Source organism: Parasphingorhabdus sp., from assembly GCF_036964565.1.
GTDB lineage: Bacteria > Pseudomonadota > Alphaproteobacteria > Sphingomonadales > Sphingomonadaceae > Parasphingorhabdus.
Genome location: NZ_JBALTN010000007.1, coordinates 1 through 57,256, shown reverse-complemented (window position 1 = coordinate 57,256; position 57,256 = coordinate 1). Strand labels below are relative to the sequence as shown.

Genomic DNA, 57,256 nt, shown 5'->3' with positions numbered 1-57,256 from the left:
TCGGCCCGATCCGGTTGGCGATCGGCAACGGCAAGCGCTGCCACAGCGCGACCTGCGCCCTGTATTTCGGGCTCATCGGATTGACATCGCGGGGCATTTCGCCATCCGCCGTGCGCGTGGCATAGCTCAGCGGCTCCGGTTCAAAACCCCAGTTCTTCTTGAACGAAAAGGCGCCTGTTCCATATTTCGACCGCCCGAAATCGAACGAGCGGCACCCCCGTTGCCGTGCGTGATTCATCAGCGCATAATACATGATGTCATTGGCCCGATAGCGGCGCGCATCCCAGGTGCCCCCGCCCCAGTAAGGCATCACCACCTGCTTGTGATAAAGACTGAGTGCGCTGGCCAGCGGCTTGCCTTCGTGCAGCACCGTCAAAATGTCCGCATCGTTGCCGAACCCATCCAGCACTTCGTCGAACAGGCGCTTCGGGAAAACGGGTGTGCCAAGATTGCGGACGCTCTCGGCGTAAACCGCATAATGGTCGGCACGATCCTGCGAACCGCTGCCAATGCGAACGGTCAGATCGTTGGCCAAGCCCTTGCGGATTTCCGCCCGCTGCTTGCGCGGTATCGCAAGCAGCTGGCTTTCGTCGTCATCCGCCAGCGGCTTTACAAATCCTGCATAGACGCCCTCTATGTCCTGCCACCCTGTGCCGGACACGTCGCCACCCCGCAGTTCCACGCTCGGGAAACTGTAGCGCTCGGCAAATCTCCAGACTTCCTCCGACAGCACATGAATGGCCTGCTCGCTGGTTCCCAGAATACCGCCGCCGACGGCAAAACCCGACGACACCAGTGCCCGGCCAAACAGGGGCGAGTGAATCAGGTGCAGAGGCACCAGGCCCTGCAAATCCCCGCTCTCGCTCTCTGCCAGCAGATAGCGCCACTCGTGGCCGCACGCCTTGCTGACCGAAAGTACCCAGGCGGGTCGGTGAAATGCGGTTCCCTGCTCGGCGGATGCTACATAGGATTCGATGCGCGCCAGTTCATTGCTTTCCGCATGCTCCAGAACGCGAACCGTCATGGCCTTCGGCTTGAAGGGGATGTTCATTGCTGTACCCCCGCTTCCAGCGCTGCCAGTTCATCCACCCGGGTCCATCTGAAATCCCGCCCTGCCCGCAGCAGTTTCGCGCGCATGTGCTTCATGTTGGTATAGTGCCGGAGCTTCGACCGGAGCGGAGCGTTGCCGACACGCGGTTGGTCGGGATCGATTTCCCATGGATGGAAATAGAAGATTGCCCCCCGCTGGTCCTCGCGCTGCATCTTGCGGATCGACTGCTTGTAGAGCGAATAGGGCAGCAAGCGGAAAAACCCTCCACCACCTGCGGCCAGTATCCGGTTGCCGAACTTCACGGTCGTCACCGGCAGTTCCACAAGGTTGGACCCGGCCACCGGCTTCCAGGCAAATCTTGGCGAACCGGCCCAGCCATAATGATCGTGGTTGATGGGCGCGACGCTGGACGAGTAGGCATAGCCCTGCTCCGCCAATATGGCGTGGGCCCATGGCGTGCGCTGATCGATCGAGAAACTGGGCGCGCGGTAGCCGACAACCTTTTGGCCAGACGAATCCTCAAGAAGTTTCCGGCTGCGATCAAGGTCGGCCCGAAACTGGTCGGCCGAAAGCGTGTGCACGCGGGCATGATCATAACCATGATTGGCAATCTCGTGCCCCGCCGCCACGATGCGTTGCATCAACGCGGGGTAGCGCTCCGCCACCCAGCCGAGGATGAAAAATGTCGCCTTGATCCCTGCTTCCTCGAACAGCCGAAGCACCGCATCGGTGTTGCGTTCGACGCGCTGGTTCAGCTTGTCCCAATCGGCACGGTCGATGACGGTCTCAAAGGCGCCGACCTGAAACCAGTCCTCGATGTCGACGGACATGCCGTTGAGCAAACCATCCGCCTGTCCGGCCGTGCCAAAGGCTTCAGGCCGCGCGTCCTGCATTGACATAGCTTTCCTTGCTTCGCACATCGCTCTCGACCCATTCCACCAGCATCGTCAAGACGCGGTGGAGATTTTCTTCCTGCCCGTCCATCCGGGTTTCCAGCGCTGACAACCGCTTCGCGATCATCGCCATCTGGGCAGTGGCGACCGATCCTGGAGCGGGCCGCGGGGCGGGATGTGCCTCCGTATCTTGACGGTCGGATATTTCCGGCTCCTGCGTTTCTTCCCGCGACTGCAGCGACGGCGGGGTATCGTGCAGATTGACCACCTCCGTATCCGCGACCGGCTTTTGCACAGGCTCGGGATCGACATCGCGAGCCGTCTGTTCCGGCATCGCGAACGAACCCGTATCACTGGATTTTCTCGGCTTTTCCATCAGCGGACTTTTGATCTCCGTTGACGGGGCTGGCGGAGCAGCGATTTCGACATCCTCACCGTTCAGGTCGGCCAGTACCCGCGCCACCATGGTCTGGTCGATCATCTCGGCATGTTCGATCGATCCCATCAGCAATATCCGGCTCATCAACGCGTTGATCTTGCGGGGAACGCCATCGGTTTCCGCAAACAGCGTCCGGAATACCCCCGAAGTGATCTTGGGGCGTCCCGACCAGCCACTCTTGGACAGGCGATGCGTAACATAGGGTTCGACTTCCTCCGGGCTCATCGGTTCGAGATGGTGATGTGCGATCACCCGCTGGCGCAATTGTTCCAGCTGGTTGGATGTCTGCAACATGTCTCGGAATTCAGGCTGGCCGAGCAGGAATATCTGCAACAGAGCCTGACCGCCGAGCTGAAAATTTGACAGCATGCGCAATTCTTCCAGCGCTCCTGCGGGCAAATTCTGGGATTCGTCGACGATCAGCAGGCAACGCCGGCCGGCGCGGGCCTCGGCGTGGAGAAATTCCTCGAACGCGCTCAGCAACTGTGCCTTGTCCATATGGTCGGTATCGATATCAAAATGATTGGCAGCCACCCGCACAATATCTTCGCTGTCGAGCTTGGTCGTGACAATGTTCGCCGCCGTCAGACGCGCCTTGTCGATCGTTGCCATAAGATGGCTGACCAGCGTGGTCTTGCCCGCACCGACATCTCCCGTGATGACGATGAACCCTTCTCCCTGTGCCAGGCCATAACCCAGATAGGACAGCGCCTTGCGGTGGGTCAGGCTCTCGAAATAGAAGTGGGGATCCGGGGTCAGCTGGAAGGGCCGGCCGTTCAGTCCATAAAAAGTCTCATACATACGCGTAACTCCGATCATCAACGGGGATAATGCCTTTAAAAATCATATCTGAGCCCCAACAGAGCGGAAGCGGTAAGCTCGCTGTCGAAACCGTCCTGCTGGTAGCTGTCCAGCCCGACCGCGGCCGTACCCTGAAGGCCAGGCAAAATCTGGCGATAATAGGCCGCGTTCGCACCAACGCCGAGGACGTTTGGCGCATCGGCAAAACCGCTATCGAGCAGATTGGCGTAAACGTTCGCGTCGAAGCTCGAGTAGGTGTCCAGGTCGCGACCGACGGTAAGAACCGCATAGTAATTTTCGTCGACCAGACCATCGACCGCGGAAACCGCGCCAAGCTGTGATGCAAAGAAGCGCCGGCGGGAATAACCTACGCCCACGCCGGTATCCCAGCCCCCCTTGCTGTAGGTCAGCTGTCCGTTGACACCGCGGGCGCGGAACGAGGACGATGCTGCGGATTGCAGGATGTCGTTGAAGCACAAGCCGCTCGTCGCACCGAAGGCGCAGCCGTTCAGCTCCCCGCTCAGCGGATTGCGGGTGCTGGTGAAGCTGGTGCCAAGGCTGGCGAGATTGTCATTGAGCAAATTGCCGAAGCCGGACACCGTGTCGTAGACCGAAATATTCAGTGCCGTCGCCTGATTGGGCTGATAGCTAAAGCTGCCATAATAGGTCTCGCTGCCATAGCGCTGGCCAAATCGCGCTTCCAGCGAGGTGCGGCGGCTCGGGCGCCACATCACCCCTGCATCCCAGATGATGCCGTCCTGATCATAGGACAGCAACCGCGGCGAGGCTTCATCCGTCACGAGACGACCATCGTCGCCGACAATCGGATCGCCATTCCCGTCGCGGACTGCATCGCGTTCGGAAATCTCGATGTCTTCGTAGCCGACACCGCCGACGAGCGCCAGAGTTGGCGACACCGGCACGGTCACGTCGGCGCGCGCATATTTGCCTTCATAGCGCTGGTCAAGCTGACCCGCATCCTCGCGCTCCCAGCCGCCGCCAACGGACCAGCCGAACGGCAGGTCGCCGGGCTGCATACCGACGCTGGCACTGGCAGAATGGCTTACGCTGTCATCGAATACATCGATCGGAACCTGTCCGGGCGGCAAAGCACCGCTCGTCTTGTTCTCGACCTTGGTATATCCGAGCCGATAATTGGCATTGACGTCCAGCGCTCCAACGTTGGTCGACAGGTTGGGGCCGGCGTAGACGGAATAGACCTGGGTGACATTGTCGATATTCCCGACATTGTTCGAGGGTGCCTCGCCGCGCAGGTCCACCCTGCTCCGGGTGGCAAGGCCGCCTGCTTCGAGCGAAAGAACATTGGGCACGATCTGCAGACCGCCGCGCGCCAACCCGGTAATGACATCGTCGTCGCCAAGATTGTCCTGATAGAAAAACCGCCGCTCGTAGCGCAAATTGACTTGCGCTTCGGCACCCCGGGTCTGGATCGAGGTTTCGATCCCGGCAGCCACCGAAGTGTAGGTCAGCACGTCGCTGCCGTCCTTCAGGTCCGCCACCAGCACTTGCTGCACCTCGAGATAGGGAGCCACGTCGGCCTTGCGTTCGCGTGCCTCCGCGCCTGGTGCAACCAGTCCGAGCAATGGCAATATTGCTGCACCATATGCCAGGACATTTCTGGTCAAATTCTTGGTCATGGCTTACTCTCCATATCCATAATAGGATCCAAAACGCCTTCCCGTCGGCGAGAATTTGGTGCCGTTGAGAAGGAGTTGAATATGCTCGCAACCGCCCATCAGACTGAGCGCGTCGCGCAGGGCGGATTCGGTGGTTTCATCGGCTTTCACGACCATCACCACCTGGCCGACATGGGTAGCCAGCACGGAGGCCGGGGATGCCGACAAGGCGGGTGGCGAATCGAATATGACGATGCGATGGGGGTTGTTCTGCGTCAGCCGGTTCAGCACCTGTTCGGTGCGCGAAGACGCCAGATATTCGGTATCGGCATTGGTTTGATCGCCTGCCGGCAGGATCGCCAGGCCCGGGATATCGGTGTGGATGATGCAGCTTTCGACCGGCAGTTGCGGGTCCGCCAGCGCGTCCATGAGCCCCTTGCTGCCTTCCAGCCCGAGACTGGACAGGATGCTCGGCTTTGCAAAATCGGCGTCCACCAGCAGCACTTCATTGTCCTTTTCCGCAGCGATCGACAGCGCAAGGTTGAGGGCGCAAAAAGTCTTGCCTTCGTCGGGATGGGCCGAACAGATCAAGATCCTTTCGCCGCGCGCGACAGGTGCCATTTTCTGGCTGCCTTTCGCGGCCAGCAGCAATTGACGCTTGATGATCCGGAACTCTTCCGAAATCCCGGTCACGGGACCGTCGGGAACGATGAATCCGGCTTCCCGCAGTTTGTCGCGATCGACGATCACCCTTGGCCCCGCATAGGCTTCGATCGGCTGGGCGGTCACCCGGGTGACCTGGCTCAGGCCACCGGCCGGCCGCGTTGCTTCCGGATCCCTGGCAGGTTGCTCACCTGTCCGGACAACGGGAATATAGTCATAGATTTCCCCGGCCCTTTCGAGCAGCGACGCGGGTTTTCGGGGAGGATTATATTGGTTCATGACTTTTCCCTCAGGCGACCATGCCGCGCTGGATAAATTCGACGATCATCAGCATGCCGAAAACACCGAACAGCGCGCCGGTCGTGCCGTAAAAGACGCGCAGTTTCTTCTTGTTGATGGCACGCTGGGCGTTGGTCAGGATTTCGGATACCGAGCCGATTACGGGCAAGCCGCTGGCCTTTTGAAGTTTGTCCGCCGTCGGATAGCTGGTCTGCAGATGTCCCATGGCGAAGGCAGCGCCGACGCCGCCACCAATCCCCACGATCAGCACCATTGCGAGCAGCAGCGGGCGGTTGGGTGCGGCTGGAGATCTCGGGCTGGATGGTGGATCAATAACCCGGAACTTGAGCGAATCCGTTTCCGATTCCACCTGACCGCGCAATTTGATCTGCTCCCGGTCCGCGAGCAGCTTGTCATACTGGCTTTTCAGGACCTCGTGGTCCCGATTGATCCGCGACATCTCTGCGGCCACGCCGGGTTCCATCGTCTGCTTGGAAACCAGCTGTGCCATGTCTGCCTGCAGCGCATTTTTCCGGGCCTGCAACGCGGCCATACTGGCCTGTCGCTCGGCGCGCATGCTTTGCAGGGAACTATAGGCGGGATTGGGGGTGCGATACCCATCGCTTCCGGCCGGTTCCCTGGCTGCCTGCGACCGCAAGGCGACGATCTCGTTCTTCATCGATATCACGTCGGGATGGCTGTCGGTCCAGCCACGCGCGCGCGCCGAGGCCAGCTTGGCTTCTGCCTGGGAAAGCTGCGCGCGGGCACCGCCGCCTCCGCCGAACCCGGGGGTCGAAATGGATGGTGGCGTGCCCGAAAGCTGGCCGTTCAGCGCAGCCAGCGAACCTGATGCCTGGCTGAGCTGCGAATCGATCTGTCCCAGTTCGGCGCGAGCCGCCTCCAGCCTCTGGCTGATCGAACCGATGCCGGGCAGCAAGCCCAGATTTTCCGTCTCGAACTGGACGCGCTTCTGCTCGACCTCCTGCAGCTCCTTTTCGCGCTGGGCGAGCTGGGCATCCAGAAACTTGATCGTCTGGCTCGTCTCGTCGCGATCCCCCGAGAGGTTCTCCTCGACAAAGATATCAATCATTTTCTGAACGATATCGCGGGCAAGAACGGCGTTTTGCGCATCGGAAAGATTGCTGGCCGACGATTTTGCGGTGATCTCGAAGAGATTGTCCTTTTCCGACTTGATTTCGATATTCTTGCGCAGCATCTCGACCTTGCCGGCCAGTTCCCTGTCCGACGAAACAGATTCGTTCAATGCGGTTCCCCGCACAACTTTTTCCAGGTTGATCGTCGAAGCGAGCGTCTCCTGCACGCGCTCCATGTTCTTCTTCCGCTCACGCGCATCCACGCCGACCTTGTCCGACAGAATCGACTGCATCTCGACCGAGATCCGGGCCTGCGATTCATAGCTGTTCGGGATAAGCGCGACCACCAGCCAGCCCAGCAGGCAAAGCCCCCAGGCAACGGCGAGCGCCAGCCAGCGCCGGTTCCAGACGCTGTACACCGCTATCTTAAATTCGTCGTAGAGACCGTTCATCTGTCTATTCGATTCCTGTCATGGGCCGCGCAGGCTGGATCAAAACATGCTTTCGGGAATGATGATCACGTCGCCGGGACGCAGCATCACATTGGCGCGGGTTTCGCCCTTCTTCATCAAATCGTCGATGCGCAGGGCAAATTCCTGCTGTTTGCCGGTGCCGCGATCAAAACGTATCAGTCTTGCCCGGTTGCCGGACGCGAACTCGGACATGCCGCCGACGGCAATCATTGCGTCAAGCAGGGTCATGTTTGCGCGATAGGGGATGGAGGCCGGCTTGTCGGTTGCGCCAACCACCCGGATCTGTTGGGAAAATGTGCCCGAAAAATTGTTGACGATCACCGATACCAGAGGCTCATTGATATATTGCGAGAGTTGCAGAGTCAGGTCCTGGGCCAGCATCGATGGTGTCTTGCCGACCGCAGGCATATCCGTGATCAGCGGCGTGGTAATGCGGCCATCGGGGCGCACCTGAACTTTCGCGCCCAGCTCGGGATTGCGCCAGACAAAAATCGTCAATTCATCCAGCGGCCCGATCACATATTCTTCGCCTGGGCCTTCCTGCATCGACACGAAAGACGCGGCCGGCAGTTGCGGGCCGCTGGAATTGCCAGCGCAACCGGCAACGGCAAGTGACGCCATTCCGGCACCAACCATCAGCTTTGCCAAGTGCTTGTTTTTGATAGCAGAACGCATTTTCTCACCTCGTATCAGTCACTCGTGCGATGCCAGTTTTCTGGGAAAAACAGGCGATCCACGCAAATTTACGAGTTGGATATGCTGGAAAATAGTGAATATAGCGTTAGGATTAGCTGAATTTCCGATGAACAGGAGCAGCGGACTGGCAGCCGCTGGCGGCCCGGATCAGGCGACCAGTATCTCGCTCGCCGCACCCTGGCCCAGGAAGTTCGCAGGGCTTGCCGTGGCACCATAAGCGCCGGCGCAGAAAATGGCGACAATATCTCCGACGTCCGCCTTCGGCATCGCGGCATTGTCACTCAGACGGTCCAGCGGCGTACAAAGGCAACCGACAATAGACACGGTTTCAGACGATTGCGCATCAAACTTGCTGGCAATGGCCGCCGGATAATTGCGCCGCACCACGGTCCCGAAATTGCCGCTGGCGGCGAGCTGGTGATGCAGGCCGCCATCAGTCACTAGGAACACCTGTCCCTGGCTAACCTTGCGATCGATTATGCGGGTCAGATAGACGCCGGCTTCGCCGACGAGATAGCGGCCCAGTTCGATCGCGAACCGCGTGTTCGCAAGAATGTCTGGCAATTGCTTCAATTGATTGGACAATGCTGTTCCAACACGGGCGATATCCAGTTGTTCGTCTCCGGGAAAATAGGGGATGCCGAAACCGCCGCCAAGATTGACATGGTCGGGAGATTGTCCAATCGCCGTCGCAAGCCGCGCCGCCAGCGCCAGCGTTTGCGCCTGGGTCTCGATGATCGCATCGGCGCTCAAAGCCTGGGAGCCGGCAAAAATATGAAAACCGCGCCAGTCCGCCCCGGCATCCAGAATATGCCGTGCCGTCGGGGCCACCAGATCCACGTCCATGCCGAACGGCTTCGCACCGCCGCCCATCTTCATTCCCGAACCCTTGAGGTCAAAATCCGGATTGACGCGTATCGCGAGGCGCGGCCTTTTACCCATGCTTGCGCCGATGCGGAGCGCCCGCTCGCACTCGCTGGGCGATTCAATATTGATCGTGACGCCGGCGCGGATCGCCTGCTCCAGTTCATCATCCCGCTTGCCCGGGCCGGCAAAGCTGATTTTGCCGGGCTCCGCGCCGGCTGCCAGAGCCATGGTCAATTCGCCACCGGACGCGATGTCGATGCCATCCACCCGGCCCACCATATGGCTGAGCAGCGGCTGGAAGGGATTGGCCTTCATGGCGTAATGAATATCCAGGTCGCGGGGCATGGCCGCGCGCAGCTGCTCAATCCTGACGTCAAGCCGCCCTGCCGAATAGACAAACAGCGGCGATCCATGTTGCGAAACAAGCGCGCTGGCCTGTTGCCCCCCCACGGCCAGTTCACCGTTGAAAGAATGGAATCCGGCGGGGATCGGCCCGGTGGGTTTGGTCTTGATCATTCGACATCCATGCTGGCCAAAAGGGTGCGGTCCAGTTTCCCGTTGGGGTTCTTTGGAAAGTCCGCCAGCACGACGATATCCCGGGGGTGCATAAAATTCGGTAAATTCTGCTTGAGATATTTCCCCAGCTGATCACTCGTTGTCCCTGGATCAACCTCCCGATTGTTGGCCCTGACGAACAATCGGATTGCATGACCCAGGCGTTCGTCCGGCACCCCCAGCGCGACAGCCTCGGCGATAAACCCTGACTCAACCGCGACTTCCTCGATTTCCGTCGGGCTGATCCGGTTGCCCGAACTTTTTATCATCGCATCGTCGCGGCTGACGAAATACAGCAGGCCGTCGACTCCCCGCTTGACCGTGTCGCCAGAGAAAACCGCGGTTCCCGCATATCGCGAGGCCGCCGGAGCGGTCTGAAATCTTTGCGCCGTTCGCTCCGGATCATTCCAGTATCCCTGCGCCACGAGGGGACCGCAATGAACCAGTTCACCCTCCTGATCGGGCGCGGCAATCGCCCCCGACGGATCAACCACCAGAATTTCGGCAAAGGGAATTGCGGTGCCCATGCTGGTCGGGTTACCGTCGATCAGGGCAGGATCGAGATACGTCGACCGGAAGGCCTCGGTCAGGCCATACATGGCATAGATATCCGTCTTGGGGCCGAAAATGCGCCGCAATTGCCTGACCAGTGTCGGCGTCAGCGCACCACCGCTGTTGGTCAGTCTCCGCATGGATTGGACAGCCTCTGCCGGCCATTCCTGTTCCACCAGCTGCACCCAGAGCGGCGGAACGGCGGCCAGCGTCGTGATCCGTTCGCGGGCGCATGCCTTCATGACGTCACGCGGCGTGAGATAGTCCAGCGGCACCGCGCACCCACCGGCCACCCAGGTTGAAAAAAGCTGGTTCTGCCCATAGTCGAAGCTCAGCGGCAGGACACAGATGGTTCGATCATCCGCAGACATTTTGAGATATTCAGCCACGCTGACGGCGCCAAGGGTCAGGTTGGCGTGGCTGAGCATGACGCCCTTTGGGCGGCCCGTCGATCCGCTGGTGTACAGGATCGCAACCAGTTCCCCGGTGTCGGTCGTCGCTGCACTGGGTTCGACGGCTGTTATGAGCGTAGCCACCGCTTCCTCGACCGCCCTGTCCTCGAACAGGTTGCAGGCCTCGGGGATATCAATGCCATCCAAAGTTTTCAGCCGCCCGGCATTGCTGATCATCAATCTGGCCCCACTGTCGCCAAGAATATGGGCGACCTGCGAATGTTTGAGCATCGGATTGACCGGTACGTGCACCAGACCCGCCCGCGCCGCCGCCAGCGGCATGAGGCACGCCAGTTCGGTCTTGGAGAGCCAGGTTGCCACCCTGTCGCCTCTCGCCATGCCCTGCCCCTGCAACCACGCAGCCAACAGTCCGACACGATGATTTAACATCTTGTAGGTAAGGGTTCCCGAACGCGTCACGAGCGCGCTCGCCTCCGGATCCTTGCCGATGGCCAGGTGGTCGAGCGGAAATGCGGCGGTTTCGGGATTGGTGTTCAATGTTTAACCTATGGGAAAAAGAGCATTATTGTGACAGACACGACTTTAGCCATGACCAGTGAATATCATAGCAATTTTCAGTCCGTGCAAGCCTTGGCGGGAGAAAAACTGGGCCGGAGCGTCCAGAAATCGCTGTTCGACCGGATCGAATGGCTTAGGCCACTGCATGAGCTGTGCCTGCCGGACAAACGCCCGCTGATCGTCCACAGCAAGGAAGGCGAAGCGGAGGCATGGATTTTTCTAATGAAAACCGGTGCTGGTCGCCATTCCGCCCTTGCCAACTGGTACAATTTCACCTTTCGGCCGATTTTTCTCGGTGATTATGACGAAGTCACCAAATTGGCGCTGCTGGCAAAGCTGGCAAAAAAGCTCAAGTCCACTTCCCACCATATTGAAATCACTCCGGTACCGGACGAAGACGGCGCGGCAAGCCTGACCGAGCGAGCCTTTGAACAGGCCGGCTGGGTCGTGTTCCGATCAAAGGCAGACGACAATCATATCCTGAACGTCAAGGGACGGACTTTTGACCAATATTGGGCCGAGCGGCCCGGTCAGTTGCGCAACACCGTCCGGCGCAAGGAAAAGAAGAATTTGGTGTCGGTCCGCATTGAAAGGCAATTCTCGGACGAGGACTGGAATGACTATGAATCCGTCTACGAACGCAGCTGGAAACCCGAAGAAGGCAATCCGGATTTTCTGCGAAAGCTCGCCCGACAGGAAGCGGAAGCCGGCTGCATGCGGCTGGGCCTGGCCTATATAGATGGAGTACCTGTCGCAGCCCAATTCTGGACCGTGGAAAACGGCGAAGCGCTGATCCACAAGCTCGCCCATATCGAAGATGCGACGAAATCGTCACCCGGAACCCTGCTATCGGTGGCGATGTTTCAGCACGTCATTGATATCGACCAGGTCAATCTGATCGATTTCGGCACCGGGAATGACGGCTACAAGCGCGAGTGGATGGAAGATGTCCGGGATCGCTATCGGCTGGAATTGTTATGGCCCAACCATCCGTTGTCCTGGCTACCAATTTTGCGGCACTATCTCTCGGGCCTTGCCGCAAGCCGCGCTTCGCATTAGGGAAGCGCCGTTATCCGGGATTCGGGGGTTTTTTGATGCAGAATGAAGTCGATTTGACGCCGGAAGCAGCCGTGCGTGCCGTGATGCGGGATATTTTGGGTCTAAGCGCAGAACAGGTCTCGGAGTTCACGGCAGACACCGAGCTTTTCGGCGCGCTCCCCGAGCTGGACAGCATGGCCGTGGCAGGATTGCTGACGGAACTGGAGGATCGCCTTGATATCGTCATCGACGACGACGAAGTCGACGGCGAACTGTTCGAAACCTTTGGCAACCTGGTCGCCTTCGCCGAGATGAAAGTCACGGAGTGACGCCCGCGCCCGCATTCGGCACTTACGAATTTGCGGGCCGCAAAGAACTGTGTTTGTGCCCGTCCACCCCGCTTGCGCATCGGGTCATGCTGGTACCGCCGCTTTTTGACGAGATGAACCGGATGCGCCGGATGCTCGTCGGCGTGCTGGAAGCTTTGGAAGGTCTGTCGGTGGGCGGCTTCCTGCCGGATTTGCCGGGCACCAATGAAAGCCAGGTCGCGCTCGATCGGGTAACCCTGTCCGACTGGCAAGATGCAATGGCCGCCTGCGCAAGGCAGCATGGCATATCGCATATCGCCTCTTTTCGGGGCGGCGTTTTGACAGTGAGCGGGTTGAACGCCGCCAATCACTGGATATTCACCCCTGCAAAAGGCGCGGCGATCTTGCGGACCATGTTGCGCACCAAAGTCGCCGCAGACCGGGAATCCGGCCTCAACACGAGCATCGCCGACCTGACGATCAGGGCCGGGAAGGCACCGCTGGAACTGGCGGGCAATATCATCGGTTCGGAACTTTTTGCGCAACTCGACGCTGCCGATATCCCGACATTTGAGTCTCAGAATGTCGTCCGTCTTGAATCGGACAACAAGCCGTCGGATCGGCAGATCACCGGCTCTGCCCTCTGGCTTCGCGCCGAGCCCGATGATGACCCGGCCATGTCTCTGGCAATCGGCAGGGACATCGCTGAATGGGTGAAGCAATGACGCGAAGCTTCGCTCCGATTTCATGCGAAGGCGACGTGCTGGCAGCGACATTCGATGCCGCGCCGGGTGCTACGGCGTTGCTGATCGTCAGCGGCGGCAATGAAATCCGTTCCGGTGCTCATGCCGGCATGGCACAGTTGGCCTTGCGGATATCCGCGGCCGGCTTTCCCGTGTTGCGCTATGACCGGCGGGGAATCGGCGAAAGCTCCGGCCAGAACAAGGGCTTTCTGGGGAGCGCAGCCGAGATTGCAGCCGCGGCACAATTCCTGCGGCGCGAGCATCAGATCAAGCGGATCGTGGCGTTTGGCAATTGCGACGCAGCAACCGCTCTTGCGTTGTTCGGCCCGGACGCCGGACTGGATGGCTATATACTGGCCAATCCCTGGGTGATCGAATCGGTCGTCGACCGTGCAGCGGACGAACCGACATTGTCATCCGCCGCCATCCGCTCCCGCTATTGGGACCGCATCAGGAATCCGAGGACGATTGTCGATCTGGTGTCTGGCAAGATAGATATCAAAAAGCTTCTGAAGGGCCTTCGGCAAGCCTCGCGATCGGAGGGCAACAGCAGCCTCTCGTTGCGATTGCGCGACGCGCTGTCCGGCGTGCAAAGCGATTGCCTTATCCTTGTCGCAAAGCGGGATACCACGGCCCGTGCCTTTCTGGCCGCCTGGAACAGCCAGGATTTTGCCACGACGCGCAACAATGCCGCGATCACCTTGGCATCGCTCGACAGCGCGTCGCACAGCTTCGCCGACGTCGACGCCAGACAATGGCTGACCGAAAAAATACTGGATGGCTTGCGGTCCGCCTGACTATTCGGCAGCCATCAGCTCAAATTCCTGTTCCGCAAGAAAGCGCTCGGCGTCCAGGGCCGCCATGCAGCCGGTTCCTGCCGCGGTCACGGCTTGCCGATAGACATGATCCATGACGTCACCGCAGGCAAACAGCCCGGGAATCTTGGTTTTCGGCGTGCCGGGTATCACCTGGATATAGCCGCCGTCGATCAGGTCGAGATGCTCCCGGAATATTTCGGTGGCCGGCGCGTGCCCGATGGCGACGAAAGCGCCATCGAGACCGAGATGGCTGGTCGCTCCGGTCTGCGTGTCGACCAGATCCAGGCCCACCAGACCCAGCGGCTCGCCGCCGCCGACAAATCGTTCGACATTGGTGTTCCACAGCACGGATATCTTCGGATTGGCAAACAGACGGTCCTGCAGGATTTTCTCCGCCCGGAGGCTGTCCCGCCGGTGGATCAGGGTCACGTCGTCGCTGTGATTGGTCATGTAAAGCGCTTCCTCGACGGCGGTATTCCCGCCCCCGATCACCGCGACCTTCTTGCCGCGATAGAAAAATCCGTCGCAGGTCGCACAGGCGGACACGCCTTTCCCCGACAGCTCCTCCTCGCCCGGCAGCCCGAGCCATTTTGCCTGGGCACCGGTGGCTATGACCAGGGTGTCGCCTTCGTAGATATCACCGCCATCACCGGTCAGCCGAAACGGCCGCTGGGAGAAATCGACATCGACGATCGTGTCGAAAATGGTCCGGGTGCCGACTTTTTCGGCCTGGGCCTGCATTTCGTCCATCAGCCAGGGACCTTGGATCACGTCGCGAAATCCCGGATAATTTTCGACATCGGTGGTGATGGTCAGCTGGCCGCCCGGCTGCAGTCCCTGGACGACGATAGGCTCCAGTCCCGCGCGAGCACCGTAGATGGCTGCCGACAGGCCGGCCGGTCCCGAGCCCAGAATGAGCATTTTCGTGCGATGTGTTTCGGCCATGGTCTATTCCCGATTGTGATTCTGTACCCTGCAAATAGGGACGCTAGAGGCCGGTGCGCAAGAGCTATCACCGCCCGGACCGGCGAAGAATAGATTTGGATGGCAATAGCAGCTTTTTGTTCAAGCGCCCGCTATCGAGACCGGCTCACGCCATGATCGCATATTTCGACTGACCGGCGCCGCGACACATTTGCTTGGATATCCGGGTTTCCTCGCCGTCGATGATCGCAACGTCGGTGATCGTCAGGCATTTCCGGCCATTCGGCTCGGTGTTCAATGCCGTGACCGTCGAAGAGCCGGACACTCCGCCGCGGCTCGGGCTCTGCCAGCTGGCAACCGCCCCCACTTTTTCCTGTTCGACAACCGCGATCGTCGCCTCCGCCGCTTTCTCCTGCTCGTCCTCGCTCAGTTTGCAGGCGATCTCCCCGACCAGAACCGCGCCGGCGGCGCTGGCGATCAGGCTTCCGACCTTGTTGAGCCCCGCCGCCGATCCGACCACCCCGCCAAAGATGCCGCCGAGCAGATTGCCCCGCCCCCGGGATTTCTTGCACGACGGATTGCCGGCGGACTTTGCCTTGCTCTCGCCCTTGCCCGGCTTCGCCTTTTTCTGCTCCACCGGTTCGCCGCTCGCGGTCTGCATGTTCATGAAACCATAATTTTCGGGAACGGGGTAACCCCCGCACCCGGTGTTGTAGCAATAGCGGTCGCTCAGATAGTTGCGGTCGGCATTGTAGAGCTCGACGGCCGCCCGGTAGACGGACATATTCTTGCCTTCCGGATCCGAATTGGCATGCTCCTCCAGCATCTGCTTATAAAACCGGTCTCTGCTGGCAGCCGAATATTCCATCCGCCCAGCCACCTTTTCGGTGAAAATCCGGGAAATCTCGTTCTGATGCTCGTTCATCTGCTTGCGATAGGCGGTCAGCACGTCGTTATAATAATTGTCCAGCCGGGTCGTGCACTGGTTGATGTTGATCGCCTTGTCATGCGGATCGGACAGATGCAGATGGTCGTCGCGGCAATCGGGATAGTCCCCCTGCAGCAGCACCGGCGCAGCCGGCAACTGCGGCAGCGGCGGCTCGGCCTGCGCCGGTGGCACATAGGCCTTGTCTTCCGCCGCAAGCGGAGCAGAGTCCTCTGGATCAACCGCCTCGTTCCCTTCCTGTCCGGATTGGCCATCAGGCGTCATGACGTCATTTTCAGGCGCTTCCGAGGGCGGGCGCTGGCCATATTCAGACGCGGGCAGGTCAATGGGTTGCGGCCCTGCTGCATTTGCAGTTTCCTGCCATCCCGATATCAGGATTTCGCAATCGGGTTGTCCCGGCTTGGCATAGTAAAGGCATTGGCGCTCGCCGATGCCTATGTTCGTCTGGAGGGCAACCGTTGCCTCGACAGCAGCGGAGAACAGCATCAGCCCAGCAACCGCTGCCCCGCCTATTGTCCCGGCGATACCAACGGCAAGCGCTGTTTGAATCTTGCTCAACCCATCCTCCTGTTTAGCCCCCGGGCGAACCCGCGACCCCTGCCCTGGTCAAGTCACCAGCGGAATCCCGAACGGTTCGTCTCTGGCAGACTGTTAAAGCCTGCCGCCCCCCCTTTATATGATCTGGATCATAGGCTGCGAAAATTGAATGAATCAACGTCTATTTGGGCCTTTCACATTCTTGCTCGTCCCTTCTGGGGCAAATATCAGCAGGCCGGCGGGCCAAATGACAGGGTGCCCTCTGGCATGTTGTGCCGCCGCCATCGCTTTATGAGAATATCGGGAATTCGCCGGCTCCGGATATTGTGGCGCGAGGAAAATCCGAACCGGCCATTCACCCGGTCGGTTTATCACTGCACCCGAAATGCGGTGTCTGCCCGACCGATTTTGGTAGCGGAGGAGGGACTCGAACCCCCGACACATGGATTATGATGCCAACCCTAAACCCATCTTTTCTAAGGCTTTCAGGCGCCCATGTTGCATTGGTGTTGCATCTAGGAAAATAATCGAGCTTCTGCGGCGCTCGCGATAGCCGCATCTTTGTCCTTGTCTTTGATCAAATGGCCGTACGTATCCAGCGTAATTTGGATGCTCTCGTGACCCATCCATGTTTGAAGCCGTTTCAGGTCGATATTCTGTTCGATCCAGCCGCTGGCTGCAGCATGGCGAAGAGCGTGGAACCCGTATTTCCCTTTTAACACTGGTTCATCCGACTCGCTCATTTTCGGCTTGCCCTTCCGATCCAAAGCCGGCCGAGAGAGCCCTGCCCTGATCTGCAGAGGAAAATATACCCGGCGCAGCAAGTTTTGATAGCCGTACGGAGTGCCCTTTTCGCATGGAAAAACGAGATCCATTTTTGATGGCGGGCAAGCCAACTTCCAACGTTTGAGTGTCTTTATGGCGATATCGGGCAACGGAATATTGCGAATCGACGCTTCCGACTTGGGCGGCCCTAGAACATTCCAAGCATCAGCGCGCTGCTTCACGCTCAGCACCTTGTCGACCAGGTCAACGTCTTGCCAGCGAAGTCCTCGCAGCTCCGAGGCACGAAGACCAGTGAATACCGCGGTAAGGATCAGCGGCAGCTCGTTATCCGAACAGGCTGCTATCAGAGCCTTGAGCTCTTTCCTGGTCGGTATCTCCACCCGGTCCTTGCGGCTGGTTTTCTTGGCTACCGTCGCCCCCCTCGCCACGTTCTGAGCGACCAACCCCTGTCGCATCGCGACATTGATTATTGATGACAGAGCCCGGATTGCCTTGCTGACTAGCGCCTTCGATCGTGTTTCCATCAGTTCAACTCGGTATTGCTCCACCATTGGCCGGGTCAGCTTATTCAGGCGGGTGGCGCCGAGGAATGGAACTATATGGAGCCTCGATAAATTGTCGTAGCCGTGCAGCGTCGATCGCTCGAGATTATCGGATTTCGCATTACCCCACTCAAAATCACTCACGACTGAAAGGTTCAAATTATGTCACGATCAAACAGACGGCCACCCAATCCAAAAGGCCGCTTCCACAACTTCCACGAACGCGTGAATGGCAAGCAGCCAGCCACGACAATAGCCGGCACAACGCCAATCGTTACCGCGAAAAGGCCATCTCCGGCGCCCATGGCAACCTCCCCGGCACAGAAACCCGCAAAGGCGAAAACGGTATCTGTCGAAGCTCTCCGGAAACGAGCTGCAGCCGATGCACGGATCGATGCACAAATCGCCGCGGCCCTTGAACGCAAAAAGGTCCGTGACTCCGGAAAGGCTTGGGACAGAGCAATCCAGAATGTCTCCGGACCAACGCTGGCAATGCTGGAAGCAGGAGGATTCAATCATGACGGACTATAAAACGCTGGCCAAGAAATTGGCGAAATTTGATGATTCCCCAGAGCGTTCTGAAATAGCCGCCCTTGAAGCCGAGCAGGACCGGGACCGGGAAGCGATTGAGCGAGCGGAAACCGTTCTTTCCGCGGCTCGATCTGAACTGATCAAATTGAGATCGGGCGCCGAAAACATCGACGAACTGGTCGCCAATTTGCGGACCGGTGACGTGGCGGTGAAGCCGTCTGAAACTGACACCGAGCTGGAACGAAAGATCGAGAATTACGCGGAAAGCAAAAACCGTCTCACGGATGCGATTATGATCCGCAAGAATGCAATCGATGCGGTGAAGTCCAGGCTGCGAGAGCGGCTGACCGAACTATCCGGCTCCCGCTGATGCCCCGCAGCGCGTTTACAAACCTCATATTGTCGTCAATTTCCAGTGCAGTAAGGTAGCTATACCGGAAATCAAATTCAGCCAGATACCGATGCAAATGCTTCTCTTGGCAATGCTGATAGGCGCCTTTCATTCCACGCAGGAAGATGCAGAAAAAGCCCTCAATCGTATTTGAATGGACCGGACCGTCAACATATTTACCGAAACCGAGTTAAGGCTGTGCGGTGGCGCACAGGTCGATTTCATACAATACAGCAAATCACCAGCCCGCTAACAGCGGATCATGAAAACGATAGAATCCAACCACCTCCGGAGTGAAAGCGACGACACCACAGCCGATCGAAAGACGGTACTGGCTGCAGGCTTGTTCGGCTATTCGATCAGCAGCGGCCGGCTGCATTCGTTCAAAGAAACCGCGGGCTATTTGCGCGACATGGAGCAGATGCCCAATTTCACGCCGCCCGCGGTTAGCAATTTCGTCGCCCAATATCTCGCTTCAAATATCGGCAAGTGAACGTGTGCGGATGAACCGCATTGCTACCATCTGTGACCAGCCGCACGCTATCGCTCGATATAAGAATGACCGGAGCGCCTGCCAATTTCAAACTCAAACACTGCTGACGCGCGCGCGTCTTACGTGAAGGGGTGGAACTGGCAGAGGTGGACGACTTTCCTGACCTGACAGTGGAGTGACCAGCAATGTTGAACGCGCTGTTTAAACTACTTGTCCCATGCCGCTAGAATCTCCTAAAGTCGTCTATAAGGGCGTTGCCGGGGTGCTGGCAGCCTGACAGTTTGACTTGCAGCGGTACGGTTCTTACAATCGATTTTCAACTGGGGGTGCGAGGTGAAGTCAGCGTTTATTCTATTCGCACTGCTATCTGCCCCTGCAGCGGCGCAGCCGGTCAGCCAATATAAACTCGTTATTAGTTGGTTTCAGTCAGACCTGACTGTGATTGACTATCCAAGCAAGGCGCGTTGCGATGCTGCGCGGGATGCGGTGCTAGCTGAGCAAGGGCGACTATCACAAGAAGTACAAAGGCTTTACCCCGGCGCTGAGCCATTAGGCCAATCATTCAACGGCGCATTTTGCATCCCTGGCTTAAATCGATTGTTCTGAAGTTTCAGAAATCAATATTCCGCTCTTTCATTAATTCCAGCGCCGCGCTTTCTTCCGGCGTCGGGTTTTCAGGATGGCTAGAAGCCAACCAAATCTCGATTATCTCCTGATCGGTCAATTTCTCTAGCCAATTTTTTATAGCGTCTTCCATGGGCCTTATTCCGGTCTAAGCGAGAAAATAAAGATTCCAGCCGGGCGCACCGGCCAGAGGGCAAGCCAGTATAAATCCTTTGAGGTGCGGGTTCATTCTGAATCTGTCCATAGCCTGAAATGCGGCCGGGGCAGAAGGGCTTCGAACGCCCCGGCCAAGCCGACACCCTGAAGATATTGGATCGACTAAACCAAGCAGAGCAAAAAAGCACCCCTTCGAATAGGATGGAATGGACTCGGGCAAATTAAAGCAATTTACGCGCACAATAATGCGCTGTTCCGCAAGCCTCCACCCCAACCAGACATGGCGGCAGCTTCGAGAAGAAGGGCAGCATCTGTTTCCGGTGCAACTTCTTGACCAGAACCGTTGCACCGCTCCCATCAACGCCGTGCGCTTGAAACACACTCTTCGCCAAATCCAATCCAATAGTTGTAATCGTCATCTTGAACGCTCCTCTTTCTGCTTTGGAGACCGGCTCATACCATGCCGAGTCGGTCAGTGCAGGGGCGTCCACATCATCAATGTCGGCATCGAAGGAGGTGCTGTCATGGATGTTCCATTTTTGCTGACCAAAGCGCAGATGCGCCGGATAGAGCCGTATTTTCCGTTATCGCACGGGGTTCCCAGAGTTGATGACCGGCGGATACTGAGTGGAATCATCTTTGTCATCCAGGGCGGTCTGCGCTGGCGCGATGCCCCCGCTGCTTACGGTCCGCATAAAACGCTCTATAATCGCTTTATCCGCTGGAGCCGCATGGGTGTGTTCAACAAGATATTCTCTGCTCTGACTGCTACTAGCGATGCCGATGACGTGCTGATGATCGATGCAACACACCTAAAAGCGCATCGTACCGCTGCCAGCCTTTTAAAAAAGGATCTGTTTCCAGATATATCGGACGCACCAAGGGCGGCCTGAACAGCAAACTCCATGCCGTGTGTGACGGCGTAGACAGGCCCCTGGTCCTGTGTTTAAGCGAAGGGCAGATGAGCGATCATATCGGTGCAAAGCTCACATATCCCGCGCTACCGGAACATGCCACCTGCATGCTTGGAGACACCGAGCATCGTGCCGTGCCGGGGGCACGGGGAGACGCGCAGGCTATGACAGCGACGAGTATCGCACCGCCCTGCAGGCCAAAGGCATCACACGGTGCATCCCTGCACGAACGGGACGGATACTACCCGCTGGCTTCGACAAAGCCCTCTAACGGCAGCGTTACAAAATCGAGAATATGTTCGGGCGCCTCAAGGACTGGAGGCGTATCCACACCCGCTATGACCGATGCGCGGACACCTTCATGTCCGCCATCGCAATCGCAGCTACCGTCATCTTCTGGCTCAGTTAATGAGTCCTGACCCTAGACGTCTAACATCGAAATTTAAACGCCCTCAACGATCATTACGTGCCATTTCCCGCCTTTCAGACGCTGGATCGTGGCATTCTTGTAGAGTGGACTATTATACCAGGTTTCAGCCTCTTCAAAAGATGGGAACTCGAGAATGACCACCGCCTCGCTGGGCTCACCTTCCAGCACCTTGACCTGACCGCCGCCTACCAGTTTGGTCGCGTCATAATCTTTGAGAGTGGGTGCCACCATTGGTGGATAGTGGGCAAGTTCGGCCGCATCTGTGGTCTGAAGTCGGTTAAATATGATGTAAGCTACCATTGTTGTTGCTCTCTCTATCCAGTGTTATGATGATTTTAAAATATCGCTAAATTTGGTAAATCTATTTGGATTATTAATTCATGAGAAATATTAATAATGAAGCGACCGGAGCTTATGCTTTCGGTGCTTTACATGGTTCGGGATGATCTCAAACACCCACCACCCGATCGTAAGCGCTCTATCGATCATGGTGGTGGGTAATGGTGATTCCAAAAATCAAACAATAATATGAGGCAAATCCTCTGTTAAGTTACCAAGCCAGAAGTGCCAAGATTTGTGACGGCTTCGATTGCGACAAGTTGCGACTATAGACTTGCAACCTTCTCAGACCGTTGCGTAGTCATGGCATCTGCTTGCGGACCCTGCTTGAGAACTAGGCCAGGATAGCCTTTTTCCATCTCCTCTTCTAGCGCAGTTTTGTACGCAGTCTGCCCACCAATGAACATTTGGATTTCAGGGCGCTTACCCGGAACGTTTGCGCCCATATACCATGATTTCGCCTGCGGCATGAGACTAGTATTAGCAATGTCATTGCATTTCTGGGCCCACAAGTGAGCCGCGTCCATTTTTGCTTCGTAGCGACGGACGCCCTTCATATCCAGATGCTCTACTGTCTTCACTACCCAGTCCCCTTCCAACTCTGCGGCTGTGGGACCATTCAGGAAGGCCGATGGGCTTTGCAGCGCATAAGTAAAGAGCAGGTTTGGAAAGCCTGGGACCATCTTTCCCAAATAGGTAAGATATTTTTCATCCCAAAGGTCTTTGATTGATCTCCCCCTCCCGTCCTTGATATCAAGCGCTGCCACAGCGCCGGTGCAGTTATTGAAACCAGTCGCATAGACGATGCAATCGAACTCCCGCATAACACCACCTGCGACGATCCCATTCTCGGTTATGCACTCTATCGGATTTGTATTTGTATCCACCAAATCGACATTATCTTGATTGTAAACGTCGAAATACCATTGCTCAAGGCACGGGCGTTTAGCGCCGAAGGGATGTGGCGGTTCAGTCGGCGCAAGGAGTTCAATAAGGTGCTCCTTCTTGATGCGCTTGCGGGTTTGGTCACGCCAGAAATAATAGTGATCCCTGTTGCATTCTTCATCAAAGAAGAGGTCGGCTGGCGCACCAAGCCAGAATCGAAAGCCCCTCTGTTCCCAGTTTCGGCGGAGGATCGTGGTTTTTTCCCGATCGGTGTGATCATTCCAGGGACGTTGGCCCAGGTCGTAGGCAAAGCCGGCATATGTCTGTCGACTGTAAGTCATCGCCGATTCTATCAACGGCCGCATCTTGGCGTATTCGTCACTGGTGTAACTTTCCTGCCCCATGGGTAGCGCAAGATTGGGGGTCCTTTGGAAAACTGTCAAATGATCAGCCACTCGCGAGGCCTCCTGAATGGTCTGCACACCCGAGGCGCCGGTTCCGATCACCGCAACACGTTTACCCTGAAAAGAGACCTCCTCCTTTGGCCAGCGTGCGCTGTGATAGGCCTCGCCTTTGAAAGTTTCGATCCCAGCGATCTTCGGCATCGCAGGTGTTGTCGTCGAACCCATAGCCAAGACAAGATGCCGCGCGCGCCGAACGGTGCCGTCATTGAATTTGGCATGCCACACGTTTTCTTGTTCGTCGAATGTAGCTCCTTCGAGACGCGTGTTAAAAGTCATATGTGGCCGCAGCTCCCATTTATCAGCCACGAAATTGAAGTATGGCTTTAACTCACGCCAACTCGGAAACTTCTCCGTAAATGTGTAGTTCTGCCAGATATCCGGGTCCGTGAACTGATACACCCAGACTTCAGAATCTACTCGAGCACCGGGATAGTTGTTCTTGTCCCATGTCCCCCCAACGCCATCACCATCATCGTAAAGATGCACGTTATAACCGCGTTTTAAAAACTCATGCAGTATATGCAGCCCAGAGAAACCGGCGCCCACCACGATCACGTCAAGTTCAGTGACACTGTCTTTTTTTTCTAACATCCCAATCATCCTCATCCGTTGTTTTTACTGTACAGAGCGGCTCAGGTTCCCGCTTTCAAAGCCATGGCCCGACTTTTCGGTTACAGGCGAGTCAAACAATTTCTGTCCAATTTATGTCATCTTTGGCGCTGTCGACTGACATCGGCGGATGACAGTCGCAATACTAGCCAACCCTCTGTGGCCCGTCCAATATCGTTAAAGACGCCATTGATACCGTAGAGATATCAAATGGCTGCATCGCCTCGACCAGCCGAGGAAGTTTTGAACATTCCACACTTAAATGAGCCATTGGTGGCGCGCGAAGGCGTATGAATTTCGCAAGCAGAGCGCTTGGCAAATCATTTGTCCTGACTTCATGCATCGTCGCCTCCGTCTTGACATTGTGCCCTCAGAACATGCTTAAGGATTTTGCCGGATGCGGTTCTCGGCATTTCCGCGAGTATGAAAAGCCGCTCAGGAAATTTCTGCCTGGCCAGTTTTGCTTCTTCCAGAAAAGCTTTCAATTCCTCAAATGCCACCGACTTCCCCTTGCGCAAAACGACGTATGCGACGGGGGTTTCGCCTAATCTTTCATCTGGCATGGCGACGACGGCAGCTTCGGCGATGGCAGGATGATTGTGAAGAACGTCCTCAACTTCCTTTGCGCTTATATTCTCGCCCCCACGAATAATCAGATCCTTCTTTCGACCACTGATCGTTATGTAGCGCTCATGACTTATGAAGCCGAGATCTCCAGTTCGAAAGTAATCCTCATCGTCAAAAGCATCTAGCGTGTCCTGCCATTCAGCATACCCAAGCATAAGCTCAGGTCCGCGCACTAGGATTTCTCCCTCCGTTCCGTCACGAAGCCTTTCACCAGTTACCGGGTCAACGATCTTCACTTCGTAGTTGAGTATGCAACCATCTGTGGTTGCTCCAAGCTCAACAGGATCACCGGAGGCCACACCAGCGGTAACGGTGGGTGCTTCGCTGCTGCCGTATACTCGAAAGGCAAGACAGTTTGGCAGGACCGCTTGCGCGCGTCTGATGACCTCAGGCGCAACCGGTGCGCCACCGCAAGCAAAGAGCCGAAGAGAAGCGCTGGATTCTCCACGCTTTTCAAGGGCTGTGACCAGTTCTACAAGAAACGGTGTCGCGCCAATGCTGAACGTGACCTCGTGTTCAGCAATAAGATCGACCGCGTGATCGGCGTTCCATTTATCCATATAAACAAGTTTACAGCCTATAGCAGACATAAGCTCTATGCCATATATATAGCCAGTGATATGGGTAACTGGCGAAGGCATTAGTATGACGTCGTCTTTGGTTAGATCCCAAAACTTCGTTACAGCGGCAATTTCAGCCTGAATTGCATTATGACTGTGGAGAACCCCCTTCGCCCGACCGGTCGTTCCTGAGGTGTAGAGCAGCATTTTTATCGTATTGGGATCAAGTTCCGGGGGCTTCGAGGGATCTACGCCCATCGATGCTAATAGATTACCCTCGTTCCAGTCCCCATAACACACAAAGTCGTCGCGCGTCGCCTGACCCCGCACCACTACAATTGTCTCCAAATTCGGAAGCAACGGCCGGAGTTTATCAACCATTTCTACATAATTGATACTACGAAAGACCTCGGGTATGAAAAAAATGCGACTTTCGGAATTCTTCAAAATGTACTCAACTTCTGCATCCCTGTAGATCGGCACGATAGGATTTACTATGAGTCCAAAGATACATGCTGCCAGGTTGATCGTGACCGTCTCCCACCAGTTCGGAAGCTGAAAGCTTATGACGTCACCCGGTTGGAGTCCGTTGCTGCGAAACCACTCGGCAAGCCGCAGCGCTTCCTCAAATATCTGAGCATGAGTGCGAATTGTCGTCCCGTCCACCAAGGCTACATCATTGCTGAATCTAACTGCCATTTCCGCCGCGTTATGGGCGATTATCAGATTGTTCCAATGACCGCTTCCCGTGAAACGGGCTATCCGTTCTTCACTCAGCTTGGTTTTCCAACGGCTCGTATTGATCTGCATGTCATTTTTACCTGTTTCATTTTGACAGTTCGAGCGGGTGGAAATTGCTATATGATCAAACTCGTTTGCTTCGCGCTCGGCCATTGCTATCTTGCAGCCGCTCCAAACTGTCGGATCGTCATATCATTTCGCCAAACGCGGGAATGATGGGCTCCGGCCGAATGACTTGCGTGAACCCAAAGGAATTATATCGAGACCGGAAAACTGGATTGCCAATATAGCGATCATGCAGTGCCGCCTCTTAAGATTAGTAGGCTCTAGAGCCTGGAGAAATTCACAACTCTTTTTCGCGACATCTTAAGACCGAAAAAATATTGCTTGAACCACGCGTTGAGGCAAGCCTGCACGCGTCTGCTTTGATGATTAAGTTAGATGCAACTTCTCCATGAGTCAACACTCATTGAATATCTGTTCATTGTGTCTGTGGCAAGTTCCGCCCAAGGGGGCCAGTTGTTACAGGAGAGCAAAAAACTGAGATGTCGCACGGCTTGAGGCCTTATGCAGAACAAAGGGTGATATTAATGCTTCAAAATATTGGTGGCTAAGTCTTCATTTACCGCTGATTCGGATTGATTACGGCGACGCTCGAACGGGTGCCTCACCAATCCCGTTGCGGATTAGCGTCATATAGGCTTTTACAGCGTTTTCGGGCGGTTGAGCTTGAGCCGGCTGGTCTTTAATATAGCGCAAGTAAATGTAGTGGCGGCATGCCATAAACATGTAGGCAACGGCCTCAACCTCGTCAATATCGAGTGCGCGAATTTCCCCTTGGGCAGCAGCACGCATTAATGCACGTCGATAGTGCATCGCCAGTAAGTTGAAATGTTCGCGGTGCGCGAGTGGTGCCGCCCATTCTGCTTCGTTTAGCACCCGGATGAAGCCCGGCCTTAAGTTCAAATAATGAAAAAAGGCACGAAAACCGAGCTCTTCAGCGTCAAAGAAGCCCCCTGCGCCCTGAATCCGATCCCGGATGAATTGGAGCATGTCCGAACCGATGCGCGGTAGCAGCGTGTCGAACAGAGCTTGGCGAGACTCAAAATAAAGATAAAAAGTCCCTTGCGCGATCCCCGCCTCGTCGGTGATGCGTTTGATAGTGGCGCCTACGTAGCCATGCTTGCCGATCACGGCTACCGCCGCTGCACAAATATCATCGCGAGCTTCGGGAGCCAGCTCTTCACGGGATAGGCGTCGCGAATATTTCGCGCTGGTAGGGCCGCGTGGGGGATCCTCGATTTGCTTTCGGAGAGGCTTAGGAGCCTTTTTCATAATCTATTGTTCTCCTGCCTTGGACCTCCCTGACTGTGCAGGGAACATGGGCTTGTATCCATTCGTCTCATTCTCATCGAACAATCAAACATTTCATGGATGCGCATTTTGCTGTTACTCTTTTAAATAGGCTTTTATCAAGACCCTCGAATTAACAATTCAAATAGATGTCCGTCGTCCGAACATTTGGCACTGATGGCTGCTTAAATTAGCAGAGCATCGGCCTCGTCTTGTTGGTTGATATCAGGCGGCTACGCACGCTGAAGGTACTTGGTTTCACCCGAGAGCGACTGTTCTCCGACATTTCGATAGCGGTAGAAGCCTTTTTGGAAGACATCGGCAGCTAACGAACGTCCGAGGTGGTATTTTTGCCAAGGTTTCCGATTTTAGCGGGCTAAATCGTGCCGGGTATCAAGCGGCAGGCTTCGGGATCGCCCTGCTTAGCTCTATGCGATCAAAGTTGCGCGACTTTTTTTCATCACCTTTGTCGAGAGCGCCTTCATGGCATCAACATAAGGTAAAATTATCAACCTGTTACGGTGTCCTGTATCCGCTTTGCGCCCAATTGCAGTTGCCTGGTTATCTGCACGACCGCTCAAATAGCGAATAAGTGAAACTCGGCCGATACTGAGGGAAGACATCTTAAGATCCATTTAGCGCTTGAAAGCGTTGCCTCTTTGCACCGGATACGACATTCATCGTTGATGCACCGTACTTTTGTTTCTCTTGCTGCCTCAGATCTCAGCAACGCCAGCAATGCTGAGCTTTATGGCCAGCTTTCTGGAAAGCTCTCATTTCCAGTCGAACCAACGCAACGTTCCGCATGGAACTATCAGATCAACCACCTTCGCGAACTGGCTAATGATTTACCCGATGCACATTTCTCCATGGAGTTCCTTATCCCAAGAATGGGGCGTAGGGCTGACCTAATTATTTTGCTGTCGGGCTTCGTCTTCGTGGTCGAATATAAAGTCGGCTCCAACCGCTTCGATCGTTCAAGCCTTAATCAGACCTACGGCTATGGGCTGGATCTCAAGCATTTCCATGAACCAAGCCATGAGCGGCCGATTGTTCCCATATTGGTAGCCACTGAAGCCGCTGGCGGAGCGTCCCGCGAACTGGTTTGGGACGATGATGATCTTGCCCAGCCTTTGTCAGTCAGTGCGGATGAGCTTGCTCCCACAATAATCTGTATATGTCAGACCTCGAATGGCGGTGACCCTATCGATCCGGTTGCATGGTTGGCCGGCCGATACAAGCCCACGCCGACGATCGTCGAAGCAGCGCAAGCATTATATAGTGGCCACGATGTGGAGGAGATTTCTCGATCAGAAGCCGGCGCGGAGAATCTGACAGTAACTGCAGACTATGTGTTCGCAGCCATTGAGGATGCCAAAGCAAAGCAAAAAAAGATCATCTGCTTCATCACAGGCGTTCCCGGTTCAGGGAAAACGCTTGCTGGTCTCAACCTTGCTACGGCACGGCAGCGTTCCCATTCAGATGAGCATGCGGTTTTTCTCTCTGGCAATGGACCGCTAGTAGCTGTGCTTCGGGAAGCTTTGGCGATCGACGCTGTTGCTCAAGCAAAAGCCAGCGAAACATCTAGCTCGAAGACTGTGGAAAAGAGAAGGGCGTCTGCTTTCATTCAAAACATCCATCACTTTCGAGACGAAGCACTTGCGTCAGATCTCCCGCCCGATGAAAAAGTCGCAGTTTTTGACGAAGCGCAGCGCGCCTGGGATGTCGAGCAAACATCAAAGTTCATGCAACAAAAGAAGGGGCAGGTCGGATTCTCCATGTCCGAGCCTGAGTTTTTGCTCAGCGTGATGGACCGTCATCCAGACTGGTGCGCAATTGTCTGCCTGGTTGGTGGCGGCCAAGAGATCAACACTGGTGAAGCTGGCATTGATGAGTGGCTTCGAGCCTTAGAACGGTCGTTTGCTCATTGGGAAGTGCATATTCCCGAAGCGCTCAAGACCAACATCCAATTGCCTGTTCAGGTCCATGCACCAGCTCTCCATCTAGCGACATCAATTCGCTCATTCCGAGCAGAGAAGTTATCCGATTTTATCGGCCACGTCATCGACGGCGACGCTGCCGCAGCTAGACATATCCATGATGAGCTTCCAGACTATCCACTTCTGATCACGCGAGACTTGGATGCGGCTCGTGGATGGCTTCGCTCTCGTAGAAGGGGGTATGAGCGGGCTGGCCTTCTTGCTTCTTCTAACGCTGCACGGCTCAAACCCCACGGCGTGTTTGTCAAAGCCAAGATCGAGCCTGAGAAATGGTTTCTGGCCGATGTTGGAGATGTCCGCTCATCAGATGCACTGGAAACCAATGACACCCACTCATGCAGCCAAGGGATCAAAACGGTTCCGCTATTATGTCACTCGTACCCAACCAGGAGACCAATCGATCAAATGGCGCATGCCGGCTGGAGAAATCGAGCGGCTGGTAGTCGGTACCATTGCGAAGCAATTAGGCAATATCGATTCCGATGGGTCTGAGACTGCTGCTCAACTCTCCGAGCAACTCAACATTCGTCGGGAGATTGCGAAAGCCCTGCCCGACATGACTATCAGAGAGCAGCGCAGAATATTGCTCGGACGGCAAACCCGCGTGCGGGTGAACGAAGCTGCCATAAGAATAAATTCTAATCCATCGGATCAGGATGAACCCTCGACTGTGTCCGTCAAAGCGAAACTGGTGAGCAAGGGTTTCGACTTGAAACTCGCTATCGCACCTGACCATGGTCCACCCAAACGGGATCCCGATCCAGTGCTTCTGCGACTGATCGCTCATGCCTTTGCAGCACATGATCTTCTGCTGGCCGGAAAACCGTCGCCGATGATAGCAGAATATGGCCCACGCCATCTCCAGCAACTCACCCGGCTAAGCTACCTTGCCCCGGACATTATCACCGCGATTGTCGAAGGCACGCAGCCAGTTGATCTCACTGGCCGCAAGATCTTGCGGATTGGCAGTGTACCGCTCTGCTGGAAAGCACAGCGCGAGCTGCTCGGCTTCAACTGAAACTCCAAAACCTCCCAACATTCAACAGTGCATCTGGTGCCAGCGTTTCGGGCCATGGAGATAAATGGGCATTGTGGCCCACCATCGCCGCGACCAAATGGTCTCTGGTCACCGGAGTTCCCATACCACCTGAGGTAACCCTCTGAGAACTGGGCATTAAATGTGCACACGTTGGCGGTGCCGCGAGACGTTGAAATTAAAGGAAAAAGGTGGTGCCCGAGGGCGGATTCGAACCACCGACACAGCGATTTTCAGTCGCTTGCTCTACCAACTGAGCTACTCGGGCATCTGCGCCGGCGCGATGCGCGGGCGGCGTTAGGAAGCGACGCTATAGGCGGGGGCCTTGCCGCTTGTCTAGCCTAAAAATGGCGGTTTTGTTGCACCCCCTTAGTCCTCTCCGTCGCGCCCGGAATCCCCGGCAAAATGATCCGCCAGCTCGTCCGGTGAAACCGCCGGTCCGGGTATCTTGTAGCCGTCACCCAGCCACTGCAACAGGTCGCGATCCTTGCAGCCGGCGCTGCAGAAAGGCGCAAATTCGGATACCGCCGCCCGCCGGCACACCGGGCAGCGTTGGGGTCGGGATCCGGCCATCGATCAGCCTTGACCCAGAAGGCCGGGGAACAGGCCGGTGACCAGAATGGCGGATATCACCAGCGGGCACAGCCAGCGCACCAGAAACAGCCATGTGCGGTGGAGATTGCCGTCAAGGCCGTTCTCGCTGTCGATCAGCCGGCGATCCGCCACCCAGCCGACGAATATCGCGACCAGCAGCGCCGAGAGCGGCAGCAATATCTTTGCGGTCAGTTCGTCGATGATGCCGAACACCGGCTGGCCGGAAAAGATCATGAAATCGAACGGCTGAAAATCGGCCTGGCTGTTGAACGACAGGCTTGCCCATGCCCCGATCAAGAACGCCAGTCCGCCCAGCACCGTCGTGACCAGCCAGCGCGGCTTCCGAAAGCGGCCAATCGCCCAGCTCACCGAAGCCTCGAGCAGGGCAACCGAGCTGGTCAGGGCGGCAAAAAATACCATCACGAAGAACAGCAGGCCGATCAGCGACCCGGCGGGCATGGTCTGGAAAGCCACCGGCAGATTGACGAACAGCAAGCCAAGCCCGCCCTGGACCTGCTCCTGGCCGTCGAGGATGGCGTTCAGGCTCGCCGGGGCAAGTGCGGCGAAGGTGATCGGGAATATGGCCAGACCGGCAATGATGGCGACCGAGGTATCCGCGGTTGCAATCTGGGCCGATGTTTTCGCCAGATTGATATCGCGTGCAGCATAGGCGCCATAGGTGATCATCAGCGCCGAGCCCAGCGACAGCGAAAACAGGGCCTGGCCCAGTGCCGACAGCTGGACCGAGGGATCGAGCAGCCGCGCCGGTTCGAAGTCGAACAGAAAGTCGAGGGCTGCGGCGAACGATCCGGTAAAGGCACCGTAGACCGTGATGGCGATGAGCAGCACGAAGAAAATCGGCATCAGCCATACGGCCACTTTCTCGATGCCGCTGCTGACCCCGCGGCCGACGGCGAAAATGGTGAGCGCCATGAAGATCGCATGCATGGCCAGCATCTCGTTTTCGTCCGCCTGCAGGGCGGGCAGAAGGGCCTGCACCTGATCGACGGAGGAGCCTTGCAGGGCGCCCTGGGCCAGGTTGCCGGAGGCGACTACTGCGGCAACATCACTGGCAAAAAGGCCGATGAAGTGCAGGATCCACCCCGCCAGAACACTGTAATAGGTGAGGATCAGGAAGGCGCCGACCATCCCGATGCCCGCGGCCACCGACCACCATCCGGATGCGCGCGATTCGATCGCCAGCTTCTTCATGCTTTCCACCGCCGAGCTGCGGCCATGACGCCCGATCAGGGTTTCCGACAGGAGGATCGGCAGGCCGATCAGCAGCACGCAGAATATGTAGAAAATGACGAAGGCGCCGCCACCATTGGCCCCGGCTTCAGCCGGGAAACGAACCAGATTGCCGAGCCCGACTGCAGAACCGATCGCCGCCAGAATGAAGGCTGTTCGCGAGGACCAGCCCTCGCCCTTGGATATTGCTGCGCCTGCCATCTAACTGAACTCCCCGGTCTTTGCTGCCCTGTGCAGGCTTGTTGCTGCCGTTACTAGCTGCGCATCAGCATTGGGCCAAGGGGTTTTCCGGCAAAAATATGGACGTGGAGATGGGCCACTTCCTGATGACCATGCTGACCAATGTTGGCGAGCAGGCGATAGCCGGGTTCCACCATTCCCGCTTCCCGCGCGACATGGCCAACGGCGCGGACAAATCCGGCAATCTCCGCTTCGCTGGCCGAAGCGGAAAAATCGTCCCAGCTGACATAGCGGCCTTTCGGGATCACCAGGATATGCTCGGGGGCCTGCGGGTTGATGTCGTGAAAGGCTAGCACCCACTCGTCTTCATAGACCGTCTTGTTGGGGATTTCGCCGCGCAGGATCTTGGCGAAAATATTGTCGTCATCATAAGGCTCGGTCGGGTCGATCGCCATCAGCTTGCTCCTCTTGCCGCTTTTTCCTCCAGACCCGACAGGCCTTCCCGGCGCGCCAGTTCTGCGGTGATATCATCGATGGACAGATCCATGTCGGCGAGCAGCACCATCAGGTGAAAGAGCAGATCGGCGGCTTCCCCGGTCATCGCCTGCCGGTCGTCCTGGACCGCAGCAATGACGGCTTCCACTGCTTCCTCGCCCAGTTTCTCGGCCATTTTGGCCCGCCCCTTGGAGCGCAGACTGGCGACATAGCTGGTTTCAGGGTCGGCAGCGCGGCGCGCAAGGATGGTCTGTTCGAGCGATTTAAGAATATCTGTCATCGGCTGCGGTTTGCGCGACAGGCCGCCTGTTCGTCAAGCCCTGTCGGCGATGCCTTGCTCGAGACGCGAAAAAGGGCCGCCAGATCCCCCTGACAGCCCTCTTCGGCGCATTGCTTTTCGCCTGTCGGCGGCGTCAGGCGCCAGTCGGTCAGTTTTTCCTGCGACGGCGCGCGACAATACGGCCGGCGACCAGTCCGCTGAGGCCCAGGCCGAGCATCAGCATGCCGGATGGCTCCGGAACCGGTGTTCCGCCGCCGGACGACGAAGACCCGCCGCCGGTGCTGGTCGATCCGCCATTGCCTGATGAACCCCATCCCGAGCTGCCCCATCCCGAGCTACCCCAGCCCGAACTGCCCCAGCCAGAGCTGCCCCAGGTCGCGTGGGCGGGCGCGCCCGCTGCAAAGGTCATGGTGGCGAGGCCGGCCAGAATGGCGCATTTCATCAGTTTCACAAGATATCTCCCTTTTGGTAGCAAAGAATTTGATATTGGTTACGCAAGACCCTTGCCAGATTGGTCAGATCAGCAGTTTTCCGAGGAGCAAATTGGTTAATGCAGTTACTGCTATTGCCCGAACTGTAAGGTAAACCGACATTTACCTTGGCTTCGGGCACGGGAATTTACAGCGGGAGGCGAACCTGGGGGACTTGAACCGCGCCCTGTCAGGCCCGCGCCGGGAGGCCCGCCGCGCGCAGCGCGGCATGGGCTTCGGCTATGCTGTGTTCGCCAAAATGGAAGATAGACGCGGCGAGGACGGCATTGGCATGGCCATCGACCACCCCCTCGACCAGATGGTCAAGCTTGCCCACGCCGCCGCTGGCCACCACCGGGACGGAGACCGCATCGGCGATGGTGCAGACCAGTTCCAGATCATAGCCGTCGCGGGTGCCGTCACGGTCCATCGAGGTCACCAGCAATTCCCCTGCCCCCAGATCGGCCATGCGCAGAGCGTGCTCAAGCGCGTCGATCCCGGTCGGCGTGCGCCCGCCGTGGGTGAAGATTTCCCAGCGGCCCTCGGCGACGCGCCGCGCATCGATCGAGGCGACCATGCACTGGCTGCCGAAGCGCGTGGCGATATCGCTGACCACTTCCGGCCGGGCCACCGCGGCGCTGTTCACCGCCACCTTGTCCGCCCCCGCCATCAGCAGCGCCCGCGCATCATCGGCCGTGCGCACGCCGCCGCCGACGGTCACCGGCATGAAACAGACCTCGGCGGTGCGCCGGACCACATCGATGATCGTGTCGCGATTTTCGTGGGATGCGGTGATATCGAGAAAACAGAGTTCGTCGGCACCGGCGGCATCATAAGCCTGCGCCTGCTCGACCGGGTCGCCGGCATCCTGCAGGTCGACGAAATTGACGCCCTTGACCACCCGGCCATTGGCGACATCGAGACAGGGGATGACGCGGATCCGGACGGTCATGTTCGCATCCCGATCGAAGCCGTGCTCCGCACCCGATGTGGAGCCCCGCAGGCCAAGCGCTGCAGAGGCCGGGGCTCCGGCTCGGTGGCCGGAGCACAACTTATTTCCGAAGGCAATTTCATCGATTGGCCATCGCAATCGCCGTTGCCAGATCAAGCCGGCCGTCATAGAGCGCCCGTCCGGTGATCACGCCCTCGATGCCGTCCTTGGCAAACTGGCTGAGCATATGGATATCGTCCAGTCCCTTGACGCCGCCGCTGGCGATCACCGGGATATCCACGCCGCGCGCCAGATCGACGGTCGCCTCGATATTGCAGCCGGTGAGCATGCCGTCGCGCCCGACATCGGTGAACAGGATCGAGGCGACCCCCGCATCCTCGAACCGGCGGGCAAGGTCGCGGACGCTGACGTCCGAGACATCGGCCCAGCCTTCGGTCGCGACCATGCCGTCGCGGGCGTCGACCGCGACGACGATGCCTCCTTCATATTCCTTTGCCATATCCTTGACGAAATCTGGATCCTTGAGCGCCGCCGTGCCGATCACCAGCCGGGCCACGCCCAGCTCGAACCAGCGCTCCACCGTCTCGCGGTTGCGGATGCCGCCGCCCAGCTGCACATAGCCCGGGAAGCTGGCGACGATCGCCTCGACCGCTTCCGCATTGCGTGGCGAACCGGCAAAGGCGCCATCGAGATCGACGACATGGATATGCTCGGCGCCGGCTGCGGCAAACAGGCCGGCCTGCTCGGCGGGATTGTCGCCATAGACGGTGGCGCGATCCATGTCGCCTTCGGCCAGCCGGACGACTTCGCCGGATTTCAGATCAATGGCGGGAAATACGATCATGACACATGTTCCGTTAGTGGTGAGCCTGTCGAACCACGCCTGTCGAATGGACAATGTCCTGCGACAAGCCGGGGACAAGCGGATTCTGGCATATTCATGGTTTCCACGCGAGAAACCGCTGGAGAAAGGCAAGGCCATAGGCCTGGCTTTTCTCGGGATGAAACTGGACGCCGACGATATTGTCGCGGCCGACCGCCGATACCAGCGAACCGCCGTGATCGGTCGTCGCCAAAATATCGGCGGGGTTGGCGGCGGCAAAATGATAGCCGTGCAGATAATAGGCCTCGCCTGGCTCCAACAGATCATGGCCCGCGGTCGGGGTCACGTCATTCCAGCCCATATGCGGGATTTTGATCATCTCGTCTGCCGGCTCGATCGCCTGCACCGTGCCGCCAATCCAGCCGAGGCCGTCATGCGCGCCATATTCTATGCCGGTATCGGCCAGCATCTGCATGCCGACACAGATGCCGAGAAACGGCACGGCTTGCTCGCGAACACGCCGATCCATTGCCGAAACCATGCCTTCGATCCCGACCAGCGCATCGCGGCACGCTCCAAAGGCGCCAACGCCGGGAAGGATAATCCGGTCCGCCCGCGCCACGATCGACGGATCGTCGGTCACTTCCACATTTCCGGCGCCCGCTGCCATCAGCGCATTGTGGACGCTGTGCAGATTGCCGGCACCGAAATCGATAAGAGCTATGGTTTCAGACATGAGCCCGTCAACCGCCGAAGGCGCCTACAATCGAAGGCGCAGGATTGGTTTCACGCGAAGCCGCGACGGCGCGATGAATATCCGCGAGAAGTGCCTTCTTAGCGGCTTCGCGGCTTCGCGCGAAAAAACAAGCGAGAAAAGCCCGCTGACGCGGGAATTGCACTTCAACCACCCAACTGCCCCTTGGTCGAGGGAATCGCGTCGCCCTTGCGGGGATCGCGTTCGACCGCCTGGCGCATCGCGCGGGCAAAGCCCTTGAAAATGCTCTCCGCGATATGATGGTTGTTCTCGCCGTCAAGCAATTCGATATGCAGGGTGATGCCGGCGGCATCGGCGACGCTGTGGAACCAGTGCCTGAACAGCTCTGTGTCCATCTCGCCCAGCCGCTCCTGCGTGAAACCGGCCTTCCAAACCAGATAGGGCCGCCCCGAAATATCGAGCGCAACCCGGCTCAGCGTCTCGTCCATCGGCGAATAGGCGCTGCCGTAGCGGACAATGCCCGCCTTGTCGCCCAGCGCCTGGTTGAGCGCCTGTCCCAGCGCGATCGCGCTATCCTCGGTGGTATGATGCTGGTCGACATGCAGGTCGCCCTTGATCCGAAGCTTCAGGTCGATCAGCGAATGGCGCGAGAATTGCTCTATCATGTGATCGAGAAAACCGATCCCGGTCGACACGTCATATTGGCCGGTTCCGTCGAGGTTGAGCTCGACAAAAATCTCCGTTTCCTTGGTATTTCGCTCTATTGTCGCTGTTCTCATGCCACAGGCCTATAATGGCTTGGGCAAATCAGGCAAGAATTTCGCGACCCCTGTCCCCCGGGAAATTCATTTTACGCTCTTGACCCGATGCCCGCTTCGCGCCACCTAGTGCAAATGAGCGATGAAGCCCCAGATAGCCTGATTCCTTACGATGAAATCGTCCAGGAGGCGCTGCGTGCGGTTGTCGGCCGGGTGCTGGGAGAGGTCGTCAAGGGCGGCCTGCCCGGCGAGCATCATTTCTACATCACCTTCAAGACCCGCGCCCCGGGCGTGGACATTCCCGATCATCTGATCGCCCGGTTCCCGGACGAGATGACGATTGTCATCCAGAACCGCTACTGGGACCTGAAGGTCGACAAGGACCGGTTCGAGGTCGGACTGAGCTTCAACCAGATCAGCTCGATGCTGCATATCCCGTTTGCCGCGATCACCTCCTTCGTCGATCCGGCGGTCGATTTCGCGCTGCAGTTCCAGGTCGACGAGGTCGAGGGCAATGTGAACGATCATGACCCGGCCGAAAATGACGGCGAGACGGACACGATCGAACCGGTCGATGATGGCTCCAACGTGGTGACGGTGGACTTCGGCAAGAAGAAGTGAGCGGGACCCGCACCGAAACCGATTCGCTGGGCGAAGTGGAAGTGCCCGCCGATGCCTATTGGGGCGCGCAGACCCAGCGCAGCATCGAGAATTTTCCCTTTCCCCGCCAGGAACGCATGCCGATCCGGCTGATTTACGCGCTCGCCGCGGTCAAGCAGGCCGCCGCCCGCGTCAACGGCATCCACGGCCTGGATCCCGAAATCGCAGCCGCGATCGAAAAGGCCGCCAATGCCGTGCGCACCGGCGCTTATGACAACCAGTTCCCGCTCAGCATCTGGCAGACCGGTTCCGGCACCCAGACCAACATGAACGTCAACGAAGTGATCGCCGGGGTCGCCAACGAGGCGATTTATGGCACCCGTGGCGGCAAATATCCGGTCCACCCGAATGACCATGTCAATCGTGGCCAGTCATCCAACGACAGCTTTCCCACCGCCATGCATGTGGCCGCCGCGAGAGCTTTGGAGGTCGAACTGTTCCCGGCACTGGAACAATTGCACGATGCGCTGGCGGAAAAGGCGCAGCAGTGGAAATCAATCGTCAAGATCGGCCGGACCCATCTGCAGGACGCCACCCCGCTGACGCTGGGCCAGGAATTTTCCGGCTATGCCGCGCAGCTGGTCGCGGCGCGCGACCGGATCGAGAGCGTGTTGCCGCGGCTCCACCAGCTGGCACAGGGCGGCACCGCGGTAGGCACCGGGCTCAACGCGCCGGAAAATTTCGGCGAGCATATCGCCAAGGAAATCTCCAAGATCACCGGCCTCAAATTCACTTCCGCCCCCAACAAATTCGCCGAACTGGCGGCGCATGACACGATGGTCGAACTGTCCGGCTCACTCAACACGCTGGCGGTGTCGCTGACCAAGATCGCCAATGATATCCGCCTGCTCGGTTCCGGCCCGCGTTCCGGCCTCGGCGAGCTCGACCTGCCGGCGAACGAGCCGGGCAGCTCGATCATGCCGGGCAAGGTCAATCCGACCCAGTGCGAGATGCTGACCATGGTCGCCGCGCAGGTGATCGGCAATCATCAGGCTGTCACCGTCGGCGGCCTGCAGGGCCATCTCGAGCTCAATGTGTTCAAGCCGCTGATCGGCGCCAACGTGCTGCGCTCGATCGAGATCATTTCGATCGGCATGTCCAGTTTTTCCGAACGCTGCGTGGAAGGTTTGGAGGCCAACGAGGGACGCATCAAAAATCTGGTCGACAATTCGCTGATGCTGGTCACCGCGCTTGCCCCGGTGATCGGCTACGACAAGGCGGCGGCCATTGCCAAGCACGCCCATGCCACCGGCCAGACGCTGCGCGCGGCGGCGCTGGAACTGGGCCTGGTTGACGCCGAAACCTACGATGCCCATGTTAAGCCTGAGGACATGGTTGGACATGGCCGCTAGATCTGGAACCCCGTGATATGTCGATAGTCAGAAATATGTTTACCACCCTTGTCGGCAACGAGGCCCGCAAGCACAGCAGAGGCCATGGGCTGCGCAATTTCGGACTGGGCATGATCGCGGCGCGGATCGCCACCCGATCCATCCCCGGCGCCCTGCTGGTCGGCGGCGCGCTGATCGCCAAGAAAATCTATGATGATTCGAAAGAGGCGGAAGCGCTTCCTGCGTCAGACAGCGTGATCGACGTTGAAGCGAAGCCCGTCCCGAAAACACCGGCAAAACCGAAAGCCCCGATCGGCTAGCCAGCGAAGCGGCTTTTGTCTCCAGACCTGCGCTTGCGCGAATCTAGACATTCCCGTCGCTGGACAATAGCGCGGCGATCGGCCGGGTCCCTGGACGGCGCGCCAGCACGATCATCAGGATGGTCGTGAAGGGCACCGCCAGTATCGCGCCAGGGATACCCCACAGGCTGCTCCAGATCGCCAGCGACACCAGCACCACCATCGGGCTGAGATTGACGGACTTGCTGAGCATCTTGGGCTCGACAATATTGCCGATGATCACCTGGGCTATGGTCATCAGCCCGGTGGCGATCAGCGGGATGGTGAGATTGCCGAACTGAGCGACGGCGAACAGCGCGGGAAAGGCGACGCCGACAAAGGACCCGATATAGGGGATATAGTTGAGCAGGCCGATGATGATCGCCCACAACGCCGCATATTCTACCCCGAGGACCATCAGTATCGCCCAGCAAATCACCCCGAGGATGATATTGATCAGCGTCTTGGTCGCCAGATAGCTGCCGATATCATGGTTGATCCGGGTGATCATGTTGAGCGTATCGGTGGACTCGCGGTCGGAACCGAAGGCCCGGCGGACCTTTTCGGGAAAGCCGGTGATCTCGCTGAGCAGGAACGAGGCATAGAGGATGGTAATGAAAACAAATCCGCCAAAACTGGTCAGCGAGGCGAGAACCGACTGGGCCAGGGCCGCGATGTCGATTTCCGTGAAAAAGCGCGTGGCAAATTCGCTGACCGCCTTGGCGACCGCTTCCGTCCCGCGATCAAATATTCCCTGCGGGGAAGACATCAGTTCGGCCATTTGCGGCGGGTCGGCAATGGCCTCGGCGGGAGCCGGGAACCATGCCGCAAACAGGTTTTCCAGATTGCGCTGATAGACCGGCAGCGAAGGCACCAGATTCTGCAGACTGGCCACCAGCATCCGCGTCATCGCGAACAGCATGGCGATGACGGCGATCAGGGCGAGCGTGGCGCGCAGCCACAGGGGCGTCTGTCCCAGCCCCGGAATACGGGCCACGGTTGCGCTGGCGGCGTAGAGGATCTGCAGCAGGATGATCGCGGTGACGATCGGCAAGATAATATCCTTGCCGACGTAGAACAGCCAGCCGACCATGATCGTGATACCGATCGCAAAAAATATCGTGCTGACGCGTCCCTGAAACATGCTTTGCGGATAGCCGGATTTATACAGACTGTCATCAGCATGATTGCAGGGAGCGGTTCCCGGGAAAAACTTCGGGACAAGCATCTTGACGCCGCGCGTGCTTCTCGGCCAATAGCCGATATGGCCGACAACATCTCTTCCCAGAATATCGACAACGACCACCGCGAGCTGGACCGCCGGGGTCTGCTGTTTGTCCTCTCGTCCCCGTCCGGCGCCGGCAAGTCGACGCTGGCGCAGATGCTGCTGAAGGCGGACCGGGAGATCGCCATGTCGGTTTCGGTCACCACCCGGCCGAAACGGCCGGGCGAGGAACATGGCCGGGACTATTATTTCGTCAGCGGCGACGAATTCGAAGAGATGGTCGCCGACCACAGCTTCCTGGAATATGCCACGGTTTTCGGCAACCGCTATGCGACGCCGGCGGCTCCGGTCAGCCAGAGCCTCGAAGCGGGGCAGGACGTGCTGTTCGACATCGACTGGCAGGGCACCCAGCAGCTCTACCAGCGGGCCGGACAGGATGTCGTGCGAGTCTTCATCCTGCCACCATCGCTGCAGGAATTGCGCAAGCGGCTCGAAAGCCGCAACACCGACGCCCCGGACATCATCGAAAGCCGGATGCAGCGCGCCGCCAGCGAGATCAGCCACTGGGACGGCTATGACTATGTCCTGATCAACGACGATCTCGAGGCGTGCTTTACCAAGATAAAGCAGATTCTCGCCACCGAGCGCATGCGGCGGTCGCGGCAGACCGGCCTGATCGGCTTTGTCCGGGACCTGATGGCCGAATAATCCGTAGCGGTCCCCGTGACCGGAAACCGAAGGGGATGGCATCAGTAGCGTCGCGCGTGCTGCGCCCAAAAAGGGGCGGGGCGCCAAGCCAGCCGGTCCGGAAACAGGAGCATGCCCATGCGGTAGGCAATATTCCCGGCGCCAGCCTTGTGCGAACGCGCATTGTGATGCCATCCCCCATGGTCAAGCCTCGATGCGACCCGGGAGCATTTCCACCCTTTCGGGTCTTCACTCAGCTGTCTTGCCAATAGCATGCCGGGGCCCCGTTCTGGCAACGCTTCGACCAACCGCGCAGGACCGTCGATGAAAGCCAGGTTGGCCGCACCGATCGCAACAGCAAAGGTGCGACCCGTCGACAATCCGTTCCAAATGCCAAATGAGCGTTGGTTTTGTCGCGCCGACAGGGTACCAAAGCGGCTGACGGCAGGGCGCTTCAAGGGGATATGGACATGGCAGAATCACGCGAAATCGATGTCCTGATCGTCGGTGGCGGGTTTTCGACCATGCCACTCATCCGCGAGCTGGAAGCCGATGGGATCGCCTGGCTGATGGTCTCGCCGATGACCCCGATCTGGCAGCAGCTGGAGGAGACCGACGCGCTGGATTTCGATCTGGTCAGCTCGCTGCAGAGCAGCGTCTATTCGTTCGAGCTGGTCGAGATGCTCAAGGAGCAGCTCGAGGATTTCAGCGATGGCTTTCCCACGGCCCGCGAATTCTATGCCATCCACAAGAAATATGCCGCCCGCCACGCCGCCAATATTCACCATGGCGTGGTCGAGAGCATCGACAATCACGCCGATCACAGCCTGGTCCACCTGGCAAGCGGCGAGACGTTTCGCGCCCGCCATGTCGTTGTCGCTACCGCTTTCCGGCGGCTGATGAATGCCAATCTCAAGCAGATCAAGGTCGACGCCAGCTATGCCGGCAAGAGCGTCGCGATCACCTCGACCGGCGACAGTTCCAACCTGCTGATCGCCAAGCTGGTCGCGCATGGCGCGAAGGTTCATCTGGTGACCAACGGCTTCATCATGCTCGACAAGATGTTCGCCACCTTCTCGCCGCTCGACGACGGCCCGCGGTTCGTGCCGCTCGATCAGCTGGAATGTCACAATTTTGCCGAGGTCAGCAAATGGAGCTATCGCGCCTTCATCGACGGAGGCTATATCCACGGCCTGATCCACCGCCGCTTTGCCAGGATATTCGACCGCAACAGCCTGGGTGTCCGCCATCCAAAGTCGATCCGGCCGCACAGCGATATCCGCAGCTTCTTCAAGGCCAGGGCGCCGGTCGAGAACGGCCATATCGCGATCAAATACTGGCCGATCGACGTCTACAAGCTCTATTGCGAAGCAACGCTCGAACAGAAGATCGGCGAAGGCTATCTGATCAATGACCTGCCGTTCTTTCTCGAGCACGGCCATGTCAAGCTGTGGGACAAAAGCGCCGCGACGATTGATCGCGAGGCGATGACGCTGAGCGAGAATGGCGAAACCACCGCCTTCGACCTGATCATCGACGGCGATCAGGAAGTGCCCAATATTCCGGAAATCCGGCTCTGCGGTGACGATGCGACCGGCCATTTCACCTATAGCGCCCGAACCCAGTTTCTCGGCGTCGCATCGCCGCGGCTGCACAATCTCTATACCATCGGCTATACCCGGCCGTTCACCGGCGGGCTCAACAATATCAGCGAGATGCAGTGCCTGCTGGTCCACCGGATGATCACCGATCCGCCGTTCCGGGACAACATCCGCACCACTATCGACCAGCGGATCGCGGATTATAACGCGACCTATTATGCCAGCCGCCCGGAGAAAAGGACCGACCATCTGGTCTGGTACGGCACCTTTACCGACGAGGTCGCGAAGCTGCTCGGCATCCGGCCGAAGCGCAGCGACACGCCGGGCTTACTGGGGCTGATGAAATATTACATGTTCCCCAACAATGTGTTCCGCTTCCGCCAGCACGGGCGCTACGCGGTCGACGGCGTCGGCGAGCTGATCGAGCACACCGCAAGACAATATCATGACTATAAGGTGCTGGCGCTGCTGGTCATCCGCTACCCGTTTTTTGAGTTGCTGGCGCTAGGCACGATCCTGCTCGCGCCGGTACCTTGGTGGGTGAAGATTCCCGCGGCGATCATCCACAACCGCCTGCCGTTTACGTCGACGCTGGTCGGGAAATTCGGGTTGCCGACGCGGGAGAGCAAGGCGATCTTCAATTACCGCAAGGCGATCAGCTTTCCGGTGCTGGCCTATCCGGTGGTGGCGGCGATAGTATGGGCGGCGGCGGGAATGGGGACTGCCTTTGCATTCTCTGCCGGGCTGCTCGGCTATGTCTACGCGATGGTGCATATGGGGACAGCGATGGGCTGGAACCGCAAGTTCTTCTGCGACATGAAGAGCAAGCGCTCGCCCGAGATGGTTGGGTTTTTCGAGCGGTATCGGGAGGTTTTTGGGCGGGTTAGCGGCAACCGGGTGTCCCGCTAACCCGCTATTCGAAGCTAAAACTTGTCTTTATGAAAAAGGCGACCGTGACGTCTTCATCCTTGTCGCCCGGCTTGCTCGAATCCTTGGTATATCCGATCATTATGCCCGGCAATACCGGAGATTTCGAGCCCACTTTATAAAAGACAGGCAATTCCAGCCCGATATCGCCGGACAGCAAGTCGATGCTGGCTGTCGGCGCCACTCCAATTCCCTTGTCAACGTGGGACAGGAAAAAAAACCGTCTATACTCTGCGCGGGCAACCAGCGTTTCTTTTGAAGTTGGGGCTGAAGGGATGGCGCTTTTGCAGTCCGTGGTGGGATCTGCCACAACGGTTCGACATACAATCCCTTCTTCGGCTGCCTCATATGTGCTGCCATATTCAGCTTCCAGCTTCCACGCGCTAACCGTGTCGGAAGGATAATAGACGCCAGCGATCGCCAATGAATATGAGACTTTCGTGTCTTCCCTATCCGTAAATGCACCCGGGAGCGTGTAATCGAATTCCTTGACGCCAACCCCGCCCTTGAGGCTCACCGCGTAAAACGGATCGTAGACCGACGACGACAAATGCCGGTGCACCTCTGGGAGATGGTCTTGCACAAATACAGAGCTCGGCACGCGCGAATAGGCGTCACAGTCACTTTTCTTCTGCTCCTGACAGACTTTCATCGCTGCTGGCACATATGGGTCAAATCGCCGGTCAGACAGATCAGAAAGCGAGCTCGAATAGCTTTTCCACGTTAAACTGCCTGTAACAGAAGCTTGAGTGTCCAACACATCTAGCTTGGGATCCAGCAAGTCAGTAGTCCCTCCGATCGGCACATCTACCCCCAGCTTCCAGAAAAAGGCATCCTGCTTTTGGTCGCCACGGGTCATGTCTTGATTCGCTGTCAGAACCCCACCCATTGACGCACTGGCTTTTGCTTCCTTCTCCGATATATCTATCGAGGTCGAAAACCCTCTTGTGATTGTATCAAAACGATCACTTGGTGCGGGAGGCCCTTCCTCTACAGCATCCGAGCCGCGAAGCGTTTGAGCATTCGCAACTTGATTGGAGGAAATGATCGAAACGGCGATGACCAGAAATGATCCGGCGTGGAGAATGTCAGAGAATTTCATCCTTCTTCTCCATGCTCGATAAACCAGGTGTCACTATCCTGAGTGAATTGCGCGGGCACCTCGACGGTCATCGGCCAGACCGCTGTGGGTGGATAAGATATCGGTGGCTTTGTCACGACGGTTATGGACGCCTTGTTGCCCGATTCTATGACGTGCAGTCGCAAGCCATAGGTGCCTTCGGGCAATGAGGCTTCGCTCGCCAGAGTGAACTTGCCGCCTGTCTGAGATTTCAATTTTAAGCGGTGGGCGATCAAATCGCGTCGTTCGGCATTCCAGGTGAATAGATGTACAAACCATCCGACATGGCTTTCGCTTTTGGGCTCGACCAAAATTTCAACTCGTTGCATCAGCAGCCTCCATCGAATCCATACTGAAGCCAAACGGAAATGCTGTCCCGTGACCGCCATCACGCCCCGCCAAAAATCTCCCCCTTGAAAACGGAACAAACATTGAACATATAGCGCAGAACACCCTGTCCTTCTGGCCCGCTGGACTCTCTCCGGCATCTTCTGCAAAGCACCCGCATGAGTCTGACCCACATCAAAGTAAAAGGCGCCCGCGAGCATAATCTCAAGGGCGTCGATATCGAGCTCCCGCGCGAGAAGCTGATCGTGATCACCGGCCTGTCGGGCTCCGGCAAGTCCAGCCTCGCCTTCGACACCATCTATGCCGAGGGGCAGCGGCGCTATGTCGAGAGCCTGTCCGCCTATGCGCGGCAGTTTCTGGAGATGATGCAGAAGCCCGATGTCGAGCATATCGAGGGCCTGTCCCCCGCCATCTCGATCGAGCAGAAGACCACCAGCCGCAATCCGCGCTCGACCGTCGCCACCGTGACCGAGATCTACGACTATATGCGCCTGCTCTGGGCGCGTACCGGCATTCCCTATTCGCCCGCCACCGGTCTGCCGATCACCGCGCAAACCGTCTCGCAGATGGTCGACCGGGTGATGACCCTGCCGGAAAAGACCCGCTTCTTCCTGCTCGCGCCGGTGGTGCGTGGTCGCAAGGGCGAATATCGCAAGGAACTGCTCGAGTGGCAGAAGGCCGGCTTCACCCGCGTCCGCGTCGACGGCGAATTTTACGATATCGAGGACACGCCGAAGCTCGACAAGAAGCTCAAGCATGACATCGAGGTGGTCGTCGACCGGCTGGTGGTGCGCGACGGCATGGAGCAACGGCTCGCCGACAGTTTCGAGACCGCTCTGCGGCTCGCCGACGGGCTGGCTTTTGTCGATCTTGCTGATGGGACGGTTGAGGAGGCCTTGGCGGAAGCCAGTCGTGCTTCGACAGGCTCAGCACGAATGGAATCTGATGGCGTCGCCGAAGCACAAACACCGTTTGTGTCGAGCGAAACCGGTTCGGGCACCACGCAGGGAAAGATGAAAGGCACCGGCCTGCCCGACAACCGGATCGTCTTTTCCGAACGTTTCGCCTGCCCGGTAAGCGGCTTCACGATCGAGGAAATCGCCCCGCGCCTGTTCTCGTTCAACGCGCCGCAGGGCGCCTGCCCCTCCTGTGACGGGCTTGGCGAGAAGCTGCATTTCGACACCCAGCTGATCGTGCCCAACCCGGCGCTCAGCATCAAGAAGGGCGCGGTCGTGCCATGGGCGAAATCCAACCCGCCCTCGCCGTATTACATGCAGGTCCTGGGATCGCTGGCGCGGCATTTCGAATTTGATCTCGACACGCCGTGGGACGAGCTCAGCGAGCATCACCGGGATATCATCCTCAACGGCACCCAGGGCCTGCCGGTCACGCTGCGCTTCCAGGACGGGCGCAAGTCCTACGAGGTGAAGAAGCCGTTCGAGGGCGTCGTCGGCAATCTCAAGCGCCGGATGCTGCAGACCGAAAGCGCCTGGATGCAGGAAGAACTGGCCAAGTTCCAGGCCGCCGCGCCCTGCGAGACCTGTCACGGCGCCCGGCTCAAGCCGGAAGCGCTGGCGGTCAAGATCGCCGGCGAGGATATCAGTATCTCCACGCGGCGCAGCGTCGGCGACGCCCTGGTCTTCTTCGAGGGCCTCGGCGCGCAGCTCAACAAGACGCAGAGCCAGATTGCCGAACCGATTCTCAAGGAAATCATCGAGCGGCTCGGCTTTCTCAACAATGTCGGGCTCGACTATCTCAATCTCGACCGGACCAGCGGCACCCTGTCCGGCGGCGAGAGCCAGCGCATCCGCCTGGCCAGCCAGATCGGCTCCGGCCTTTCGGGCGTGCTCTATGTGCTCGACGAGCCCAGCATCGGCCTGCACCAGCGCGACAATGACCGGCTGCTGACCACGCTCAAGCGGCTGCGCGACCTCGGCAATACCGTGATCGTGGTCGAGCATGACGAGGACGCGATCCGCACCGCCGACTGGGTGGTCGACATGGGTCCGGGCGCCGGCGTCCACGGCGGCGAAGTCGTCGCCGAGGGCACGCTCAAGCAGATCCTGAAATCCAAGAAATCGCTCACCGCCGCCTATCTCAACGGCACGAGGGAAATCGAGGTGCCGACCGAACGGCGCAAGGGCAATGGCAAGAAGCTGACCGTGCACGGCGCGACGGCCAACAACCTTCAGAATGTCACCGCCTCGATCCCGCTTGGCACCTTCACCTGCGTCACCGGCCTGTCGGGTTCCGGCAAGTCGTCCTTCACCATCGATACGCTCTATGCCGCGGCGGCGCGCACGCTCAATGGCGCGCGGGTCATTGCCGGCAAGCATGACAAGATCACCGGCCTGCAATATTGCGACAAGGTCATCGACATCGACCAGTCGCCGATCGGCCGCACCCCGCGCTCCAACCCGGCGACCTACACCGGCGCCTTCACCAATATCCGCGACTGGTTCGCCGGCCTGCCCGAGGCCAAGGCGCGCGGCTACAAGCCCGGCCGGTTCAGCTTCAACGTCAAGGGCGGCCGCTGCGAGGTCTGCAAGGGCGACGGGCTGATCAAGATCGAGATGCACTTCCTGCCCGACGTCTATGTCACCTGCGAGGAATGCGGCGGCAAGCGCTACAACCGCGAGACGCTGGAAGTGAAGTTCAAGGGCAAGTCGATCGCCGATGTGCTCGACATGACTGTCGAGGATGCGGTCAGCTTCTTCAAGGCGGTGCCACCGATCCGAGACCGGATGGCGATGCTCTATGAAGTCGGTCTCGGCTATGTGAAGGTCGGCCAGCAGGCGACGACGCTGTCCGGCGGCGAGGCGCAGCGGGTCAAGCTGGCCAAGGAGCTGTCCAAGCGCTCCACCGGGCAGACGCTCTATATTCTCGACGAGCCGACCACCGGCCTGCATTTCGAGGATGTCCGCAAGCTGCTGCAGGTGCTTCACCGGCTGGTCGAGCAGGGCAACAGCGTCGTGGTGATCGAGCATAATCTCGACGTCATCAAGACCGCCGACCATATTCTCGACCTCGGTCCCGAAGGCGGTGTCCGCGGCGGCGAGATTGTCGCACAGGGCACGCCGGAAGAGGTCGCCAAGGTCAAGGCGAGCTATACCGGCGGCTATCTCAAGGACATGCTGGCCAAGTGAGCCACGGGGGACGGTCCAGCCGTTCCCCCGACATTCCGCCTAGCGGCGCAAGACCCGCGCCTGCCAGAGCAGCAGCAGCGGCGACAATATTTCCACGAACATGGCGGCAAACTGCTCGGTCGGCGGAACGCCAACCGTCAGATAGGACACCGCCCGGGCACAGCCCCCGATGAAGAAGAACAGCATCGCGAAGCGGAACAGCATGGCCCGCTTGCGGATTTCGCCAGTGCTGTAGAAGATCATCAGAGCGACCCCGATATAGACACCGGAGAGATAGCGATACTGGTTGTCCATGGCCGCGGTAAATGGGTCGCCGCCCATATGTTCCGCCGCCCCGAACAGCAGGCCGTTGACCCCGAACCAGAGCGGGATGAATCCGATCAGAAAGGAAAGGATGCGGAATGCGGCCATATGATAGTCTCCTCTGGATGTACGGGTCGTCCGCTGGTCCGGGCGTTTCGTTGAGCGAATGTCGGTCGATAGGGGAAATGGATGGTGGCTATGCTCCCAGGGCCGCCTGCAACTGCTTGAGCCCCTCGGCCTCCTCGGCCGTCAACGGCTGGGCTTCGCAGCGCGGATCGGTTTTCTGCAGTGCGCGGATCATCACGTCGTTGATCGGAATCGGATCGCAGCCGTGGTCGGTCTTGCAGATCAGGTCGAACTGCGGCGCCGCCTTGACGTGGCAATCCTGACAGCTGTTGCCGAAGCGGTTCTTCACCTCGTCGGCACCGCGCACCCGGATTTTCGTTCCCGCGGCGGAAATGTCCAGGTCAAAATATTCCCAGTCCCTGGTGACCAGATTGAAACCGGCCTCGCGCTTGACCATCACCTCGGTCGGGACCAGCTGCACCACCGAACCCACCGGATAGACGCCGCCTTCCTCCGCGCTGGCCACCGCAACCGTTGCCGCCAGATCGCCGTTGAGATTGCCGACAAAGAAACGGTCGACCGGCGTCAGGTCGCTGATACAGCCGAAGCTCGCATCGGTGATGGATTCGGTCGGCAGGGCTTTCGCCGGTGGGGGCTCGGGTTCGCTGCTGCACCCTTGCATTGCGGTTGCGGTGATCCACAGCATCGCAACAAGCCGAGCCGGTCGCAAGAATGATGTCCGTCCCGATTGATTCCGCGCCATGTTCATCCCCCGATCCATCTGAAGAGTGCCATGGGCGACTGCAGCTGTCAATTTGTTGCGCTGGCCACCGGCGCGAAACCAGCCGGCAGCCGCAAACACTCAGAGGCGTTCCAGCCGGACCGGCAATCCGTCCCGCGGCTGGGGAATCGGAAAAACCTGCCACTTCGGCTCGTAATCGGCGCCACCTTGCAGGACGATCCGGTTCTGGGTGAGCATGGCGTGCATCAGGATCTTGATCTGCATATAGGCGAAATGCAGCCCGAGACACATGTGCGCACCGCCGCCAAAAGGCACCCATGCATATTTGTGCCGGCCAGCGGAATTCTCCGGCGTGAACCGCAGTGGATCGAACTTTTCCGGTTCCGGCCAGTGCTTCTCCATCTTGTGCACGAATTGCGGGCTGATGCCGATATTGGTGCCCGCCGGGATGGTATAGTTGCGGAACGTGAAGTCCTTCAGCGCCCGGCGCGGAATGCTCGGCACCGGCGGAATCAGTCGCAACGCTTCCTTGAACGCCATTTCGGTCAGTTCGAGCTTGCCGAGCTGTTCGATGGTGAGGACGGTTCCGGCTGGCGCCACCGCCAGGCATTCCTCGCGCAACCGGTCCTGCCATTCCGGATGCTTGGCCAGCAGATAGGTCATGCTGGTCGCCGAGGAGGTTATCGTGTCATGCGCCGCCATCATCAGAAAGTTCATGTGGTCGACCACTTCGTCCTCGGTCAGCAGCTCGCCATTTTCGTGGGTCGCCAGACAGATCTGGGTGAAGATATCCTCGCCGCCCCGGGCCCGTCGCTCCTTCACCTGCGGCGTGAAATATTCGAGCAGATATTCCCGCGCCTTGACGCCCTTCCACATCTTGGTGAACGGAATCGGCTTGCGCACGACGCCGATCGAAGCTTGCACCTCGTCGACAAAGGCCTTGTTGATCTTGTCCGCTTCCGGCCCCCAAGGGATGCCCAGAATGGCGCTGGCGGCGGTATCGAGCGACAGCGACTTGATCGCCGGATAGAATTGGAATTCCGTCCCGCCCCAGTCGCCGACCCGGTCGAGAATGCCCTCGCCCAGTACCGCGCAATGGTGCTTCATCGGCCCCGGCTTGAAGGCGACCGACAGCGCCTTGCGGTCGGCGCGGTGCCGCTCGAAGTCCATCAGCATCAGTCCGCGGGGGAACAGGTTGTTGAGCACCGGTCCCCAGCCCTGCTCGCTGGAAAATATCTTGTCCTTGTTGAACATGACCAGCTCGGTTGCATCGGCACCCAGCAACATCACGTTCTGCTTGCCAAAGCTGAAGGTGCGGTACACCGAGCCATAGCGATCAAACATGAATTTGCCGAAGCCGATCGGGTCCTTGATGACCTTCAGGGTTGTCCCGAGGATCGGCAGTCCCTGTTCTCCTGGGATGTGGGCAAGCTGTTCCTCGCTCGGGGGAGTAACCCAATGCGGATTGGCACTTTCCTGATAGGGATAACCGTGCGGATCTGCTGCAATAGTGGCCAACGAAAATCTCCTGGGCTGGGATGGACCGCCATCTTAGCTACTTTCATGAATGTCAGCAAGACACTCTATTCATAGGCTATTCAATCGCTTGGCCGTATACAGGGTGTTGAAAAAAGAGGATTGGCGACTCGGCCAGACTGACGGTCCCGGGTCGATACTGAGGAAACGACCATGACAAGATTTGCTATACCCCGACTGCTCAAGACATCATTGGCGGCCAGCACCCTGCTTGCTCTCGGCGGCTGCATGTATGGCAGCGGCGGCGGCTATTACGGGGATGGCTATGTCAACAACAGCGGTTATGACTGCGATCCCTATGCCCCGTTCAACGATTATTATGCCTGCGACTATGGCTACGGCTTTGCCAATATTGGCTACGGTGGCGGCTGGTACGACCAATATTATTATCCCGGCTATGGCACCTACGTGTTCGACCGCGGTGGCAAGCGCCACGGCATGCGTGATCATCACCGGCGCTACTGGGCGAAACAGCGCGCCGAATATGGCGGCCATCACCGCCGGGGGCGCCAGTGGGATCGCGACCGGCGAGGTCGCGGTGACGGCTGGCGCGGCGATCGGCGAGGAGAGCGCGGGGAAGACCGGGCTGACCGGCGCGAACGTTGGGATGGCGCACGCGATCAGCGGCGTGGCGACTATCGCGGCAATCCGCGGTCGCGAGGTGATCTGGGGACGCGACCCGGAACAAGGGAGCGGCGACCGGATCGCGCTGCACCAGGCCGGACACGGGGTGACCGGGCGGCTCGTCCCGAGCGGCGCCCTTCGGCTGTCGCCAATCCTGCCCAAGCGCGGCTGCAGCCTGCGGCCCGCCCAGCCCCTGTATCACGGCCGGTGAGGTCCGAAGGCCCGCGCGTTTCGCCACGGACAAACAGGGCTGATCGACAACACGTCCGGGATGACTGATCCGGACGGATTTTCCCCCTGCCGGATCGCCGCATCGCCTTTTTTCCGTTTCGGCCACGCTGTGTTCGCTGTGGGTAGCTAGAGGCCAGCGGTCGATTTTGCTGGGTGATGCGGGCGTAAAGGTTAAGACAATTGTAATCATCGCAAATAGCCTATATCCTAGGCTTCCTTCTCCTGTGTCGAGGAACCGTGTCGATGGCCACAGCATTTAGCGATATCCAGCCCGACGAATATATACCGTCGGAACAGCATCCGCAGCATGGCGTCATCATTGGCGGACCGGCTGCGCGGGCGAAGCGGATCGAATATGGCATATTGCTTTCGACGATGGTGCTGGGCTCGCTCGGTGCGCTCTATTGGACGCTGACCCACTCCACCGGCTGGGTCGAATGGTCGGCCTTTCTGTTCGGCTTTGCGTTGATCAACATGGGCGTCGGCATCGGCTATCATCGCTATTTCACCCACCGCGCCTTTGAAGCGGGCCCGAAGATGCGCCTCGCCATCGGCATCATGGCGCAAATGGCCTGCCAGGCGTCGGTTCTCAAATGGGCGGCGGATCATCGCCGACATCATGCCTTTTCCGACGACGTGGGCGACGTGCACAGCCCCTATGTCGACGGCCATGGCAAGAAAATGGGCAAGCTCAAGGGTCTCGGTATTGCCCATTTCGGCTGGCTGTTCGACAATACGACGTCGGACATGAACGTCTATGGCAAAGGCCTGATCGACGATCCGCAGGTGCTCTGGTGCCACAAGCATCGCTGGTCGATCGCGATCTTCTCCAGCATCATCCTGCCGGCGCTCTGGGCGCTCGCCTTCGGCGGACCGGAATATATCATCGGCACCATCCTGATTGGCGGCTTCTTCCGCAATTTCTTCTTCCTGAATTTCGTCATGGGCGTGAACAGCATCGGCCATGTCTTCGGCTCGCAGCGCTTCCAGACCAAGGACGGCTCACGCAACAACTGGTTCATGGCGTGGATGACCTTCGGTGACGGCTGGCACAACAACCATCACCAGCACCCGCGCGCCGCCTCCTCGCAGGTCGCCTGGTGGGAATTCGACCTCAACGGCCAGATCATCTACCTTTGGGAAAAAATGGGCCTGGTCTGGAACGTCCAGCGGGCCCCCGCCTATATTCGCAACGAAAGGGGCGAATGGGTCCAGAAGGATGCGAAAATCGCGACTATCGCCCCCGCAGAACCGGAAGTCATGTCAGCCGATGACGGCGGCGTGATGTTTCCCGCCCGCAGCCCGCGGCAGGTCGAACCCGTCAAGTAACCGGACCGGTTGTCAGTTTGAACGCAGGGTCAGGGTCGCCGACAGCGTCCCGCTGGCGGTCGGATTGACACTCAGCGATTCCACCGCGATGCCCTGCTGCTCGATCCGGGCCAGCCAGCCGAACAGGGCGGTAGGCTTGGCCGATTCGATCACCATGTTGACCCGCTTGTCGGACTGCGGCGTGACCGAGGCCACCGCGATCCCCGTCTCACCGGCGCTCTGACCCACGAAGGCGTCAATCGCGCCGCCAAATCTTGTCGCGCCAGCCGCCGCAGGCTGCCGGAGCGCCGTCACCTTGGTTTCGATTCGCGCTTGCCGTTCAACCGCATCGACATAGCGTTGTTCGGCACCGGTCATCGCGCCGGCGACCGGACGGACGATTCCGTAATAGCCGACCAGGCCGGCCAGCAGCAGAGCCGCGACAGTGACCATGATTCTCTCTCTCTGGCTGAGACCGGTGAACCAGCTTCTGGCGTTGTCAATCATGGTGCCCTCACCGTTATATCCGCTTGCGCCGACCCTGTGGCATCGGTCCGCGGCATGGCCGTGATGATGAAACCCGCCTGCTGGATCGCCACCAGGGCGGGATTGATATCCTCGTTGCGGATCGCCGCCAGGGTCGCGGAGACAATACCGTTTTCACCGTAGGACATCCGGCTGATGGTCACGCCCGGAACCTGCTGGACTGCCGAATAGAGCGCCGAGGCCGGAACCGGGAACATGATGTTGCCGCGATTTTCTGCGATCAGGCGCTGATCAAGCGCGCGTTCGGCAGCGACGGGATCTTCCTGCGCGCCGACCACTGTCGCCGCGCTGGCCAAGGCACCCTCGTCCGCCGCATTGGCAGCGCTGTGATATTTGGCAAGCTGGACCAGCGGAACCGCCAGCGACACGAGCACCAGCGCAACCGCCATCCAGCCAAGCCGCCGCTTTTGCGGTGCGCTGATCGTCCGCTGGGTCCGTTTCGCGAACGGCCCGTTTCGAAAGTTGAGGGTGCGCCGTTCCCAGCACCCGACCATCATGGCATCAAAGTCATCGCCGGTGATCGGACTTATGGCCCGGTCGGCCAGCAGGATTTCCAGCAGCACGGGGTCATGGATCGCGATAAGATTGTCGGCGCGCGCCACCTGGTCAAATCCGAAATCTGCAGAGACGGCTTCCTCGCCGTCAGCCGGAAGCAGCCAGCCCGTCGGCATGATCGCGTCCGGATCGATTCCCAGCGCCTGCAACCGGGTCAGGCCGCGGCTCAATATGTCCCGTCCGATCACTGCCGTGACCACGCCGCTTTCGGCCGTCATGGCCGACGCTAAATGGATATTGTCGCTTTCGAGGCTGCGGGCCCTTGCGGTGATGGTTGCCGCGGCCAGGGCCTGGCTGTCGGTGACCTCGCTGATCGCCTCGTGCGCCATGATGCTGGTCAGGTGCGACGGAACAAGCGCGGCAAACAGGATATCCGTCTGGCCATCCTCCGGTCCATAGACCTGCGAGGCTGCCAGCGGATCCGGATCGCATCCCCACGCCTGCACCGCCCCGTCGGCGACGTGCCACCAGTAGAGTGCTTCCTCGTCCGCAGACGGGAAGGCTGTGACGAGAAGATTGCGGGTCACGCGCTGCCGTTCTTATTCGGCGTAGATATCGGCATTGTCATCCTCGCCGCCCGGCGCGCCGTCCGCACCCAGCGAATAGAGATCAAAGCCGGGGCCCTGACGCCCGGGATTGTCATATTGATACGGCCGGCCCCAGGGATCGTCCGGCAGTTTCTTGATATAGCCGCCTTGGCGGTAGCGCGCGGTCGTGGCCAGCGACGGCGGCGGCGCAATCAGCGCCTGCAATCCGTCGGAGGATGTCGGGTAGCCGAGATTGTCTAGCCGGTACATTTCCAGCGCCTGGCCGAGCGTCGCGATATCCGCGCGTGCCTTTTCAACCATTGCCCGGTCCTGGCTGGGAAGCACGTTGATCACCACGATCGTGGTCAGCAATCCAAGGATGAAGATCACCACCATCAGCTCGACCAGGGTAAAGCCGTTGCGCTTTTTCTTCGGGGTCTTTTTCGCAGCCACGGGCTGCTCGGGTGTGTCCAGATCTGTCGTCATCATCATTCCTTTTTTCCGGTTCTAAAGCCCGGCAAGATTCTGCAGTTGCAGGATCGGTAACAAGATTGCCAATATCACCAGCGCGACCAGCCCGCCAAGGGCCACGATGATCAGCGGTTCGAGCAGCGACAGCGCCGTGGAACTGAAATTGTCAAATTCCCGCTCCAGATAGCCAGCCGCCCGCGCCAGCATGTCATCCAGCTGGCCCGATGCTTCCCCGCTGGAGGTCATATAGACCAGCATCGGCGGAAAGACCCCTGTATTTTTGAGCGCCGTCGAAAGGCTGCCGCCGCCGCGAATCGCCTCGACCATGTCTTCCGAGGCCTTGCGCAGCACGCTGTTGTGGATCGTGTTGGTGGTCAGGCGCAATCCCTCGATAATCGGCAGCCGGCTGGCCACCATCGTCGACAGGGTGCGGGCTAGGCGCGCCGCGTGCAGATCGCGCAGCAAGCGGCCGACGAACGGTAGCCGCAGCAGAAACGCATCGAAGCGATATTTGATCTGCGGCTCCTTCAGGGCGCGCCAGCCGATCAGCAGCAGCACCCCGATCATGATCGCAATCGCCCACCACCAGTCGGCGAGAAAGCCGGAAATGCCGATCACGATTCGCGTCACCAGCGGCAGCTGCTGGTTCACGTCGTCGAACTGCTCGACCACCTTCGGCACCACCGCGATCATCAGCAGTGCCACGACGATGATTGAGACCAAGGCCAGCACCGCCGGATAGGCCAGCGTGCCGATCAGCTTGCCGCGCAGCTCCGCCTGCCGCTCGAGCAGGTCAGCCAGCCGTTCGGTGATGTCGGGCAAGGTGCCGGAGCTTTCGCCTGCGGCGATCATCGCCCGGTAGAGCGGCGGAAAGCTCTTCGGCTCGCGCCGCATCGCCTCGGACAGGCGCTGGCCCTCGATCACGCCGCCGTGAACCGTCGCGATCCGCTGCTGCACATGCGGCTTTTCATTCTGGTTGCCGATCAGCCGCAGCGCTTCCTCGAGCGGACTGACCTGGGCCAGCGAGGACAATTGCCGGGTGAACAGGGTCAATTCCTTCGACGACAGCTTTCTGGGGCCGAACAATCCGGCAGACCCCTTGCCCGGCTTGCGCGGCTTGCCCTGCGCCGCCTCCATGCGGACGACATAGAAGCTCCGCTCGGTCAGCTTGGCCCGCGCCGCATCGTCGCTGGCGGCGGTCAGCCGTCCGGTTTTTTCCCGCCCCTTCGGGTCGATCGCGGTATAGGCATAGTCAGGCATCGACCGCTTCGCTTTCCCGGCGGGATATCCGGATCGCTTCCTCTGGCGTGGTCAGGCCTTCGCGGACAAGCGCTCTCGCGGCGACGCCAAGATGCGGCTGATTCCGGAAGGCGTGCGCGGTAATCGCAGCCTCGTCGCCGCCATCATTAATCAGCTTCCTGAGCGTGTCGTCGATGCGGATTGCCTCGAACACGCCGATCCGGCCCTGGAACCCGGTCTGGGCGCAATGTTCGCAGCCGGTCTCGCGGTAGACCACCGTGCCATTGTCAAAGCCGAGCAGCGAGGCAAGGCTGCCGTCCGCCTGGATCGGGGTGCGGCAATGCTCGCAGAGTTTTCTGACCAGCCGCTGGGCGATCACCGCGCGCAATGTCGAGGCGAGCAGGAACGGCTCCACCTTCATGTCGCGCATACGGGTGATCGCGCCGACCGCATCATTGGTGTGCACGGTCGACAGCACCAGATGGCCGGTCAGGCTCGCCTGCACCGCGATCTCGGCCGTCTCTCTATCTCTTATCTCGCCGATCATCACCACGTCCGGATCCTGTCTCAGGATTGCTCTCAGCCCGGCGGCAAAGGTCAGGCCGACCTTGGCGTTGACCTGGGTCTGGCCGATGCCTTCAATGGCATATTCGACCGGGTCCTCGACCGTCAGGATATTGCGGCTGCCGTCGTTGAGCTGTTTCAGCCCGGCATAGAGTGTGGTGGTCTTGCCCGAGCCGGTTGGCCCGGTGACCAGGATGATGCCATTGGGCTCGGAGAGCGCATCGGTGAGAATGGCGTGGGTGCTCGCCGACATGCCGAGCAGGTCGAGCGAGATGCCGGCGCTTTCCTTGTCGAGAATGCGCATCACCACCCGCTCGCTCGCCCGGTTGGGCAAGGTGGACACACGCACATCGAGCAATTTCCCGCCCAGCGTCAGGCTGATCCGGCCGTCCTGCGGGATCCGCCGCTCGGCAATGTCGAGCCGCGCCATCACCTTGATCCGGTTGACGATCACGCCTGCGACATGCGGCGGCATCCTGAGCTTCTCGGTGAGCACGCCGTCGACCCGCATGCGCACGACAAGGCCGGTCTCATAGGGCTCGATATGGATGTCCGACGCGCCCTGTCTGGCCGCCTCGGCGATGATCCCGTTGATCAGGCGGATGGTCGGCGCATCATCGGCGCTGTCGAGCAGGTCCTCGGCGCTCGGAATGTCGCCGGCGATCTCGTCCAGTCCCTCGCCGGCCAGCGCCATGTCGCCGGCCATCGCCGCGGCCGAGCCGTCCATCGCATAATGCTCGCTCAGCAGCTTCGCGAACGCCGGCTCGTCGACCAGCTCGACATCGAACGGCAGCGCCAGATAGCGGCGCACCTCGAGCAGCGCCGTCGGGTCGGCACCGGCGCGCATCGCGATCGCAGCCCGCTCCCCGTCCATCGC

Annotated in this window: 53 protein-coding genes, 1 tRNA gene and 3 pseudogenes (1 of these 57 cut by a window edge); 17 read left to right on the top strand and 40 right to left on the bottom strand. The window is 58.8% G+C overall.

Features of this window, described 5'->3' with window-relative positions; all coding sequences use genetic code 11:
- The 9 genes from V7650_RS11285 to V7650_RS11245 form a co-directional block, all read right to left on the bottom strand.
- Positions 1-1,051 carry the 5' portion of a FemAB family XrtA/PEP-CTERM system-associated protein gene (locus V7650_RS11285; protein ID WP_335656349.1) on the bottom strand. It extends 23 nt beyond the left edge of the window, so 1,051 of the gene's 1,074 nt are visible here — the first part of the coding sequence; the start codon lies at positions 1,049-1,051; its stop codon lies off the left edge, out of view.
- Positions 1,048-1,944: an XrtA system polysaccharide deacetylase gene (locus tag V7650_RS11280; protein ID WP_442955288.1), complete on the bottom strand. Its 897-nt coding sequence runs from the start codon at positions 1,942-1,944 to the stop codon at positions 1,048-1,050. The genes V7650_RS11285 and V7650_RS11280 overlap by 4 nt, the downstream gene beginning before the upstream one ends.
- Positions 1,925-3,184 (bottom strand): XrtA/PEP-CTERM system-associated ATPase, encoded by a 1,260-nt coding sequence (locus V7650_RS11275; RefSeq protein WP_335656347.1) that lies wholly within the window; start codon positions 3,182-3,184, stop codon positions 1,925-1,927. Before V7650_RS11275 ends, V7650_RS11280 begins: the two co-directional genes overlap by 20 nt.
- 35 nt (positions 3,185-3,219) lie before the next feature.
- A complete protein-coding gene (locus V7650_RS11270; RefSeq protein ID WP_335656346.1) occupies positions 3,220-4,842 on the bottom strand; it encodes a hypothetical protein in 1,623 nt (540 codons plus the stop codon).
- 3 nt (positions 4,843-4,845) lie between these two features.
- Complete coding sequence (locus V7650_RS11265; protein WP_335656345.1) at positions 4,846-5,763, bottom strand: AAA family ATPase; 918 nt, start codon at positions 5,761-5,763, stop codon at positions 4,846-4,848.
- Between the two features lie 10 nt (positions 5,764-5,773).
- Positions 5,774-7,309: an XrtA system polysaccharide chain length determinant gene (locus V7650_RS11260; RefSeq protein ID WP_335656344.1), complete on the bottom strand. Its 1,536-nt coding sequence runs from the start codon at positions 7,307-7,309 to the stop codon at positions 5,774-5,776.
- A gap of 39 nt (positions 7,310-7,348) precedes the next feature.
- Positions 7,349-7,966: an XrtA/PEP-CTERM system exopolysaccharide export protein gene (locus V7650_RS11255; protein ID WP_442955287.1), complete on the bottom strand. Its 618-nt coding sequence runs from the start codon at positions 7,964-7,966 to the stop codon at positions 7,349-7,351.
- Positions 7,967-8,173: 207 nt separating this feature from the next.
- On the bottom strand, positions 8,174-9,409 hold the full coding sequence (locus V7650_RS11250; RefSeq protein WP_335656343.1) for a pyridoxal-dependent decarboxylase, exosortase A system-associated: 1,236 nt from the start codon (positions 9,407-9,409) through the stop codon (positions 8,174-8,176).
- Entirely contained in the window at positions 9,406-10,950 is a 1,545-nt protein-coding gene (locus tag V7650_RS11245; protein WP_335656342.1) for an acyl-CoA ligase (AMP-forming), exosortase A system-associated, read from the bottom strand. Before V7650_RS11245 ends, V7650_RS11250 begins: the two co-directional genes overlap by 4 nt.
- A 30-nt stretch (positions 10,951-10,980) precedes the next feature.
- Here V7650_RS11245 and V7650_RS11240 point away from each other — a divergent pair, with 30 nt between their 5' ends.
- From V7650_RS11240 to V7650_RS11225, 4 genes are all read left to right on the top strand, one after another.
- Positions 10,981-12,030: a GNAT family N-acetyltransferase gene (locus tag V7650_RS11240; protein WP_335656341.1), complete on the top strand. Its 1,050-nt coding sequence runs from the start codon at positions 10,981-10,983 to the stop codon at positions 12,028-12,030.
- A 35-nt stretch (positions 12,031-12,065) separates the two neighbouring features.
- Positions 12,066-12,338 carry a phosphopantetheine-binding protein gene (locus V7650_RS11235; protein ID WP_335656340.1) on the top strand — a complete coding sequence of 91 codons (273 nt, stop codon included), beginning with the start codon at positions 12,066-12,068 and terminating at the stop codon, positions 12,336-12,338.
- A gap of 86 nt (positions 12,339-12,424) precedes the next feature.
- Complete coding sequence (locus tag V7650_RS11230) at positions 12,425-13,042, top strand: hypothetical protein (protein ID WP_335656339.1); 618 nt, start codon at positions 12,425-12,427, stop codon at positions 13,040-13,042.
- Complete coding sequence (locus tag V7650_RS11225; RefSeq protein WP_335656338.1) at positions 13,027-13,857, top strand: hydrolase 1, exosortase A system-associated; 831 nt, start codon at positions 13,027-13,029, stop codon at positions 13,855-13,857. The genes V7650_RS11230 and V7650_RS11225 overlap by 16 nt, the downstream gene beginning before the upstream one ends.
- Here V7650_RS11225 and trxB read toward each other — a convergent pair whose 3' ends face one another.
- The 3 genes from trxB to V7650_RS11210 form a co-directional block, all read right to left on the bottom strand.
- Complete coding sequence (gene trxB, locus V7650_RS11220) at positions 13,858-14,823, bottom strand: thioredoxin-disulfide reductase (protein ID WP_335656337.1); 966 nt, start codon at positions 14,821-14,823, stop codon at positions 13,858-13,860.
- A gap of 145 nt (positions 14,824-14,968) precedes the next feature.
- Complete coding sequence (locus V7650_RS11215) at positions 14,969-16,306, bottom strand: hypothetical protein (protein WP_335656336.1); 1,338 nt, start codon at positions 16,304-16,306, stop codon at positions 14,969-14,971.
- A gap of 494 nt (positions 16,307-16,800) precedes the next feature.
- Positions 16,801-17,757, bottom strand: coding sequence for a tyrosine-type recombinase/integrase (locus V7650_RS11210; RefSeq protein ID WP_335656335.1), 957 nt, complete (start codon positions 17,755-17,757; stop codon positions 16,801-16,803).
- Between the two features lie 289 nt (positions 17,758-18,046).
- On the opposite strand from V7650_RS11210, the gene V7650_RS11205 reads away from it, so the two are divergent.
- Entirely contained in the window at positions 18,047-18,514 is a 468-nt protein-coding gene (locus V7650_RS11205) for a hypothetical protein (RefSeq protein WP_335656334.1), read from the top strand.
- Here the strand turns inward: V7650_RS11205 and V7650_RS11200 are convergent.
- Positions 18,435-18,713, bottom strand: a pseudogene (locus tag V7650_RS11200) (transposase); the annotation flags it as partial. The gene V7650_RS11205 and the pseudogene V7650_RS11200 sit on opposite strands and share 80 nt — an antisense overlap.
- 84 nt (positions 18,714-18,797) lie before the next feature.
- Here V7650_RS11200 and V7650_RS11195 point away from each other — a divergent pair.
- Positions 18,798-19,028 carry a hypothetical protein gene (locus tag V7650_RS11195; RefSeq protein WP_335656333.1) on the top strand — a complete coding sequence of 77 codons (231 nt, stop codon included), beginning with the start codon at positions 18,798-18,800 and terminating at the stop codon, positions 19,026-19,028.
- Positions 19,029-19,638: 610 nt separating this feature from the next.
- On the opposite strand, the gene V7650_RS11190 is transcribed toward V7650_RS11195, so the two are convergent.
- Together V7650_RS11190 and V7650_RS11185 are read right to left on the bottom strand one after the other, a co-directional pair.
- Entirely contained in the window at positions 19,639-19,785 is a 147-nt protein-coding gene (locus tag V7650_RS11190) for a hypothetical protein (RefSeq protein WP_335656332.1), read from the bottom strand.
- 250 nt (positions 19,786-20,035) lie between these two features.
- Positions 20,036-20,227: pseudogene (locus V7650_RS11185) on the bottom strand (IS110 family transposase); the annotation flags it as partial.
- Positions 20,228-20,332: 105 nt separating this feature from the next.
- Here V7650_RS11185 and V7650_RS11180 point away from each other — a divergent pair.
- Positions 20,333-21,131, top strand: a pseudogene (locus V7650_RS11180) (IS5 family transposase).
- A gap of 33 nt (positions 21,132-21,164) precedes the next feature.
- Here V7650_RS11180 and V7650_RS11175 read toward each other — a convergent pair.
- The 4 genes from V7650_RS11175 to V7650_RS11160 form a co-directional block, all read right to left on the bottom strand.
- Positions 21,165-21,452 carry a DUF1330 domain-containing protein gene (locus tag V7650_RS11175; RefSeq protein ID WP_335656331.1) on the bottom strand — a complete coding sequence of 96 codons (288 nt, stop codon included), beginning with the start codon at positions 21,450-21,452 and terminating at the stop codon, positions 21,165-21,167.
- A gap of 305 nt (positions 21,453-21,757) precedes the next feature.
- Positions 21,758-23,431, bottom strand: a complete 1,674-nt coding sequence (locus tag V7650_RS11170; RefSeq protein WP_335656330.1) for a flavin-containing monooxygenase — start codon at positions 23,429-23,431, stop codon at positions 21,758-21,760.
- 353 nt (positions 23,432-23,784) lie between these two features.
- Positions 23,785-25,530, bottom strand: coding sequence for an AMP-binding protein (locus tag V7650_RS11165; RefSeq protein ID WP_335656329.1), 1,746 nt, complete (start codon positions 25,528-25,530; stop codon positions 23,785-23,787).
- A gap of 489 nt (positions 25,531-26,019) precedes the next feature.
- Positions 26,020-26,712, bottom strand: coding sequence for a TetR/AcrR family transcriptional regulator (locus V7650_RS11160; RefSeq protein ID WP_335656328.1), 693 nt, complete (start codon positions 26,710-26,712; stop codon positions 26,020-26,022).
- A 704-nt stretch (positions 26,713-27,416) separates the two neighbouring features.
- Here V7650_RS11160 and V7650_RS11155 point away from each other — a divergent pair.
- Together V7650_RS11155 and V7650_RS11150 are read left to right on the top strand one after the other, a co-directional pair.
- The gene (locus V7650_RS11155) at positions 27,417-29,222 is read left to right on the top strand and encodes a DNA/RNA helicase domain-containing protein (protein ID WP_335656327.1); all 1,806 of its coding nucleotides are present in this window, start codon (positions 27,417-27,419) and stop codon (positions 29,220-29,222) included.
- Positions 29,143-29,748 (top strand): hypothetical protein, encoded by a 606-nt coding sequence (locus tag V7650_RS11150; protein WP_335656326.1) that lies wholly within the window; start codon positions 29,143-29,145, stop codon positions 29,746-29,748. The genes V7650_RS11155 and V7650_RS11150 overlap by 80 nt, the downstream gene beginning before the upstream one ends.
- 210 nt (positions 29,749-29,958) lie before the next feature.
- On the opposite strand, the gene V7650_RS11145 is transcribed toward V7650_RS11150, so the two are convergent.
- From V7650_RS11145 to hisB, 10 genes are all read right to left on the bottom strand, one after another.
- Positions 29,959-30,034 (bottom strand) — tRNA-Phe (locus V7650_RS11145).
- Between the two features lie 101 nt (positions 30,035-30,135).
- A complete protein-coding gene (locus V7650_RS11140; protein WP_335656325.1) occupies positions 30,136-30,339 on the bottom strand; it encodes a DNA gyrase inhibitor YacG in 204 nt (67 codons plus the stop codon).
- A gap of 3 nt (positions 30,340-30,342) precedes the next feature.
- On the bottom strand, positions 30,343-31,812 hold the full coding sequence (locus V7650_RS11135) for a sodium-dependent transporter (RefSeq protein ID WP_335656324.1): 1,470 nt from the start codon (positions 31,810-31,812) through the stop codon (positions 30,343-30,345).
- 53 nt (positions 31,813-31,865) lie between these two features.
- Positions 31,866-32,246 (bottom strand): histidine triad nucleotide-binding protein, encoded by a 381-nt coding sequence (locus tag V7650_RS11130; protein WP_335656323.1) that lies wholly within the window; start codon positions 32,244-32,246, stop codon positions 31,866-31,868.
- Positions 32,246-32,566 carry a phosphoribosyl-ATP diphosphatase gene (locus V7650_RS11125; protein WP_335656322.1) on the bottom strand — a complete coding sequence of 107 codons (321 nt, stop codon included), beginning with the start codon at positions 32,564-32,566 and terminating at the stop codon, positions 32,246-32,248. Before V7650_RS11125 ends, V7650_RS11130 begins: the two co-directional genes overlap by 1 nt.
- A gap of 148 nt (positions 32,567-32,714) precedes the next feature.
- Positions 32,715-33,008, bottom strand: a complete 294-nt coding sequence (locus V7650_RS11120) for a PEP-CTERM sorting domain-containing protein (RefSeq protein ID WP_335656495.1) — start codon at positions 33,006-33,008, stop codon at positions 32,715-32,717.
- A gap of 218 nt (positions 33,009-33,226) precedes the next feature.
- Positions 33,227-33,988, bottom strand: a complete 762-nt coding sequence (hisF, locus tag V7650_RS11115) for an imidazole glycerol phosphate synthase subunit HisF (protein WP_335656321.1) — start codon at positions 33,986-33,988, stop codon at positions 33,227-33,229.
- Between the two features lie 118 nt (positions 33,989-34,106).
- Positions 34,107-34,832, bottom strand: a complete 726-nt coding sequence (gene hisA / locus V7650_RS11110; protein WP_335656320.1) for a 1-(5-phosphoribosyl)-5-[(5-phosphoribosylamino)methylideneamino]imidazole-4-carboxamide isomerase — start codon at positions 34,830-34,832, stop codon at positions 34,107-34,109.
- Positions 34,833-34,926: 94 nt separating this feature from the next.
- Positions 34,927-35,547, bottom strand: a complete 621-nt coding sequence (hisH, locus tag V7650_RS11105) for an imidazole glycerol phosphate synthase subunit HisH (protein ID WP_335656319.1) — start codon at positions 35,545-35,547, stop codon at positions 34,927-34,929.
- A 164-nt stretch (positions 35,548-35,711) separates the two neighbouring features.
- Positions 35,712-36,305: an imidazoleglycerol-phosphate dehydratase HisB gene (gene hisB / locus V7650_RS11100; RefSeq protein WP_335656318.1), complete on the bottom strand. Its 594-nt coding sequence runs from the start codon at positions 36,303-36,305 to the stop codon at positions 35,712-35,714.
- Positions 36,306-36,419: 114 nt separating this feature from the next.
- Between hisB and V7650_RS11095 the strand changes: the two genes are divergently transcribed.
- The 3 genes from V7650_RS11095 to V7650_RS11085 are packed head-to-tail and all read left to right on the top strand — an operon-like array spanning position 36,420 to position 38,595.
- The gene (locus tag V7650_RS11095; RefSeq protein ID WP_335656317.1) at positions 36,420-36,905 is read left to right on the top strand and encodes an SspB family protein; all 486 of its coding nucleotides are present in this window, start codon (positions 36,420-36,422) and stop codon (positions 36,903-36,905) included.
- Complete coding sequence (gene fumC, locus V7650_RS11090) at positions 36,902-38,296, top strand: class II fumarate hydratase (RefSeq protein WP_335656316.1); 1,395 nt, start codon at positions 36,902-36,904, stop codon at positions 38,294-38,296. The genes V7650_RS11095 and fumC overlap by 4 nt, the downstream gene beginning before the upstream one ends.
- Positions 38,297-38,313: 17 nt before the next feature.
- On the top strand, positions 38,314-38,595 hold the full coding sequence (locus V7650_RS11085) for a hypothetical protein (RefSeq protein ID WP_335656315.1): 282 nt from the start codon (positions 38,314-38,316) through the stop codon (positions 38,593-38,595).
- A gap of 43 nt (positions 38,596-38,638) precedes the next feature.
- Here V7650_RS11085 and V7650_RS11080 read toward each other — a convergent pair whose 3' ends face one another.
- The gene (locus V7650_RS11080; RefSeq protein ID WP_335656314.1) at positions 38,639-39,841 is read right to left on the bottom strand and encodes an AI-2E family transporter; all 1,203 of its coding nucleotides are present in this window, start codon (positions 39,839-39,841) and stop codon (positions 38,639-38,641) included.
- A gap of 36 nt (positions 39,842-39,877) precedes the next feature.
- Here V7650_RS11080 and gmk point away from each other — a divergent pair, with 36 nt between their 5' ends.
- Positions 39,878-40,546 (top strand): guanylate kinase, encoded by a 669-nt coding sequence (gene gmk / locus V7650_RS11075; RefSeq protein ID WP_335656313.1) that lies wholly within the window; start codon positions 39,878-39,880, stop codon positions 40,544-40,546.
- 449 nt (positions 40,547-40,995) lie between these two features.
- Positions 40,996-43,035 (top strand): hypothetical protein, encoded by a 2,040-nt coding sequence (locus V7650_RS11070; protein WP_335656312.1) that lies wholly within the window; start codon positions 40,996-40,998, stop codon positions 43,033-43,035.
- A 4-nt stretch (positions 43,036-43,039) separates the two neighbouring features.
- Here the strand turns inward: V7650_RS11070 and V7650_RS11065 are convergent, their stop codons facing one another.
- Together V7650_RS11065 and V7650_RS11060 are read right to left on the bottom strand one after the other, a co-directional pair.
- Positions 43,040-44,155: a hypothetical protein gene (locus V7650_RS11065; RefSeq protein WP_335656311.1), complete on the bottom strand. Its 1,116-nt coding sequence runs from the start codon at positions 44,153-44,155 to the stop codon at positions 43,040-43,042.
- Positions 44,152-44,502: a hypothetical protein gene (locus V7650_RS11060; protein WP_335656310.1), complete on the bottom strand. Its 351-nt coding sequence runs from the start codon at positions 44,500-44,502 to the stop codon at positions 44,152-44,154. The genes V7650_RS11065 and V7650_RS11060 overlap by 4 nt, the downstream gene beginning before the upstream one ends.
- Positions 44,503-44,679: 177 nt before the next feature.
- Here V7650_RS11060 and uvrA point away from each other — a divergent pair, with 177 nt between their 5' ends.
- Entirely contained in the window at positions 44,680-47,667 is a 2,988-nt protein-coding gene (gene uvrA, locus V7650_RS11055) for an excinuclease ABC subunit UvrA (protein WP_335656309.1), read from the top strand.
- A 39-nt stretch (positions 47,668-47,706) separates the two neighbouring features.
- Here the strand turns inward: uvrA and V7650_RS11050 are convergent, their stop codons facing one another.
- From V7650_RS11050 to V7650_RS11040, 3 genes are all read right to left on the bottom strand, one after another.
- Entirely contained in the window at positions 47,707-48,078 is a 372-nt protein-coding gene (locus V7650_RS11050; protein ID WP_335656308.1) for a DUF4345 domain-containing protein, read from the bottom strand.
- 88 nt (positions 48,079-48,166) lie between these two features.
- Entirely contained in the window at positions 48,167-48,799 is a 633-nt protein-coding gene (locus V7650_RS11045) for a hypothetical protein (protein ID WP_335656307.1), read from the bottom strand.
- Positions 48,800-48,898: 99 nt separating this feature from the next.
- On the bottom strand, positions 48,899-50,296 hold the full coding sequence (locus V7650_RS11040) for a cytochrome P450 (protein ID WP_335656306.1): 1,398 nt from the start codon (positions 50,294-50,296) through the stop codon (positions 48,899-48,901).
- A 171-nt stretch (positions 50,297-50,467) separates the two neighbouring features.
- Here V7650_RS11040 and V7650_RS11035 point away from each other — a divergent pair, with 171 nt between their 5' ends.
- Together V7650_RS11035 and V7650_RS11030 are read left to right on the top strand one after the other, a co-directional pair.
- Positions 50,468-51,217 (top strand): hypothetical protein, encoded by a 750-nt coding sequence (locus V7650_RS11035; RefSeq protein ID WP_335656305.1) that lies wholly within the window; start codon positions 50,468-50,470, stop codon positions 51,215-51,217.
- 195 nt (positions 51,218-51,412) lie between these two features.
- Entirely contained in the window at positions 51,413-52,498 is a 1,086-nt protein-coding gene (locus V7650_RS11030; RefSeq protein WP_335656304.1) for an acyl-CoA desaturase, read from the top strand.
- Between the two features lie 12 nt (positions 52,499-52,510).
- Here the strand turns inward: V7650_RS11030 and gspM are convergent, their stop codons facing one another.
- The 5 genes from gspM to V7650_RS11005 are packed head-to-tail and all read right to left on the bottom strand — an operon-like array spanning position 52,511 to position 57,253.
- Positions 52,511-52,984 (bottom strand): type II secretion system protein GspM, encoded by a 474-nt coding sequence (gene gspM / locus V7650_RS11025; protein ID WP_335656303.1) that lies wholly within the window; start codon positions 52,982-52,984, stop codon positions 52,511-52,513.
- Entirely contained in the window at positions 52,981-54,105 is a 1,125-nt protein-coding gene (locus V7650_RS11020; RefSeq protein ID WP_335656302.1) for a hypothetical protein, read from the bottom strand. Before V7650_RS11020 ends, gspM begins: the two co-directional genes overlap by 4 nt.
- A 12-nt stretch (positions 54,106-54,117) precedes the next feature.
- The gene (gspG, locus tag V7650_RS11015) at positions 54,118-54,597 is read right to left on the bottom strand and encodes a type II secretion system major pseudopilin GspG (protein ID WP_335656301.1); all 480 of its coding nucleotides are present in this window, start codon (positions 54,595-54,597) and stop codon (positions 54,118-54,120) included.
- Between the two features lie 15 nt (positions 54,598-54,612).
- Positions 54,613-55,836 carry a type II secretion system inner membrane protein GspF gene (gene gspF, locus V7650_RS11010; RefSeq protein WP_335656300.1) on the bottom strand — a complete coding sequence of 408 codons (1,224 nt, stop codon included), beginning with the start codon at positions 55,834-55,836 and terminating at the stop codon, positions 54,613-54,615.
- Positions 55,829-57,253, bottom strand: a complete 1,425-nt coding sequence (locus V7650_RS11005) for a GspE/PulE family protein (protein ID WP_335656494.1) — start codon at positions 57,251-57,253, stop codon at positions 55,829-55,831. Before V7650_RS11005 ends, gspF begins: the two co-directional genes overlap by 8 nt.
- Between the last annotated feature and the right edge of the window lie 3 nt (positions 57,254-57,256).

Bases quoted from the DNA above. Each gene is read 5' to 3' on its own strand.
- V7650_RS11280 (WP_442955288.1), bottom strand. From the start codon at position 1,944: ATGCAGGACGCGCGGCCTGAAGCCTTTGGCACGGCCGGACAGGCGGAT.
- V7650_RS11275 (WP_335656347.1), bottom strand. From the start codon at position 3,184: ATGTATGAGACTTTTTATGGACTGAACGGCCGGCCCTTCCAGCTGACC.
- V7650_RS11270 (WP_335656346.1), bottom strand. From the start codon at position 4,842: ATGACCAAGAATTTGACCAGAAATGTCCTGGCATATGGTGCAGCAATA.
- V7650_RS11265 (WP_335656345.1), bottom strand. From the start codon at position 5,763: ATGAACCAATATAATCCTCCCCGAAAACCCGCGTCGCTGCTCGAAAGG.
- V7650_RS11260 (WP_335656344.1), bottom strand. From the start codon at position 7,309: ATGAACGGTCTCTACGACGAATTTAAGATAGCGGTGTACAGCGTCTGG.
- V7650_RS11255 (WP_442955287.1), bottom strand. From the start codon at position 7,966: ATGGTTGGTGCCGGAATGGCGTCACTTGCCGTTGCCGGTTGCGCTGGC.
- V7650_RS11250 (WP_335656343.1), bottom strand. From the start codon at position 9,409: ATGATCAAGACCAAACCCACCGGGCCGATCCCCGCCGGATTCCATTCT.
- V7650_RS11235 (WP_335656340.1), top strand. From the start codon at position 12,066: ATGCAGAATGAAGTCGATTTGACGCCGGAAGCAGCCGTGCGTGCCGTG.
- V7650_RS11230 (WP_335656339.1), top strand. From the start codon at position 12,425: ATGCTGGTACCGCCGCTTTTTGACGAGATGAACCGGATGCGCCGGATG.
- V7650_RS11225 (WP_335656338.1), top strand. From the start codon at position 13,027: ATGGGTGAAGCAATGACGCGAAGCTTCGCTCCGATTTCATGCGAAGGC.
- trxB (WP_335656337.1), bottom strand. From the start codon at position 14,823: ATGGCCGAAACACATCGCACGAAAATGCTCATTCTGGGCTCGGGACCG.
- V7650_RS11195 (WP_335656333.1), top strand. From the start codon at position 18,798: ATGAAAACGATAGAATCCAACCACCTCCGGAGTGAAAGCGACGACACC.
- V7650_RS11190 (WP_335656332.1), bottom strand. From the start codon at position 19,785: ATGGAAGACGCTATAAAAAATTGGCTAGAGAAATTGACCGATCAGGAG.
- V7650_RS11175 (WP_335656331.1), bottom strand. From the start codon at position 21,452: ATGGTAGCTTACATCATATTTAACCGACTTCAGACCACAGATGCGGCC.
- V7650_RS11170 (WP_335656330.1), bottom strand. From the start codon at position 23,431: ATGTTAGAAAAAAAAGACAGTGTCACTGAACTTGACGTGATCGTGGTG.
- V7650_RS11165 (WP_335656329.1), bottom strand. From the start codon at position 25,530: ATGGCCGAGCGCGAAGCAAACGAGTTTGATCATATAGCAATTTCCACC.
- V7650_RS11160 (WP_335656328.1), bottom strand. From the start codon at position 26,712: ATGAAAAAGGCTCCTAAGCCTCTCCGAAAGCAAATCGAGGATCCCCCA.
- V7650_RS11155 (WP_335656327.1), top strand. From the start codon at position 27,417: ATGCACCGTACTTTTGTTTCTCTTGCTGCCTCAGATCTCAGCAACGCC.
- V7650_RS11150 (WP_335656326.1), top strand. From the start codon at position 29,143: ATGCCGGCTGGAGAAATCGAGCGGCTGGTAGTCGGTACCATTGCGAAG.
- V7650_RS11140 (WP_335656325.1), bottom strand. From the start codon at position 30,339: ATGGCCGGATCCCGACCCCAACGCTGCCCGGTGTGCCGGCGGGCGGCG.
- V7650_RS11135 (WP_335656324.1), bottom strand. From the start codon at position 31,812: ATGGCAGGCGCAGCAATATCCAAGGGCGAGGGCTGGTCCTCGCGAACA.
- V7650_RS11130 (WP_335656323.1), bottom strand. From the start codon at position 32,246: ATGGCGATCGACCCGACCGAGCCTTATGATGACGACAATATTTTCGCC.
- V7650_RS11125 (WP_335656322.1), bottom strand. From the start codon at position 32,566: ATGACAGATATTCTTAAATCGCTCGAACAGACCATCCTTGCGCGCCGC.
- V7650_RS11120 (WP_335656495.1), bottom strand. From the start codon at position 33,008: ATGAAATGCGCCATTCTGGCCGGCCTCGCCACCATGACCTTTGCAGCG.
- hisF (WP_335656321.1), bottom strand. From the start codon at position 33,988: ATGACCGTCCGGATCCGCGTCATCCCCTGTCTCGATGTCGCCAATGGC.
- hisA (WP_335656320.1), bottom strand. From the start codon at position 34,832: ATGATCGTATTTCCCGCCATTGATCTGAAATCCGGCGAAGTCGTCCGG.
- hisH (WP_335656319.1), bottom strand. From the start codon at position 35,547: ATGTCTGAAACCATAGCTCTTATCGATTTCGGTGCCGGCAATCTGCAC.
- hisB (WP_335656318.1), bottom strand. From the start codon at position 36,305: ATGAGAACAGCGACAATAGAGCGAAATACCAAGGAAACGGAGATTTTT.
- V7650_RS11095 (WP_335656317.1), top strand. From the start codon at position 36,420: ATGAGCGATGAAGCCCCAGATAGCCTGATTCCTTACGATGAAATCGTC.
- V7650_RS11085 (WP_335656315.1), top strand. From the start codon at position 38,314: ATGTCGATAGTCAGAAATATGTTTACCACCCTTGTCGGCAACGAGGCC.
- V7650_RS11080 (WP_335656314.1), bottom strand. From the start codon at position 39,841: ATGCTTGTCCCGAAGTTTTTCCCGGGAACCGCTCCCTGCAATCATGCT.
- gmk (WP_335656313.1), top strand. From the start codon at position 39,878: ATGGCCGACAACATCTCTTCCCAGAATATCGACAACGACCACCGCGAG.
- V7650_RS11070 (WP_335656312.1), top strand. From the start codon at position 40,996: ATGGCAGAATCACGCGAAATCGATGTCCTGATCGTCGGTGGCGGGTTT.
- V7650_RS11065 (WP_335656311.1), bottom strand. From the start codon at position 44,155: ATGAAATTCTCTGACATTCTCCACGCCGGATCATTTCTGGTCATCGCC.
- V7650_RS11060 (WP_335656310.1), bottom strand. From the start codon at position 44,502: ATGCAACGAGTTGAAATTTTGGTCGAGCCCAAAAGCGAAAGCCATGTC.
- uvrA (WP_335656309.1), top strand. From the start codon at position 44,680: ATGAGTCTGACCCACATCAAAGTAAAAGGCGCCCGCGAGCATAATCTC.
- V7650_RS11050 (WP_335656308.1), bottom strand. From the start codon at position 48,078: ATGGCCGCATTCCGCATCCTTTCCTTTCTGATCGGATTCATCCCGCTC.
- V7650_RS11045 (WP_335656307.1), bottom strand. From the start codon at position 48,799: ATGGCGCGGAATCAATCGGGACGGACATCATTCTTGCGACCGGCTCGG.
- V7650_RS11035 (WP_335656305.1), top strand. From the start codon at position 50,468: ATGACAAGATTTGCTATACCCCGACTGCTCAAGACATCATTGGCGGCC.
- V7650_RS11030 (WP_335656304.1), top strand. From the start codon at position 51,413: ATGGCCACAGCATTTAGCGATATCCAGCCCGACGAATATATACCGTCG.
- gspM (WP_335656303.1), bottom strand. From the start codon at position 52,984: ATGATTGACAACGCCAGAAGCTGGTTCACCGGTCTCAGCCAGAGAGAG.
- gspG (WP_335656301.1), bottom strand. From the start codon at position 54,597: ATGATGATGACGACAGATCTGGACACACCCGAGCAGCCCGTGGCTGCG.
- gspF (WP_335656300.1), bottom strand. From the start codon at position 55,836: ATGCCTGACTATGCCTATACCGCGATCGACCCGAAGGGGCGGGAAAAA.
- V7650_RS11005 (WP_335656494.1), bottom strand. From the start codon at position 57,253: ATGGACGGGGAGCGGGCTGCGATCGCGATGCGCGCCGGTGCCGACCCG.